This window comes from Pseudomonas helleri, assembly GCF_001043025.1.
Classification (GTDB): Bacteria; Pseudomonadota; Gammaproteobacteria; order Pseudomonadales; family Pseudomonadaceae; genus Aquipseudomonas; species Aquipseudomonas helleri.
In genome coordinates this window covers 57,672-115,342 of the sequence record NZ_JYLD01000013.1, presented here as the reverse complement: position 1 = coordinate 115,342, position 57,671 = coordinate 57,672, and the positions used below count along the sequence as shown (strand labels likewise).

At 59.6% G+C, this 57,671-nt stretch carries 47 protein-coding genes and 1 riboswitch (2 of these 48 cut by a window edge); of the genes, 20 read left to right on the top strand and 27 right to left on the bottom strand.

Annotation, left to right across the window (positions count from 1 at the left end; all coding sequences use genetic code 11):
* The 3 genes in view from TU84_RS19885 to TU84_RS19875 are tightly spaced (each overlapping or abutting the next) and all read left to right on the top strand, a layout consistent with a single transcriptional unit that may run on beyond the window.
* Window positions 1-436 carry the 3' portion of an RraA family protein gene (locus TU84_RS19885; protein ID WP_048372105.1) on the top strand. The gene continues 233 nt to the left of window position 1, outside the view, so 436 of the gene's 669 nt are visible here — the last part of the coding sequence; the start codon falls outside the window, past its left edge; its stop codon occupies window positions 434-436.
* The gene (locus TU84_RS19880; RefSeq protein WP_048372103.1) at window positions 433-1,092 is read left to right on the top strand and encodes an RraA family protein; all 660 of its coding nucleotides are present in this window, start codon (window positions 433-435) and stop codon (window positions 1,090-1,092) included. Before TU84_RS19885 ends, TU84_RS19880 begins: the two co-directional genes overlap by 4 nt.
* Window positions 1,089-2,306 (top strand): pyridoxal phosphate-dependent aminotransferase, encoded by a 1,218-nt coding sequence (locus TU84_RS19875; RefSeq protein ID WP_048372102.1) that lies wholly within the window; start codon window positions 1,089-1,091, stop codon window positions 2,304-2,306. Before TU84_RS19880 ends, TU84_RS19875 begins: the two co-directional genes overlap by 4 nt.
* A gap of 134 nt (window positions 2,307-2,440) precedes the next feature.
* On the opposite strand, the gene peaD is transcribed toward TU84_RS19875, so the two are convergent.
* From peaD to peaA, 4 genes are all read right to left on the bottom strand, one after another.
* Window positions 2,441-3,559 (bottom strand): quinohemoprotein amine dehydrogenase subunit beta, encoded by a 1,119-nt coding sequence (gene peaD / locus TU84_RS19870; protein ID WP_048372100.1) that lies wholly within the window; start codon window positions 3,557-3,559, stop codon window positions 2,441-2,443.
* Between the two features lie 33 nt (window positions 3,560-3,592).
* Window positions 3,593-3,916, bottom strand: coding sequence for a quinohemoprotein amine dehydrogenase subunit gamma (gene qhpC, locus TU84_RS19865; protein ID WP_048372098.1), 324 nt, complete (start codon window positions 3,914-3,916; stop codon window positions 3,593-3,595).
* Between the two features lies 1 nt (window position 3,917).
* Complete coding sequence (gene peaB / locus TU84_RS19860) at window positions 3,918-5,348, bottom strand: quinohemoprotein amine dehydrogenase maturation protein (protein ID WP_048372096.1); 1,431 nt, start codon at window positions 5,346-5,348, stop codon at window positions 3,918-3,920.
* 84 nt (window positions 5,349-5,432) lie between these two features.
* Window positions 5,433-7,013: a quinohemoprotein amine dehydrogenase subunit alpha gene (gene peaA, locus TU84_RS19855; protein WP_048372094.1), complete on the bottom strand. Its 1,581-nt coding sequence runs from the start codon at window positions 7,011-7,013 to the stop codon at window positions 5,433-5,435.
* A 370-nt stretch (window positions 7,014-7,383) separates the two neighbouring features.
* Here peaA and TU84_RS19850 point away from each other — a divergent pair, with 370 nt between their 5' ends.
* On the top strand, window positions 7,384-8,874 hold the full coding sequence (locus TU84_RS19850; protein ID WP_088500402.1) for an aldehyde dehydrogenase family protein: 1,491 nt from the start codon (window positions 7,384-7,386) through the stop codon (window positions 8,872-8,874).
* 102 nt (window positions 8,875-8,976) lie between these two features.
* Here TU84_RS19850 and qhpG read toward each other — a convergent pair whose 3' ends face one another.
* The 4 genes from qhpG to TU84_RS19830 are packed head-to-tail and all read right to left on the bottom strand — an operon-like array spanning window position 8,977 to window position 14,564.
* The gene (qhpG, locus tag TU84_RS19845; protein ID WP_048372093.1) at window positions 8,977-10,278 is read right to left on the bottom strand and encodes a flavin-dependent monooxygenase QhpG; all 1,302 of its coding nucleotides are present in this window, start codon (window positions 10,276-10,278) and stop codon (window positions 8,977-8,979) included.
* A complete protein-coding gene (qhpE, locus tag TU84_RS19840) occupies window positions 10,275-10,952 on the bottom strand; it encodes a subtilisin-like serine protease QhpE (protein ID WP_048372090.1) in 678 nt (225 codons plus the stop codon). Before qhpE ends, qhpG begins: the two co-directional genes overlap by 4 nt.
* Window positions 10,942-12,660 carry an ABC transporter ATP-binding protein gene (locus TU84_RS19835; protein WP_048372088.1) on the bottom strand — a complete coding sequence of 573 codons (1,719 nt, stop codon included), beginning with the start codon at window positions 12,658-12,660 and terminating at the stop codon, window positions 10,942-10,944. Before TU84_RS19835 ends, qhpE begins: the two co-directional genes overlap by 11 nt.
* The gene (locus TU84_RS19830; RefSeq protein WP_048372087.1) at window positions 12,660-14,564 is read right to left on the bottom strand and encodes a sigma-54-dependent Fis family transcriptional regulator; all 1,905 of its coding nucleotides are present in this window, start codon (window positions 14,562-14,564) and stop codon (window positions 12,660-12,662) included. The genes TU84_RS19835 and TU84_RS19830 overlap by 1 nt, the downstream gene beginning before the upstream one ends.
* 120 nt (window positions 14,565-14,684) lie before the next feature.
* On the opposite strand from TU84_RS19830, the gene TU84_RS19825 reads away from it, so the two are divergent.
* The 6 genes from TU84_RS19825 to TU84_RS19800 all read left to right on the top strand — a co-directional run bounded on the left by TU84_RS19825 (window position 14,685) and on the right by TU84_RS19800 (window position 21,275).
* On the top strand, window positions 14,685-15,182 hold the full coding sequence (locus tag TU84_RS19825) for a PaaI family thioesterase (RefSeq protein ID WP_048372085.1): 498 nt from the start codon (window positions 14,685-14,687) through the stop codon (window positions 15,180-15,182).
* 177 nt (window positions 15,183-15,359) lie between these two features.
* A riboswitch (cobalamin riboswitch) is annotated at window positions 15,360-15,562 on the top strand.
* A gap of 112 nt (window positions 15,563-15,674) precedes the next feature.
* A complete protein-coding gene (locus tag TU84_RS19820) occupies window positions 15,675-16,451 on the top strand; it encodes a methyltransferase domain-containing protein (protein ID WP_048372082.1) in 777 nt (258 codons plus the stop codon).
* A 33-nt stretch (window positions 16,452-16,484) separates the two neighbouring features.
* Window positions 16,485-18,626, top strand: coding sequence for a TonB-dependent receptor (locus tag TU84_RS19815; protein WP_053225276.1), 2,142 nt, complete (start codon window positions 16,485-16,487; stop codon window positions 18,624-18,626).
* Between the two features lie 5 nt (window positions 18,627-18,631).
* Window positions 18,632-19,531 carry an ABC transporter substrate-binding protein gene (locus tag TU84_RS19810; protein WP_048372079.1) on the top strand — a complete coding sequence of 300 codons (900 nt, stop codon included), beginning with the start codon at window positions 18,632-18,634 and terminating at the stop codon, window positions 19,529-19,531.
* Entirely contained in the window at window positions 19,528-20,523 is a 996-nt protein-coding gene (locus TU84_RS19805) for a FecCD family ABC transporter permease (protein ID WP_048372077.1), read from the top strand. The genes TU84_RS19810 and TU84_RS19805 overlap by 4 nt, the downstream gene beginning before the upstream one ends.
* On the top strand, window positions 20,520-21,275 hold the full coding sequence (locus TU84_RS19800; RefSeq protein WP_048372076.1) for an ABC transporter ATP-binding protein: 756 nt from the start codon (window positions 20,520-20,522) through the stop codon (window positions 21,273-21,275). The genes TU84_RS19805 and TU84_RS19800 overlap by 4 nt, the downstream gene beginning before the upstream one ends.
* Before the next feature lie 86 nt (window positions 21,276-21,361).
* Here the strand turns inward: TU84_RS19800 and TU84_RS19795 are convergent, their stop codons facing one another.
* Entirely contained in the window at window positions 21,362-22,258 is an 897-nt protein-coding gene (locus TU84_RS19795) for a LysR family transcriptional regulator (protein ID WP_048372074.1), read from the bottom strand.
* Window positions 22,259-22,433: 175 nt separating this feature from the next.
* On the opposite strand from TU84_RS19795, the gene TU84_RS19790 reads away from it, so the two are divergent.
* The 5 genes from TU84_RS19790 (at window position 22,434) to TU84_RS19770 (ending at window position 27,672) form a co-directional block, all read left to right on the top strand.
* Window positions 22,434-23,207: an SDR family NAD(P)-dependent oxidoreductase gene (locus TU84_RS19790; protein WP_048372072.1), complete on the top strand. Its 774-nt coding sequence runs from the start codon at window positions 22,434-22,436 to the stop codon at window positions 23,205-23,207.
* A 36-nt stretch (window positions 23,208-23,243) separates the two neighbouring features.
* Window positions 23,244-24,542, top strand: coding sequence for an MFS transporter (locus TU84_RS19785; protein ID WP_048372070.1), 1,299 nt, complete (start codon window positions 23,244-23,246; stop codon window positions 24,540-24,542).
* Window positions 24,543-24,654: 112 nt separating this feature from the next.
* Window positions 24,655-25,818, top strand: a complete 1,164-nt coding sequence (locus TU84_RS19780; RefSeq protein WP_048372068.1) for a DUF1624 domain-containing protein — start codon at window positions 24,655-24,657, stop codon at window positions 25,816-25,818.
* A 76-nt stretch (window positions 25,819-25,894) separates the two neighbouring features.
* Window positions 25,895-26,332, top strand: coding sequence for a pseudoazurin (locus tag TU84_RS19775; RefSeq protein ID WP_048372066.1), 438 nt, complete (start codon window positions 25,895-25,897; stop codon window positions 26,330-26,332).
* Window positions 26,329-27,672: an OprD family porin gene (locus tag TU84_RS19770; protein WP_048372063.1), complete on the top strand. Its 1,344-nt coding sequence runs from the start codon at window positions 26,329-26,331 to the stop codon at window positions 27,670-27,672. Before TU84_RS19775 ends, TU84_RS19770 begins: the two co-directional genes overlap by 4 nt.
* Window positions 27,673-27,759: 87 nt before the next feature.
* Here the strand turns inward: TU84_RS19770 and TU84_RS19765 are convergent, their stop codons facing one another.
* Complete coding sequence (locus TU84_RS19765; protein ID WP_048372061.1) at window positions 27,760-28,236, bottom strand: copper chaperone PCu(A)C; 477 nt, start codon at window positions 28,234-28,236, stop codon at window positions 27,760-27,762.
* Window positions 28,237-28,265: 29 nt separating this feature from the next.
* On the bottom strand, window positions 28,266-28,871 hold the full coding sequence (locus TU84_RS19760) for an SCO family protein (protein ID WP_048372059.1): 606 nt from the start codon (window positions 28,869-28,871) through the stop codon (window positions 28,266-28,268).
* 503 nt (window positions 28,872-29,374) lie between these two features.
* Between TU84_RS19760 and TU84_RS19755 the strand changes: the two genes are divergently transcribed.
* The 3 genes from TU84_RS19755 (at window position 29,375) to TU84_RS19745 (ending at window position 34,935) form a co-directional block, all read left to right on the top strand.
* The gene (locus tag TU84_RS19755; protein WP_409348744.1) at window positions 29,375-31,486 is read left to right on the top strand and encodes a TonB-dependent receptor; all 2,112 of its coding nucleotides are present in this window, start codon (window positions 29,375-29,377) and stop codon (window positions 31,484-31,486) included.
* Window positions 31,487-31,708: 222 nt separating this feature from the next.
* The gene (arnT, locus tag TU84_RS19750; protein ID WP_048372158.1) at window positions 31,709-33,400 is read left to right on the top strand and encodes a lipid IV(A) 4-amino-4-deoxy-L-arabinosyltransferase; all 1,692 of its coding nucleotides are present in this window, start codon (window positions 31,709-31,711) and stop codon (window positions 33,398-33,400) included.
* Window positions 33,397-34,935 carry an ArnT family glycosyltransferase gene (locus TU84_RS19745; protein WP_048372054.1) on the top strand — a complete coding sequence of 513 codons (1,539 nt, stop codon included), beginning with the start codon at window positions 33,397-33,399 and terminating at the stop codon, window positions 34,933-34,935. The genes arnT and TU84_RS19745 overlap by 4 nt, the downstream gene beginning before the upstream one ends.
* 69 nt (window positions 34,936-35,004) lie before the next feature.
* Here the strand turns inward: TU84_RS19745 and pssA are convergent, their stop codons facing one another.
* The 3 genes from pssA to TU84_RS19730 all read right to left on the bottom strand — a co-directional run bounded on the left by pssA (window position 35,005) and on the right by TU84_RS19730 (window position 38,851).
* Window positions 35,005-36,348, bottom strand: a complete 1,344-nt coding sequence (gene pssA / locus TU84_RS19740) for a CDP-diacylglycerol--serine O-phosphatidyltransferase (RefSeq protein WP_048372052.1) — start codon at window positions 36,346-36,348, stop codon at window positions 35,005-35,007.
* Window positions 36,349-36,496: 148 nt separating this feature from the next.
* Window positions 36,497-37,633 carry a glycerate kinase gene (locus TU84_RS19735; protein WP_048372050.1) on the bottom strand — a complete coding sequence of 379 codons (1,137 nt, stop codon included), beginning with the start codon at window positions 37,631-37,633 and terminating at the stop codon, window positions 36,497-36,499.
* A gap of 120 nt (window positions 37,634-37,753) precedes the next feature.
* Window positions 37,754-38,851: a sugar diacid recognition domain-containing protein gene (locus TU84_RS19730; RefSeq protein WP_048372047.1), complete on the bottom strand. Its 1,098-nt coding sequence runs from the start codon at window positions 38,849-38,851 to the stop codon at window positions 37,754-37,756.
* 158 nt (window positions 38,852-39,009) lie between these two features.
* On the opposite strand from TU84_RS19730, the gene TU84_RS19725 reads away from it, so the two are divergent.
* Window positions 39,010-40,323, top strand: coding sequence for an MFS transporter (locus TU84_RS19725; RefSeq protein ID WP_048372046.1), 1,314 nt, complete (start codon window positions 39,010-39,012; stop codon window positions 40,321-40,323).
* Window positions 40,324-40,397: 74 nt separating this feature from the next.
* Here the strand turns inward: TU84_RS19725 and TU84_RS19720 are convergent, their stop codons facing one another.
* The 6 genes from TU84_RS19720 to TU84_RS19695 form a co-directional block, all read right to left on the bottom strand.
* Window positions 40,398-41,609, bottom strand: a complete 1,212-nt coding sequence (locus TU84_RS19720) for an amino acid deaminase (protein ID WP_048372044.1) — start codon at window positions 41,607-41,609, stop codon at window positions 40,398-40,400.
* 16 nt (window positions 41,610-41,625) lie between these two features.
* Window positions 41,626-42,015: a RidA family protein gene (locus tag TU84_RS19715; RefSeq protein WP_048372043.1), complete on the bottom strand. Its 390-nt coding sequence runs from the start codon at window positions 42,013-42,015 to the stop codon at window positions 41,626-41,628.
* Window positions 42,016-42,066: 51 nt separating this feature from the next.
* Window positions 42,067-44,319: an ATP-dependent DNA helicase gene (locus tag TU84_RS19710; RefSeq protein WP_048372041.1), complete on the bottom strand. Its 2,253-nt coding sequence runs from the start codon at window positions 44,317-44,319 to the stop codon at window positions 42,067-42,069.
* Window positions 44,316-45,965 (bottom strand): VRR-NUC domain-containing protein, encoded by a 1,650-nt coding sequence (locus TU84_RS19705; protein WP_048372156.1) that lies wholly within the window; start codon window positions 45,963-45,965, stop codon window positions 44,316-44,318. The genes TU84_RS19710 and TU84_RS19705 overlap by 4 nt, the downstream gene beginning before the upstream one ends.
* Before the next feature lie 157 nt (window positions 45,966-46,122).
* Window positions 46,123-47,565, bottom strand: coding sequence for a hypothetical protein (locus tag TU84_RS19700; protein WP_048372039.1), 1,443 nt, complete (start codon window positions 47,563-47,565; stop codon window positions 46,123-46,125).
* Window positions 47,566-47,883: 318 nt separating this feature from the next.
* Entirely contained in the window at window positions 47,884-48,900 is a 1,017-nt protein-coding gene (locus tag TU84_RS19695) for a zinc-dependent alcohol dehydrogenase family protein (RefSeq protein ID WP_048372037.1), read from the bottom strand.
* Window positions 48,901-49,178: 278 nt separating this feature from the next.
* On the opposite strand from TU84_RS19695, the gene TU84_RS19690 reads away from it, so the two are divergent.
* Complete coding sequence (locus TU84_RS19690; RefSeq protein ID WP_048372035.1) at window positions 49,179-50,093, top strand: LysR family transcriptional regulator; 915 nt, start codon at window positions 49,179-49,181, stop codon at window positions 50,091-50,093.
* A gap of 56 nt (window positions 50,094-50,149) precedes the next feature.
* Here the strand turns inward: TU84_RS19690 and TU84_RS19685 are convergent, their stop codons facing one another.
* From TU84_RS19685 to TU84_RS19655, 7 genes are all read right to left on the bottom strand, one after another.
* Window positions 50,150-51,409 (bottom strand): type II toxin-antitoxin system HipA family toxin, encoded by a 1,260-nt coding sequence (locus tag TU84_RS19685; protein ID WP_048372033.1) that lies wholly within the window; start codon window positions 51,407-51,409, stop codon window positions 50,150-50,152.
* The gene (locus tag TU84_RS19680) at window positions 51,402-51,719 is read right to left on the bottom strand and encodes a helix-turn-helix domain-containing protein (protein ID WP_048372030.1); all 318 of its coding nucleotides are present in this window, start codon (window positions 51,717-51,719) and stop codon (window positions 51,402-51,404) included. The genes TU84_RS19685 and TU84_RS19680 overlap by 8 nt, the downstream gene beginning before the upstream one ends.
* Before the next feature lie 258 nt (window positions 51,720-51,977).
* Window positions 51,978-54,194 (bottom strand): TonB-dependent receptor, encoded by a 2,217-nt coding sequence (locus tag TU84_RS19675; protein ID WP_048372028.1) that lies wholly within the window; start codon window positions 54,192-54,194, stop codon window positions 51,978-51,980.
* A 115-nt stretch (window positions 54,195-54,309) separates the two neighbouring features.
* On the bottom strand, window positions 54,310-55,302 hold the full coding sequence (locus tag TU84_RS19670) for a siderophore ABC transporter substrate-binding protein (protein ID WP_048372026.1): 993 nt from the start codon (window positions 55,300-55,302) through the stop codon (window positions 54,310-54,312).
* 14 nt (window positions 55,303-55,316) lie between these two features.
* Complete coding sequence (locus tag TU84_RS19665) at window positions 55,317-56,078, bottom strand: iron ABC transporter ATP-binding protein (RefSeq protein ID WP_048372024.1); 762 nt, start codon at window positions 56,076-56,078, stop codon at window positions 55,317-55,319.
* Window positions 56,075-57,025, bottom strand: coding sequence for an iron chelate uptake ABC transporter family permease subunit (locus tag TU84_RS19660; RefSeq protein ID WP_048372022.1), 951 nt, complete (start codon window positions 57,023-57,025; stop codon window positions 56,075-56,077). The genes TU84_RS19665 and TU84_RS19660 overlap by 4 nt, the downstream gene beginning before the upstream one ends.
* Window positions 57,022-57,671, bottom strand: the 3' portion of a protein-coding gene (locus TU84_RS19655; RefSeq protein ID WP_048372020.1) for an ABC transporter permease. Its footprint extends 292 nt past the window's final position; the window shows 650 of its 942 coding nt (coding positions 293-942); its start codon lies beyond the right edge, outside the window; its stop codon occupies window positions 57,022-57,024. Before TU84_RS19655 ends, TU84_RS19660 begins: the two co-directional genes overlap by 4 nt.

Sequence of the window (57,671 nt, the reverse complement as noted above, 5' to 3'; positions counted from 1 at the left end):
GCTGGTGATCGCCGGAGGCCTTGAGGGCATCTCGTGCTGGGGCGACACCCTGGCCAATGCCGCTGTCAGCAAACGTGTGCGCGGCACGGTGATTGACGGCTTCAGCCGTGACATCGACGGCAACGCGTCCATTGGTTACCCGGTGTTTGGCCGTGGCATAACCATGATCAGCGCACGCAACCGGGTGGTGCAGATCGACTCGGCGGTGACGATCACGGTCGCAGGCGTCGAGGTCAGTGAAGACGACTACGTGATCGCCGACAACTGCGGCACGGTGTTTGTACCTCAAGCCGCCATTGAGCAGGTTGTGACGATCGGCGAGCGCATCACCCGCCGCCAAAACGCCATGGTCGATGCCATTCGCGCCGGCCGCTCAGTGGCCGAGGTCATGCACGACAGTCAGTTCGATGCCATCAATGCGGAGCACGCACAATGAATGATCAGCAGTTGGTAGCCCTGTTTGAAGGGCTGGACACCCCCGGCGTCTCTGATGCCCTGGACAAACTCGGCTTGCCCGGCCAGTGCCTGGGCATCGCCCCCCTGGCCAACTACACCCAGGTGGTTGTGGGGCCTGCATTCACCGTGCAATACGTTTCGGCCAGCGTTCCGCCGGGGACGGTGGGCGACTTTATTGATGACGTAGCCCCCGGCGACGTGGTGGTGATCGATAACGGCGGGCGCACCGACTGCACAGTCTGGGGCGACATCATGACCCAGTACGCAGGCAGCCGGGCCATCGCCGCCACGGTCATCGACGGGGTTTGCCGGGATGTCAGCAAAGCCTTGCATGACGGCTACCCGGTGTTCAGCAAAGGGCGTTTTATGCGCACCGGCAAAGACCGCGTGCAAGTGCAGTCGGTGAATCAGCCCGTGTCCATCGGCAGCGCCCGTGTGTGCGCCCGCGACATCGTCGTGGCCGACGCCAACGGCGTGGTCATCGTGCCGCGTGCCCGCGCCGCAGAAGTTGCCGCGTGCGCCCGTCAGATCGAATCGGCAGAAGCCGAAATCCGCCAGCAGATCGCTCAGGGCAAATCCTTGAAAGACGCCCGCGCAGCGCTGGGCTATCACCACTTGCAGAGTAAGCACGGATGAGCCTCAGTACTGACATCCAGCGCCTGAACCAGCGGCTGGCCAGTGCCCAACCTTCGGCTACTTACCAGATCATGGACCGTGTGGCAGAACGTCGGGCGCAAGGCGCGACGATCATCTCGTTGTGCGCAGGCGAGCCGGATTTCGACACCCCGGCGCATGTGCGCGCCGCTGCCATCCAGGCCATTGAGGCGGGCCATACCCGTTACACCCAGGTGGCCGGCGTGCGTTCATTGCGCGAAGCCGTTGCGGCCAAGTTCCGCCGTGAGAACGGCCTACCCGTGACCTGGGCCGACACCCTGGTGTGCAGCGGCGGCAAACAAGTGATCTACAACGCCCTGGCGGCCACCTTGAATGAAGGTGACGAGGTCATCGTACCGGCGCCATACTGGGTCAGTTACCCGGAGATGGTTCAGTTGTGCGGCGGCCAAACCCGTATTGTCACCTGTGATGCCGAGTTCAAATTGACCCCGGACTTGCTCGCCGCGGCAATCACGCCGCAAACCCGCTGGTTGATCCTCAACTCGCCGTCCAACCCGACAGGTGCGGTGTACAACTGGGCGGAGCTGCAAGCGCTGGCCGAGGTACTGCTGGCCCACCCGCATGTGCTGATCCTGGCCGACGACATCTACGAGCATTTGATATTCGATGACCAGGCGTTCTTCACCCTGGCCCAGGTTGAACCGCGTCTGGCCGCCAGAACCTTGACCATGAATGGCGTTTCCAAGGCCTACGCCATGACTGGCTGGCGCATTGGCTTTGCCACCGGGCCACGCTGGTTGCTGGAGGCCATGGAAAAACTCCAAGGCCAGCAGACGTCCGGGGCGTGCTCTGTGTCGCAACAGGCGGCGCTGGCAGCATTGGAGGGGCCTAAGGATTTCATCGGGCAGAGCCGGGCCGCGTTTCAGGGCCGACGGGATTTGCTGGTCGAACAGTTGAACACGACACCCGGACTGGAATGCGCCATACCGGCAGGTGCGTTTTACGTGTTTGCCAACTGTGCGGGGCTGCTTGGCAGAACGTCTGCCGGTGGGCGCGTGTTGCACACCGACGAAGACGTCGCTCATGCCCTGCTCGACGAAGCCAATGTGGCGGTGGTGCCGGGCAGCGCGTTTGGCCTGGCGCCTTACATCCGCATTGCCTATGCACTGGATGAGGCGTCGTTGCTGGCCGCCTGCAAAGCGATTCGCAAGTTTTGCGAAGCTGTCAGTGACTAGATAACCCTTTTTGTGGGAGCGGGCTTGCTCGCGATAAGGCAACACGATGTAACTTTTACACCGCGTCGGTCCAATCGCGAGCAAGCCCGCTCCCACAACAAGCCCGCTCCCACATAAGTGTTTTGGGGCTGGGGTTAACGCACAAACAGTTGTGAGGTGGTGATGGCCATGTCGCCACCCGGCAATTTGATGCTGCCCACTTGTTTCAGGCTGTCGGCATCAAACACCGCCACGTCGTTGTAGGTCCCGGCGAGGTAGATTTTGCTGCCGTCCTTGTTGAACGCGATGCAGTAGTACGAGTGATCCAGCGGCGCCGACTGCAAGAGTTTTTGTTGCTTGATGTCGTACTTGGACAGACGGTTTAGCAGGCCAAACATCAGGTTCGGGTCTTTCGGTGAACGCATGCCTGTGAAGTAAATTTCGGTCAGCGGGCCAAAATCGGTGGTTGTCGCCTTACCGGTTTTAAGGTCAACGCTGAGCTGGCCGTACACGTAGTCGGCGGTGGCCAGATCCTGTTTGTCATCCTTGAATTTGGCGGCGGTGTAGAGCAGCGAGAAATCGTGCAGGTAGCTCTGATGGTTCCAGAAATACAGCACGTCCGGAGAGCTGTAGCCTGGGCGGTTCCAGTGGCGGGTGGGGAGCAGCACATCGAACTTGCCGGTCTGCGGGTTGACTTTATAAAGGTCTGGCCCGGCCACGTACAAGCTGCCGTCGTCACCCGCCTGCATGATGCTTAATTGCCGGGGTGCCGGAAAACTGCGGATCGGCTTGGCATTCAGACCGGCATCGGTGGCGTACACATCAAGCCGCGGTTGCTGCACCTCGTAATGGTCGTTGAGCATCAACGTCGGGTTGGCGATGGTGTACAGCTCCTTGCCGTCCGGGCTGAGGGTGAAGCTGAACATGGCGCGGGCCTTTTCCCCCGGTTTTTGCGTGATGCTGGCATGGAACACCTGCTTGCAGGTGTCCAGCTCGACGCCATACACATCGGCGTAGTGATTATTGAGCACGTACGCGGTTTTATGGTCCGGCGATATTTGCACCGAGCCCGGCCCGAATGCGTCCGGCATCTTGCAGGTTTTAAACAGCGTGTCGGTAGCCGCATCCACCACGTGCAGGTTGTTCGGGTAGTTGGTGAGCACCATGTACTCATGGCCGGTTTGCAAGGCGCGATTGTCATCGGCCAACACGGTCAGCGAAAAGGCGCTGAGAACGGCAAGCGCGGCCTGGCCGCAGGTTTTGATGCTTGGCATGCTGGAATCCTTATTCTTGTTTACCCAGGCAAGTCATTTGTCTTTTGGAAAGACAGTCCCAAGGTTGCGCCAGTTTTCGTTGGACGCCTGAGCGTCCTTGTTCCAGTCCGGGTAGGTGCTCATCATGTCGGGCACCTGGGCTGGCCACCAACACGGGTCGGAACAGCCGTACAAGTCAGACTCCATGGGCTGGCACAACGACGAGACGCCGCCAAACGCATCAATTTCCCAACCTGGGTCGGTGGTCGAGGTGCACCCCGCCACCGAGTTCATCGCTACCACTTCCTCGATCCGGTTTTCGGCCGCAGCCTCATCGAGTTTCAACGCTTTGTTATTGATTGCCTTGAGATGTTTCATATCAGTGAGCCTTGCGCGGAGTGATGTAACTGCTGATGAACGCAGGGTTTTGGGCCATGATCCGGGTGTACACCTCGATGCCGAAGTCGACCCAGTCACGCATCAGTTCGCAGTAGTGATAAGTCGGGTGCGTCGCATCGCCATAGCGGGCGTAACTCTCGTGGTAGCAGCCACCGGAGCACAGATTACGGATCTGGCAGTCATCGCAGCCCGTGTTGCTGCGGTCCAGGCGTTGCGACAAAAAGTCGTTGAGTTCCACTTGTTTCACCGCGCTGTGTACGTTGCCAAACGTCGGCAAGGTCGAGCCGGTAAAGCGGTGGCACAGGTTGAGTTCGCCCTTGTAATCAACGGCCAGCATTTTCAGGCCTGCGCCGCATGGCAGGGCTTTTTTGTGGCCTTCATGGATGTCGGTAATCAACTGGTGCAAGTTGGAAAAACCAATGTTGCGGTGCTCCAGTGCCGCCTCCAGATAACGTCGGCCAAGGCGTTTCATGCTGGCAAAGACTTCGACCAGTTCGTCATTGCTGAGGTTGAAGCTGCTGATGTCACCGGATGTCACCGGGGCAAAACCGACTTCGGCAAATCTCAGTTCGTTGAACAGGTGGTCCCAGATGGTTTCGACATCGGTGACGCCGGTGGTCAGGGTCACCCTCGCACCGACCGGGCGGCTGTTGTAGCGCGACAAGAGCATTTCGGCCTTGCGCCGCACCACGTCATAGGTGCCCTGCCCGCCCACGGTGATGCGGTTGCGGTCGTGCACGGTTTTTGGCCCGTCAATGCTCACTGACAACCCGAAACGGTGGGCGTTGAGGTAGTCCACCGTGTCTTCGTTCAACAGCGTGGCGTTGGTGGTCATCACGAACTCCACCGACTTGCCCGCCTCGGCAAAGCGCTTCTCGCAGTAATCGACCATATGCTCGATCAGCTTGCGGTTGCTCAACGGCTCGCCGCCAAAAAACACCACGGTAAAGCGCTCTTCGTCCGGGGACTCGCGCAAGAGCATTTCAACCGACGCCACGGCGGTGTCGATGTCCATTTTCTTGCCCTCGGAGGGCTTGTCCAAGTCTTCCTTGTAGCAGTAGGTGCAGCTCAGGTTGCAGCCGGTGTTGACGTTGAGCACCACGGTGTTGATGGCCGTGCGCTCAACCCGCTTGGCGGCTATGTCCGGGGTCAGAGGCGAACCGTCGCTGACCAGTTCCAGGGACATCAGCTCACGCAGGGTTTCGGTGATTTCTTCACCGTTAAAGCGTGAAGCCAAGCGCTGGATCAGGTCATCCGATGAGCAGCCGGGGCCGCGCAGCGTATCGATGATGGTGCCGGTCAGCTCATCGCTGGCAAACAGCGATGAGCTGGGTATGTGAAACAGCATGCGGTCAGCATCCACGTGCACTTCGTGCAGGTTGCGTTCGACCAGATTCAAGATTGCGCCCATGCCAAACCTCCAGTGCGAGCCCCGTCGGCGGGGCTTGCGGTCATTCCGAAAAGTGTTTGTCGCCAGTGCTTGCAAAGGCCTTGCTTAGGGAATGGGCGGATTGTTCCAGCGTTGCACGGTGACGATCATATGGCCCTCGCCGGTCAGCGCGTTGCCTGCGTCGTCGACCGCTGCAATCACTTTGAGGTTGCCGGCATTGTTGGTAGACATTTTGCGTGCCGGGTTAGGCCCGGCATCGCCCGGGGTGAAGATCCCGGTTTCAGCCTGCATGACACCCGCGAACTTGACGTCTTCGTCTTCCTTGGCTTGTTCGTTGAACGCCTCTACATGCCATTTTGCCGGCACTAGACCGATGCGATAGGGCTTGCCATCGGCCCCTTTGCCCCACGCTTCAGCGTCAAAGCGGCCTTGAACCTTGGGCGTCGAACCGCCGCCACCGCCAATTCGTGCTACCGAGAACTCGGGCACCACCTTGACCTCGGCGATCTGGTTGTACACCGCCAGAGCTGGCCCCTTGAGCGCGCCCACGCTGACCTCACGCAAGCCCGGTTGCGCATCGGCGCCAGCCTTGACCTTCAGCTTGATACGCGACGGGCTCTGCTCCAGCACTTCAAGCACCTGTACGCCCTGCCCCAGATTCGGGGTGCCGCTGAGGCCGCTGCCGATCAGGGTGATTTCGCTTTCACTGCCGGCTTTTACGTAGCCCGGCTGCACCGCAAGCACACGGTTGCTGCCCTCTTTGGCGGCGATAAAGTCCAGCCCGCGCTCGTCGTGATCGGCTTCAAACATGCGCCCTTGCAGGGTGTTGTCCTTGGCGGCGAACACCTGATGCATGTTGACCCCGTCGATCTTCACGTTGCCGCGCCATTCGTAGCCGCTGTAGAGCAAGGCGCTGCCTTCGCCGTTGAACGGCGCACCATCGGCATATTGTCCGGTGATCTTGACCTTGAAAGTATCCTCGCCGTCTGGCGCAACAGCCATCACCCCGGCCACTTCCCCTTTGCCCGGCAAGTGCCCGCTAAAGCTCCAGTTGCCTGCCAGGGTTTGTCTTTTGGGCGCAGTTTTCAGCCATTGCTGCCAGGCCGGGTTGTCCAGCGGATAACGCTCGGCCAGCATCGGCACCATTTGGGTTCGTGCCAGATCAAACCAGTCACGGTCGCGGGACAAGGCCTGGTATTCCAGCGACGGCCATTGCCCGAGGTGGAAGTTCACCAGCCGTTCCCATTCCTGGGCCGGACGCCGTTGCAGGGCAATCCGCGCGCCGGAGTGGCAACGGGCGCACATTTGCGTGGTTTGCTCGTCGAAATGTTCGACCGTGTTCAAGCGTCGCTCCAGGGCATAGCGCACGCCGTCCGTTTCGCTCGGCGCCAGGCCTTGAGTGTCGGCCAGGTATTTGACCAGCGTGCGGCGATCCTCATCGCTGATCTGCAAGCCGTGCATGGTCTGCATCCGGGCAATGCTCATCAGCCAGCCTTCCGGGGTTTTGCGCTGGTGGCTGATACGGCTCAGGCCGTTGTTGGCTTCGGGAATATGACAGCCCATACAGTTTTGCTGGAGGATGCTCTGGGCATCGCGGGCAGCCAGGCTGTCCGGTGCATGCAAGCCTGCGCAAACGGCCAGGGCCAGCAGGCTGGCGTTCAAGCCTGATCGGAGTTTTATCTTCATCAACGTCGGACCTCGCACGGTGCTTTCTTATTGTTGTGGCTTATCGTTTTGAAACGTCTGAACGGAGTAATACACGGAGCGTGCCAGCTTACGAAAAGCCCGGTAAATCAGCGAGATGGGCGGCGATACAGGTTTTGCGCCGCGTGTTTGCAGGCTTTGGGGCGTTTTATATCGAGACAGCTGTTGCACTCTGAGACGCGGCCAGAAGGCGCCCTCGTTGCGAAAACCGTCTCAAACCTGTCGCAGATTGCGACAACTGGCCATGCCGGGCAGACGCTGTATGGCCTCAAAACCCTGCAAATACGGGGTAATAGCAAACTGGCACAACCGTTGCGAATGCCCTCGGACACTAACAAGACGAGGACTCATCATGTCGCTTGCTGCTCTGCTTCCTGCCACTACGGCTTTTATTCAACGCGCCCCGCGCATGCTGGTTGGCGGCGCCTGGGTCGAGGCCGCAGACGGCCAGACCATGCCCTTGCACAACCCGGCCACCGGCGAAGTGCTTTGCGTCGTACCCAAGGCCACGCCTGAGGACGTTGACCGCGCCGTTCTGGCTGCCCGCCACGCATTCGATGACTCCGCATGGACCCGCACACGGCCACGGGAGCGGCAAAACCTGCTGTGGAAACTGGCCGACCTGATGGAGCGTGATGCGCAGTTACTGGCGCAACTGGAATGCCTGAACAACGGTAAAAGTGCTGCCGTGGCCCAGGTCATGGACGTGCAGTTGTCCATCGATTTCCTGCGCTATATGGCCGGGTGGGCGACCAAGATCGAGGGTTCCAGCGTCGAGGTGTCGTTGCCGCTGATGCCCAACGATCAGTTCCACAGCTTTATTCGCCGTGAAGCGGTGGGCGTGGTCGGCGCTATCGTGGCCTGGAACTTCCCGCTGCTGCTGGCCTGCTGGAAACTCGGCCCGGCGTTGGCAACCGGATGCACGGTGGTGCTGAAGCCTGCCGATGAAACCCCGTTGAGCGCACTCAAACTGGCCGAACTGGTGCAAGAAGCCGGTTACCCCGAAGGCGTGTTTAACGTGGTGACCGGCACCGGGATCACCGCAGGCTCGGCACTGACCCACAACCCGCTGGTGGACAAACTGACCTTCACTGGCTCCACCGCCGTGGGCAAGCAGATCGGCAAGATCGCCATGGACTCCATGACCCGCGTGACCCTGGAACTGGGCGGCAAGTCCCCGACCATCGTCATGGCCGACGCCGACCTGAAAAGCGCCGCTGCCGGAGCGGCCAGTGCCATCTTCTTCAACCAGGGCCAGGTCTGTTGCGCCGGTTCGCGGCTGTATGTGCAGCGCAAGCATTTCGACAATGTGGTGGCTGATATTGCCGACATTGCCAACGCCATGAAGCTGGGCAATGGTCTGGATTCCAGCGTGGACATGGGCCCGCTGATTTCCGCCCGCCAGCAGGAACGTGTCGCGCATTACATCGAGATGGGCCGTGAAAGCGGCGCCACCATTGCCTGTGGCGGCGAGCAATACGGCCCCGGCTTTTTTGTTAAACCGACTGTGATTGTCGACGTTGATCAACAACATTCACTGGTGCAGGAAGAAATCTTCGGCCCGGTGCTGGTGGCGATCCCGTTTGACGACGAGGCAGACGCACTGCGCATGGCCAATGACAGCCCCTACGGGTTGGGTGCGAGCATCTGGTCAAACGACCTGGGCGCGGTGCACCGGATGATCCCGCGCATCAAGTCTGGTTCGGTGTGGGTCAACTGCCACAGCGCCCTCGACCCGGCGCTGCCGTTTGGCGGCTACAAAATGTCCGGCGTGGGCCGTGAAATGGGTTATGCGGCGATTGAGCATTACACCGAGTTGAAATCGGTGTTGATCAAGCTTTAACTCATGTAGTCGCTGACGAGGTACGAGGCTGCGATGCGGGCCTCAGGACCGCCGCTTTGGGGTCGCTACGCAACCCATCGCAGCCTCATGCTTCGGCAGCGACTACAGGATGGGTTGGTAGCCCTGGCTGACTAACCAGCTTTTGAGCGCGCGCGCTTGCTCCTGGGTCAGCCCCGCCAACACGTTTTGTGCAGGCTCAGCCTGCAAACGCCGCAGCACAGGCGCGACTTCTACCCCTTGCACATGCCAGATCCCCAGCGGCTGATCCGGGCTGATGACCACCTCGGCTTCATCCACGAAACCATCGCGCAACACCGGCGCCCGTTCTATTTGCAGTGCGGCAAAATCTGCCTCGGCGTGGGCTGTCTGGCTGTCCGGCCAATGGCGCCGTGCAGTCCAAAACGGTTGTTGCGCCCAGCGCTGTTCTTCGGCGTAGAAATCCCGGCCAATGCGCGCAAAGCGCATAAACAGTTGCTCGACCCGCTGCTGGTGAAAGCGCTGGGCCAGGGCCGCTCGTTCAGGTTTACGCAGGAGCGTGTTGATCACCGCCGGTGCCTGCAACGCCGATGACAAGGACTGGAAAATCCCGTTGCCCGACAGCGGGTCAACCGCCATCGCCGCATCCCCGACCCGAATCCAGTTTTCGCCGCACACCTGCGGGCTCAAGATTGCCGTGCTGCTGCGGGCATGCAGTTGCACGTCGTGTTGCCCCGAATCGGCAAAAAATGCTCGGGCCAGCGGCGAGGCCATTCGCTGCTGCTGGCAGTATTCCAGCAATTGCGCCTTGCCCGGCAGTTCGGCACTGGCCACGTCCACGGTCCATTGCCAATAACACTGGCCGTCCGCCCGGCGTGCCATCCATGACCAGCCCTGCGCCAGGCTTTCAACGGCACTGGCGGTGTGGCCCGGCGTCGCTTGCCAGCGATTGAGCAAACTCACCGTCTCCGGGCCGCGCAGGCCTTTGCCTACGGCAGGCGCCTGACGCCCTCGGGCTTCCACCAGAAAATCTGCCTGCAGCGGCTCGCGCCCTTCGAGGCTAATGCTGTGGCCGGTGGTAGATGACGCCACTGCCAACACGCGGGCCTCGACCACGTCTACCCCGGCCAGACGCAGGTCTTCACGCAGCCCGCGATCAAAACACGGTCGATCCAGCAACCACTCGATGTTTTGTGCGTGCTGCTGGCCGTTCCACGACACTTGCCGCTGTGAAGGCAGTACCGCGTCGGCCACCGCCCGCTGTAAACCCGCTGCACGCAAAGCTTCCAGCACTCGCTGCGAAATACCTTCCAGCGCGGCAAACCGGCGCCACTCGCTGACCAGCGTCACCGGGTAGCCCAATCGCCGCAAACCCATGGCCACTGCCGCACCCGCAGGGCCTGCACCCAACACCACAATCGCAGTCATGAGCCCACCCGCCTCTCAGGCCCGTGATAGTGGGCATTGGTTTTGAGCCACTCCAGCAATTGCACATTGGTTGCCTGCGGCTGTGCAAGCAGTTGGCTGGCAAGATGACCGCTCAAGGCCGCGCAACCGAGGCTCGCCCCCGATTGCCCGGCTGTGTTTGAACGTACGCAGGCGGCAAAATCCGCCTGTGCGGTATTCAGCCACGACCATTGGTCTTGCGTGCAACGGGCATCGCCGGTCACTCGCAGCACCTGCGGGTAACTGGCCGGGTACACGCCCTCGCCCTGCGCCGGGCTTGAGGCACACAGCAACACCCCGCGTGCCACCGCCAATTCACACGCCTCGCGCAACAAGCTGCGGTCCTGGCGCAAGCCAAGGCTCAGGTTGATCAGCCGCACGTTTTGCGTCAGCAGCCAGTCAATCGCCGCCGCAATCTGTAAGGTGCTGGTGACCCCGCGCTGATCGAACACTTGCGCCACGCAAAACACGGCCTCTGGTGCCCGCTGGGCGATGGCCTGAATGACCGCAGTGCCGTGCCCCAAGGGATCGTCCTGCAACTCGCTGTGCAACAGTTGCCCATCGAGCAGGGCAAACCTGCGCCCTGCCACCACCTGCGGCTGTTGTGCGGGGGCATGGCCGCTGTCGACCACGCCAATTCTGAGTTCAGGCTTCATGCAGCACCTTGTTTGCTGTCAGTTGGCCGCCCTGCAAATGCAAACACAGGTCGGCGTTGGCAAGGGTTGAAGGCCGGTGGCTGATCAGAATTCGTGTACGCCGCGCAAACAGGCGGTCGATGGCCTCAATGACTTCGCGTTCAGTGGCCTCATCGACGGCCGAGGTGGCTTCGTCCAGCACCAGAATCAACGGGTCTTGCAACAACGCCCGGGCAATCGCGATCCGTTGCTTTTGCCCGCCCGACAACTGCTGACCACGCTCGCCCAACGGGCTGTCGAGGCCTTCGGGCAGGTCGGCAATCAAGCTGTCGAGTTGTGCCAGCCTGGCAACTGCGACCACCGCTTCACGGCTGGCCCCCGGCACCGCGTAAGCCAGGTTATCGGCCAGACTGCCGCGAAACAGCACGATGTCCTGGCTGACCACTGCAATCCGGCGGCGCAGCGCCAGCAAGTCCAGTTCGCGCAGGTCAACACCGCCCAACAACACCCGACCGGACTGTGGGTCGTGGTGGCGTTGCAGCAGGTCAACCAGGGTCGACTTGCCAACCCCGGAGCCGCCACTGAGGGCGACTTTGCTCCCGTAGGGAATATGCGCATTGATCCCGTTCAGGGTGCTGGGACGGCCGGGATGGCTAAAGTGCACGGCCTCGAAACGCAAGTCGCCCTCGTCTGGAAGCGGTTTGGGGTTCGAAGGGCTTAGCACGGCAGGCTGTTCGCCGCGCAATTCCATGACCCGGCCGAGGCTGACGGTCATCCGTTGAATCGCCACATACAGCCCGAGCAGGCTTTGCACCGGCCCGATGGCCATGCCCAGATACGTTGAAAAGGCGATCAGCGCACCGAGTTGCCAGGTGCCCTGCACGACCCAATAGCCGCCAATCAAAAACACGCAGGCCCGTGACAGCGAGGTCAAGGTGCCCGGCACGGCCTGGGTGAAAAACTCGGTGACTTGCAGGCGCAGGAGTTGGCTCATATAGCCTTGGCCCAGGGTTTCCAGGCGCTTGGCTTCGCGCTGCTGCTGACCGGCCGACTGAATAAACTTCATCACCGGCAGCGTCTCGACCATAAACGATGAGACGTCAGCCGAGCGCTCGCGCAATTGGCGGACATCACGTTCCACTTTGCGCCGCATCCAGCGCAGCCAGAGCACATCAAGCGGGATCAGGATCAAGGCCAGCAGCGACAGCTTCCACGACAAGGCCAATAACATGCCCAAGGCCACCAGCAAGCCAATGATGCTGGACACTGCCGAGAACAATGAGTCCACGGCAAATCGCTGGATTTCGGCGACATCGCCGTCGATCCGCGACATCAGATCACCAATACGCCGTTGCCCGTAGAACCCCGGCGACAAGGTTTGCAGGTGCTGGTACAGGTCATCACGCAGGGCAAAAAGAATCCGCCCGGACAACCGGGTGTGCAGGTAACGATTCACCCCCGAGAGCGCCGTGCCCAATAGCCCGGCAACGATCATCAGCCCGGCCACCGTCGCCAGTACCGGGAAATTGCGCGCGAGCAAGCCGTCATCAATCAGTTGTTTGGTCAGCCACGGCTGCACCAGCACCAGTAACGAGGCACACACCGACAAGCCCAGCAGCCCGGCAATCGCCAAGCGGTGCGGGCGAACAAAACCGTACAGCCAGTGCAGCGCCTGATGCAACGCTTGCGGATTGGGGCTGTCGATCAGCCCGACGATAAGGCGCCGCATCACACGCGCAACTGTTTGAGTTTGCGGTACAGGGTGGCCCGGCTGATGCCCAGCGCTTCAGCGGCCGCAGACACATTGCCCTGGTGGTTATCCAGGGATTGGCGAATCAGTTCCAGTTCGTTTTCGCGAATGCTGCCCGCCGGCGGGCGCTCGCTGGCGCTCAGATCATCGAGCAGGCTGTCGGGCAGATGCTCAAGGGTCAGCTCTGACTCGTCAGGCTCGCGCATGGCCAGCAGCGTGCGCAGGACCATTTCCAGTTGGCGGATGTTGCCCGGCCAGTGGTAACCGTCGAGCAAAGCTTGCAAATCGGGGTGCAAGCTCACGTGCGGGGCCTGCAATTTGCCCAGCAAGCGGGCAATCAAGGCGCCGAAATCCTCGCGCTCGCGCAGGGCCGGCAGCATCACGCTGATGCCATTGACCCGGTAGAACAGGTCTTCGCGAAAGTGGTGTTCGAGCACCAGTTGTTTGAGATCACGGTGGGTGGCGCAGATCAGCGCGACGTCGATGTCCTGCTCTTCGCCTGCGCCCAACGGTGCGACCTTGCGGTCTTGCAGCACCCGTAACAGGCGCGCTTGCAGGGCCAGCGGCATGTCGCCGATTTCATCCAGAAACAAGGTGCCGCCGTGGGCCTGTTGCAGGCGGCCGATCATGCCGCCACGGCGCGAGCCGGTGAAGGCCCCTTCGCGATAACCAAAGAGTTCGGACTCAATCAGGCCTTCAGGGATTGCCGCGCAGTTAACCGCAACGAACGGCTTGGCGCTGCGGCTGCCGGCCATGTGCAAGGCGCGGGCGACCACCTCTTTGCCGGTGCCGGTTTCCCCCAGCAGTAACACCGGCAGCTCATTGGCCAGGCCCTGGCGCGCCATGCGCAAGGCACGGGCGTAACGAGCGTTGTTACCGGCCAGCGCCTCCAGATCAGGCGCGGGCGGCATGGTTTTCGGCGCCGTGCGTGGCGCCGTCAGCACATTCGGCGAACGTTGTGGCGCACGCAGGGTTTTGTAGAAGAATTCGCCTTGGGCAGTTTGCAGGCTGCCCAGGGCGCCTTGTTGCAGACGAGCCAGCAGTTGCAGGCCATCGAGCCCGAGGAACGCTTCGCAACGTTGCCCTACCAGCGCCGAGCGTTCAGCGCGCAACAATTGGCAGGCCTGGCCACTGGCCGCGAGGATCTGCCCGCTCAGGCTGACCGCCAACAGGCCTTGCCACGGGGACTCCAGGTACTGGCAGCGGCTGTGGAAGGCCAGCACGATGTGCTCCGAATAGCTGGTGTTGAACACCCGGCTTTCAATCTGGCTGACAGCCATGCCCAGTAACGCGGTGCTGTCGTGCACGCGACCGAGCGGCCCTTCGCGGGTCAGGTCGAGCACGCCGAGGATGTCGCCTTGCGGGCAATGAATCGGCACTGAGGTGCAGGAAAAACGGCTCAGACGATCCAGATAGTGCTCGCCACAGTCGATCAACATGGGTCGGCCTTCGACCAGCGTGGTGCCCAGCGCATTGGTGCCGCGTGCGGCTTCGCTCCAGCAGGCGCCGAGGGTAATGTCCGGCACCCCGCTGCCTTTGAGGCGGTCTGCGCGGCCCTCCACGGCCAGAATAGTGGCGTCGGCGTTGGCCAGAATGATCAAGCCGTCCTTACCCTGACGCTGGTTCAAGTAATCAATGGCCGGCATGGCCGCGTCGATCAGTAACTGGTTGTTGGCCAATAACAGGTCAAGGCTCGCAGTGGTTTGCAGGCTCAGTTCATGCTGGCCACTCACGGGCACACCGTGGTTGAGGCTGCGGCGCCATGAGGCGTCGATTTCGGCACGCAACACGCCACTGGGCACCAAACCTTCGAGGTGCAGTTTTTCCCGGGCCAGGCGAACTTCGCGAAGGGGCTTGGGCTGAAGTGTTTTTGTAAGAGTCATCAGGTGCTCCACAGCAGTGAGCTTTGCGATTTTTATTTTAGATCTGCGCACTGTTACCAATCTTTACGTTAACGTAAGGGGAATGGCAAGATTTGAAATCCAGTAAAGGACGATCACGGTATGCACCACATCTCCCCTTCCTTGCAAGACACCGCTGCGCCTGAAGGCGTTTGCTATGGCTGTGGCAGCAACAATCCCCATGGCCTGCACATCAAGAGCTACTGGCATGAAGACGGTGTTCACGTTGTAGCGGAACATTTGCCGGATGCGCGTTATTGCGGCTGGCCTGATCTGGTGTACGGCGGGTTGATTGCGATGTTGGTGGATTGCCACTCGAACTGGACGGTGATGGCGTATCACTACCGCGCGGAAGATCGCCAGCCAGAGAGCTTGCCGAGGATCAATTGCGTCACCGGCAACCTGGGCATCAAGTTCATCAAACCCACCCCGATGGGCGTCCCGCTGACCCTGCGGGCCTGGGTTGAGGGGGATGTCGGACGCAAGAGCCGGGTGATCTGCGAGGTGTATGCCGGGGAGGTGCTGACGGCGGTCGGGGATTCAGTGTTTGTGCGGGTCGATGCCGGGAAGTTGGCGGATAAAGCCCATGATCGTAATTAACTCTTTACCTTAAATTTACTTCATATCTATCTGATTTATATAAATCTCTGTAGGAGCGAGCTCGCCTCGCGATCTTTTAAAACATCAAAAGATCGCGAGACAAGCTCGCTCCTACAGGACGTTTGAACATGAAGGTTTTTTCATGTTCATGGTTGACGCATCGGGTGACCAATGGTCAGATGCGCGCCTGTTTCAGGTGTCCTTGGCCATCGCGCCCAGGGTGAAACGGGAAGCCGGTACGCCTTTTCAGGTCAATCCGGCGCTGCCCCCGCAACGGTATGCGAGCGAAACATTCAAGTAGCCACTGTGCTTTGGCATGGGAAGGCGAATGTTTCATGACCCTCGTGAGCCCGGAGACCGGCCTGATCCAACATATGGCACTCCGCGGTGGGCGGATGCAGGCCTTGGCGCGCGCAAAGTCCCTCCCTGCCCGTCATTTTTCTGCGTGAGTTCCCCTGAGTGCCCGTTTTGGTTCAACCCGACGGCGCCTCCATGACCCCTGCAACCCAACTGCCCGCTGCTACCCCTTTTGTCTGGCCCGACCGTGAGGCTGCGTTTTATGCCGAGCATCTGGCCGGCTCCAATTATGTGGAGCGCGTGGGCGGACGCTTGCTCGAGCTGCTCGGCCCGCAACAGCAATTGCTGGATATTGGCGCCGGCTCGGGGATTCTCGGTCGCCACTTGCTGATGCCCTGTGGGCAGTGGACGGTGGTTGAGCCCAACGCCTTTATGCGTAGCAGCATTGAGCAACTGGCAGCCCAGGCACCCAGTGTTGAACTGAGCCTGCACAACGGCCTTTGGCAGGACTTGCCAAATTTGCCGCTCACCCCGACCACAACCGTGTTGTGCGCGAATATCCCGGTGGCAGACGGCCAGGCCCTGGCGTTTGTTCAGCAGGTTCGGCCGCTGGCCACGCGCACCCTGGTGTGGAACCTGCCCGCGCAGGAAGGCCCGCGCACGTATTGCCTGTCCGGTTTCTTGCCGCCGCAACTGCACCGCAGTGACATGACCCCCGGCTACCAACTGACACTGGCTGAGTTGCCGGATCGCTGGCAACCCGACCAGATCCATTTCACCGACTGGGCCTTCAGCACGCTGTTTGCCTCGCCGGATGCGGCCTTGATGCACTTTATGGAAAAACTCGGCGCCCTGGATGGCGCAGCGCAGGGGCTGCTTGAACGCCACCTGCAAGACCACCTGCAAAAAGTGCCAGGGGGTTGGCTTGCCAGTGCCCCGAAACGGGCGGCCAGCTTGATCTGGCACGCGTAAATAACTCCTATAAAAATGCCTTCGGACCTCTCCATGCTCAACCTGTGCAACGCCCCCCTGCGCCATTCGTTCAGCGCAGCCGTGCCGCTTTGGCTCGGTGTCAGCCTTGCGGCCTTTGCCGCAGAAAACCCGTCGGTCCTGCACATGGACTCAACCCTGGTCAGCGCACCGCGCGCCGGTGAGTCGCTCAAGGATGTCACCAGCACCGTGCAGGTGATTGACAGTGATCAGATCGAGCGCTCCTCGGCACGCAACCTCACCGATTTGCTGGCCGAAAACGCCGTGGGCTTTTTCAGTGAATGGACGCCGGGCCAGACCTCGATCAACATCCGTGGCGGCAACACTGATGGCCAGGGCCGCGATTACCGTAGCCAGGTCACGGTACTGGTCAACGGCCGCCGCGCAGGTACGGCGAATATTTCCAAGCTGTCGCCGGCGCAAGTGGCGCGCATTGAAGTGATTCGCGGCCCGGCCTCGGTCATTTACGGCAGCCAGGCGATTGGCGGGGTGATCAATATCATCACCCGCAATGGCCGCAACACCCAAGGCGGTGGCGCAACGTTGCAGGGTGGGTCCTGGGGGCTGGCTCAGGGCAGCGTGTACCAAAGTGGCAGTTCGGGCCCGCTGGATTACTACCTGGGCCTGGACAACGGTCGACGCAATGACTACCACAGCGCCGACGGCACCCAGAAAAACACCTCATGGAAGCGCCGCGGTGGCCTGTTGGCGCTGGGGTACGAGCTGTCAGAAGACCAGCGTCTCGACCTGACCGTGCGTTCAGACGGCATCTATGACGCGGGCTTTCGCGGTTCGCAGTGGAACTATGGCAACTACGACAATCGTTACAACCAGTCGGTAGAGCTCGATTGGGTCGCCAAACCCACCGAGTGGCTGAACTGGTCTTCGCAGGCTTATGCCTTCCGTGACATTGACGATTTGCACTGGGGTTCGCCGGTGCTGGGCAATGGCAGCCCGGGGTTCAGCAAAGACCACATCGAGCGTCGTCTTGAGGCTTACGGTATCAAGCTGACGCCGCAGTTTTTACTGACGCCAAGCACTGATCTGTTGGTGGGCCTGGACCTGGAAAAGAGCAAGCTGCGCAACGATCGCTTCCGTATTGCCGTCAACGGTTCTACCAGCAGTCAGGTGGCGCCTTACGACATCAACTCCGATGACCTGAGCGCGGCGCTGTACGCCGAAGTCGTGCAGCGGATGATGGACGACCACCTGACCCTGCGCGCGGGTGCGCGCTACAGCTATGGCCAGTCGAGCACGGTCAAGACCGACTACATGCCGCTGCTGGACGAGAAAACCCGAGACTTCGACAAAGTCACCTACAGCCTCGGCGCCGCCTACGAGGCCATGCCGGGGGTCAAGCTTCGGGCTGGCGTATCGACCGGGTTCCGGGCGCCGCTGGCAGGCGAGCTAGCAGCAGACTTCACCACCATCAGTGGCACACAGACGCTGGGCAACGCCAACCTCAAGCCCGAAACCAGTCTGCAATTCGAAACGGGTGTAACCCTGACCAATGCCAACCAGTTCTTTGACCTGGCGCTATTCCAGAACCGCATTCAGGACCGCATCACCACGCAGCCGGTGACCAAGAGCATCAGCCAGTACGTCAATGGCGACGGCGACGCGGTGATCCGTGGCCTTGAAGCGCAATGGCAATATGATCTGGCCAGCGCCCTGGCCCTCGGTGACGAACGCATCCTGCGGCTCAACACCAATGCGGTGTGGAACTTCGACATGGACGACAAAGGCGCTGCGTCCACATTGACCGGCCCGTACCGCGACAAGATCCAGCGCATGTATCAATACCAGGCCAGCCTGGCGCTGACCTATGGCCGCGAACGTGACTGGGATCTCGGGGTCAATGGCATTTTGCGCGGCCCGGTGTACTACCGCACCGAAGAAAAACTGCTCAACCCGGACACCAATTACGTTTACCGCAAGGCACCGTTCTGGGTCTTCAACCTGCGTGGCAATTACCACCTGAGCGAGCAATTGAGCCTGTTTGGCGGGGTCAATAACGTGTTCGATATCGAGCGCAGCACGCTGTTTATCGCCACCGGCAACGATTCGCCATTGGCCGACCCTCGGGCCTCCAACGGCGGTTTGGGCAACAGCAATCCGGGGCGCGAACTGTACCTCGGCGCGCATTACCGGTTCTAAGCCGTATGCGCTGGCTTATGCTGTTGTGTGTGCTGGTGAGCCTTGTGTCCAGGGCCGATGACGGCTTCCCGCGGACTGTGGTCGATGCCCTGGGCCGCGAGGTAACACTGACGCACCCGCCCAAACGGATCGTCGCCATCTTCGCCAGTAACGTCGAGATGCTGGCGGCCATCGGCGCCGGCGATGCCATTGTCGGTGTCGAGGCGTTTACCCGTTACCCCGCCGACATTGCCGAACGGGCCAAAGTTGGCGGACGTCTGGGGTTTTCTGTGGAGGCCATCGCCCGCCTGCAAGCTGATCTGGTGGTCATGACCCCGGCCCGGCAGGCGGCAACCCTGGTGGAGCCGCTGCAACGCATCGGCATACCGGCGCTGGTGCTCAACCACCGCGATCTGGAGGCCGTGCTGGCCAATATCCGCCTGCTGGGCCTGGCCACCGGTCATGAGTTGGGCGCCGAGCAACTGATTGAACACATGCAGGCGCGACTGGATGCCGTGCAAGCGCGCTTGGCCGGAAAACCTGCGGTGCCGGTGTACCTGGAGACGGGCAGCAATGATCGCGGCCACTACCTGACTTTGCGCGGGCACAACTACACCAGTGATATTTTGCGCCTGGCAGGCGGTACTAACCCGTTTGTTGACAGCCGCCTGAGCCAGGTGGGCGGCGAGTCGGTGTTTCAGGCAAATCCAATGCGCATTATCGTCGCGGGCAACCCGCAACAGGCGGCCAGTCTGGCTGTGCGTCCGGGATGGCAAAGCATTCCTGCCGTCGCAGCAGGCCGTCTCGACAGCATCCCCAGTGCCTTGTTGCTGATACCCGGCCCGCGTGTGGTCGAAGGCGTCGAGCAGTTAGCCGCGCTGCTGCACCCTGAACTGTTCCCGCCCCTTGTCGAGACCCCGCCATGAGCGCCGCCAACAGACGCTATCGCCTGCTGTGCCTGACCCCCTTGCCAGCGATTTTTATCGGCCTGTGGCTTGGCGCCGAACTGGCGCACTGGAGTGACTGGTGGGCGCTGTGGCGAGGCGATGAAACCCCGTTCGCGCAACTGCTGATGACCTGGCGCCTGCCCAGGGTACTGGCGGCCTTTTGCGTGGGCGCTTGCCTGGGTTTGGCCGGAGTAATCTTTCAGGGGGTGTTCCGTAATCCGCTAGCCGAGCCGTACTTGCTGGGCAGCGCGCCGGGTGCGGCGGTCGGCGCGGCCATCGCGTTACTGGTGCCCTTGCCCATGGCAATGTCGTTGAGCTTGCCGCTGCTGGCCTTCGCCGGTGCCTGGGGCGCGACGCTGTTGGTGCTGCTGATCACCCGCTTGACCCGCATCAACGACACCAGCGGCTTGCTGCTGGCCGGGATTGCCGTGGCGGCGCTGCTCGGGGCCTTACGCAGCCTGCTGTTGCTCGCTTTGTCCGATGAAACAGTGAATTTGCAGGTGGTGTTGAGCTGGACACTGGGCGGGATTCACACCCCGGACTTCCCCGCACTGGGTTTGCTGGCCTTGCTGACCGTGCTGGCCTTGATCTGTGCGCAACGCCTGGCCCACGGCCTGGATCTGCTGGGTCTGGGCGATCATGTGGCCTACAGCATGGGCTTGCGCCCGCAGCGTTTTATCAATGTGTCGCTGTTATTGGCCGCAGCCATTACCGCATTGGCGGTGTCCTGGGGCGGGCTGGTGGGTTTTGTCGGGCTGGTGGCTCCCCATGCGGTGCGCTGGCTGATTGGCCCCACCCACAAACGCCTGATAGTCGCCAGCGCGCTCACCAGCGGCGCCTTGCTGGCGTTGCTCGACGGCTTGGCGCGCAGTGTCTTGCCGCCTGCCGAAATCCCCTTGGGGTTGCTGACCGCCTTGTTGGGGGCACCGTTTTTTCTGCTGCTGTTAACCCGTGCGAGGCCCGCAGCATGAAGGTGAACCCGGTTTTACAGGCGCATGGCTTGAGCGTGCACCACGCTGGCAAAGCCGTGCTGCATGATTTTGATCTCGACTTGATGCCCGGCGAACTACTGGTACTGGTGGGGCCCAATGGTTCGGGCAAAAGCAGCGCCTTGCGGGCGCTGGCCGGGGTGCAGGCGCTGAGTGCCGGCCATGTGCAGTTGCAGCAGCGGGCGTTTCAGCACTGGCCTGCGCCAGAGCGTGCGCAAACGTTGGCGTATCTGCCGCAAGACTTTCGCAGCCAGTGGGATTTGCAGGTCCAGGAACTGCTTGAGCTGGGTGTCCGGCGCAATGCCGCCCGTGTCGGGCAGCCGGTGTCGGCGCAATTGATTGAGTCGCTGGATATCGGCCATTTGCTGCAACGGCGACTGTCGCAGTTATCGGGCGGCGAGCGTGCCAGGGCTGGCATAGGCTGGGCGCTGGCGGCGGATTCGCCGATTTTGCTCGCCGATGAACCGACCGCGGCGCTGGACATAACCCATCAACTCAACCTGCTGAGCTACCTGCGCAGCCGCTTGGCGTACTGCGCGCAATTGCTGGTGCTGCACGATCTGGGACTGGCCATGCGCTTTGCCGACCGTATTGCGGTGTTGGCCGATGGGCGTTTACTGGGGCACGGCAACCCGCAGGTGGTGCGGGAAGCGGGCTGGCTGGAGCAGGCCTTCGGCCTGGAGTTCGCCTGGCATGACAGCGCCCATGGGTTGTACCCGATTCCGCTGGGATGAGCCTTCCTGTGCGGCAGTTCAATCTGTAGGAGCGAGCTTGCCTCGCGATCTTTTGATCTTTAAAAGATCGCGAGGCAAGCTCGCTCCTACAGTTGAGGTGTATCGGTTTCGAGCATGTCGCTGATCAGATTGAACACGGTCTGTTTGACCGCGCTGTTCAGGTCCACCCAGGCCAGGCCGGTGCTGGCATTGTAGCTGCCCAATTCCAGGGACCGGGAGACCACGTTGGCGGGCAATGCGCGGCCTGCGTTGGCCGGGAGCAAACCTATGCCCAGCCCGGCTGAAACCAGCGCCAGCATGGTGGTGAATTCGCCCAGCTCGGAACCGATCTGCAGTTGCACACCCTGATTGCGCAGGGCTTGCATCAGTTCGTCGTAGAACCCCGGTGCATAGCGCCTGGAGAGAATAAACACCGGGACGTTGGCCAACGCTATCGCCGGAATGCTGGCACAAGCTGCCAGCGGATGATCACTCGGCAACGCGACCACGAAGGCCTCTTGCAGCACCACACGGGTATGGATGCCAGCAATCACCGCCGGTAAACGCATCAGCCCGAAATCAAGCTGGCCATTGTGTAAGGCGCTGGCCTGATCCGGGCCGGGCATGTCCTTGAGTTCCAGTTCGATACGTGGAAAACGCGCATGCAAGGTGCGGATCAGAGTCGGCAAGAGCTCCGGCAGTACCGATGAGACAAAACCAAAGCGCACCCGGCCAATCTCCCCTCGCCCGCTGGCTCTGGCCACATCACTGGCGTGGGCGGCTTGCTGCAGGGTGGCTCGCGCTTCGGGCAAGAAGATCGCGCCCACCTCAGTGAGCATCACCGAATGCCGATTGCGTTCGAACAGGCGCACGCCCAGCTCTTCTTCAAGCACCTTGATCTGCATGCTCAAGGCCGGTTGCACGATGGACAAACGGTGTGCGGCCCGCCCGAAATGCAGCTCTTCGGCCAGGGTGACAAAGGATCGCAGGTGCTTGATTTCCACTCTCAAACTCCAAACAGAAGGCACGCTGACACGTGGTTATCAGCGTTTTTGATCACGAGATCATCAATGACGATTGGACGCACTGCAAGGCCTGGGGTGAACTGGCTAAAACAAGATCATCTCTGTCACCCACAAAGCCTGCATCGACAGAGATAACACACAGGTGGAATACAGCATGTCATTCAATTTCAGCAGCTTTCGACTGGATGGCCGTCGCGCCTTGATCACTGGCTCTGGCAAAGGCATTGGCCTTGAGCTGGCACGCGGTCTGGGAACTGCGGGAGCCACGGTGGTCATCAATGATCGCAATATCGAAAAAGCCCGCGCTGTTTCCAGACAATTACGTGATGAGGGGCTCAAAGCCGAGTTCGCGGTGTTTGATGTGACCCAACGCGAGCAACTGCTGGACGCGATCAACGCCTTTGAAGCCGAGACCGGGGCCATTGATATTTTGGTCAACAACGCGGGCATTCAGCGCCGTGCACCGCTGGAAACCTACGACGCCAACGATTGGCACGATCTGATGCGGGTCAATCTGGACGGAGTGTTCTATGTCTCGCAAGCGGTTGCGCGGCACATGATTGGCCGTGGGCGCGGCAAGATCATCAATATTTGCTCGGTACAAAGCGAGCTGGCACGCCCGACCATTGCGCCTTATGCAGCCTCCAAGGGCGCAGTGAAAATGCTCACCAAGGGCATGTGCGCCGAATGGGCACGCCACGGCATTCAGGCCAATGGCCTGGCGCCGGGGTACTTTGCCACCGAGATGAACCGCGCACTGGTGGACAACCAGGAGTTCTCAGAATGGCTGTGCAAACGCACACCGGCCGGGCGCTGGGGCCGTGTCGAAGAACTGTGCGGCGCTGCCGTGTTCCTGGCCTCCCCGGCTTCGGATTTCGTTAACGGTCAAACGCTGTTTGTCGATGGAGGCCTGACCAGCGTCGTTTAAACCTGCATCTAAAAAAACAATAACAGGGGGAACCCCATGAGCACTCTCAAAGAACCCGCACTGCCGCTGACAGGTAGCCGTGAGCAAACGGTCAAGGCCAAGGGTTTTGCGCCCAAACGCTGGCTGTACCTGATCCCGATCATTTTCATCACTTACAGCCTCGCCTATCTGGACCGGGCCAACTACGGCTTTGCCAGCGCTGCCGGTATCGAGCATGACCTGGGCATTACCAAAGGCATGTCCTCACTGATCGGCGCGCTGTTTTTTCTCGGGTACTTTTTCTTCCAGGTGCCGGGGGCGATTTACGCGCAGAAATACAGCGTGCGCAAACTGGTGTTCTGGAGCCTGATTCTGTGGGGCTTTTGCGCCATGGCCACGGGGCTGGTGACCAACATCCCGATGCTGATGTTCATTCGGGTGTCGCTGGGCATCGTCGAAGCGGCCGTGATGCCCGCCATGCTGATTTTTATCAGCAACTGGTTCACCCGCAAGGAGCGCTCACGGGCCAACACCTTTCTGGTGCTGGGCAACCCGGTGACGGTGCTGTGGATGTCGGTGGTATCGGGCTACCTGATTCAGGCCTGGGGCTGGCGCGAAATGTTTGTCATTGAAGGCGCCCCCGCTGTGCTCTGGGCCTTTATCTGGTGGCGCATGGCGCGCGACAAGCCCGAGCAGGTCAACTGGCTGACGCAACAGGAAAAAGCCCAGCTGGCCGCCACCCTGGCCGACGAACAGAAAGGCATGCCGCAAGTACGCAATTACCGCCAGGCCTTCACCAGCCCGGTGGTGATTCAGTTGTGCTGTGTTCACGCGCTGTGGAGCATCGGCGTGTACGGTTTCATCATGTGGCTGCCGAGCATCATCAAACAGGCAGCCGCAGCTGACATCGTCACCGTCGGCTGGTTGAGCGCGGTGCCCTACGTGGCCGCTGTCGCCGCCATGTTGGCGGTGTCCTGGGCCTCAGACAAATCCCAGCAACGCAAACACTTCGTCTGGCCGTTGCTGGCACTCGGTGCACTGGCTTTCCTCGGTTCCTACCTGTTGGGCTCTGAGCATTTCTGGCTGTCGTTCGTGCTGTTGACGTTGGCCGGTGCCGCGCTCTATGCACCTTACGGGCCGTTTTTTGCGCTGATCCCGGAGATCCTTCCGGCCAACGTATTCGGCGGTGCCATTGGCCTGATCAATGCGTGCGGGGCCTTGGGCGCCTTTGTTGGCTCATGGATCGTCGGCTACCTGATTGGCCTGACCGGTAACCCCGGCGCGGCTTATATCTTCATGTTCGCCGGGGTGCTGTCCTCAGCAATCTTGATGGCGTGGGTCAAAGTGCGTCGCTGATCGCCAGCACGCGCAGCATTAATTGCGAATTGTTCTCACACGAGTGACAGGCAGGGATCGAATGTTATAAGGTAACGCAACTTACAACATTCACCTGCCTGTGATCTCTTCAATGCCAAACGCAATTCAAGCCCCGCCTTCAGGCCAACGCCTGCTCTCCATCGACGCCCTTCGGGGGTTGGTGATCATCTTCATGCTGCTGGACCACGTGCGCGAGACGTTTTTTTTGCATCGCCAGGTGGCCGACCCGATGAACATTGATGTCACTGACCCCGCCTTGTTTTTTAGCCGGACCCTGGCCCACTTGTGCGCCCCGGTGTTTGTCTTGCTGACCGGTTTGTCGGCGTTTCTGTACGGTGAAAAATACCAGGGCACCCGCGACGTCTCGGCTTTTCTGTTCAAGCGCGGGCTATTTCTGGTGGTGCTGGAATTCACCCTGGTGAACTTCGCCTGGACTTTTCAGTTCCCGCCAAGCGTGATTTACATGCAGGTCATTTGGGCCATCGGCGTCAGCATGATTGCCCTGGCCGCGCTGGTCTGGTTGCCCCGCCCGCTGCTTCTGCTGCTCGCCGTGGTAATCATTGCCGGGCATAACCTGCTGGACAACGTGCACTTTGCCGCAGGTTCAGCGATGCATGTGCCCTGGGCAATTTTGCATGATCGCGGCTGGATCGAGTTTTCGGACAACCTGCGCTTGCGCACGTCGTATCCGGTACTGCCGTGGATCGGGGTTATCGCGCTGGGCTACTGCCTGGGGCCGTGGTTCGCACACTCTGCCTCAGCAGCCTTGCGCCAGCGTTTTCTGCTGCTTGCGGGCACTGGCGCGCTGCTTGGCTTTGTCGCCCTGCGTTTGCTCAATGGTTATGGCGAGGCGCCATGGGTGGGCTACAGCAACGTGACGCAAACCCTGATGAGCTTTTTCAACATCACTAAATACCCGCCTTCGCTGCTGTTTCTCACCTTGACCCTGGGCGTGGGCTTGCTGCTGTTGCTCGGCTTTGAACGCGCCGGCCAGCAACGCTGGATCCGCACCCTGGCGGTGTTTGGCGCCGCGCCGATGTTCTTCTACCTGCTGCACCTGTACGTGCTCAAAGTGCTGTACCTGATCTGCGTCGGCCTGTTTGGTTTAAATCAGGGCGATTACTTCGGTTTCGACGGCATCGGCGCCGTGTGGCTGACGGCTATTTTGCTGGCCGCGGCCTTGTACTTGCCGGTGCGCTGGTTTGCCGGGCTCAAGGCCCGTCGCCGAGATGTTTCATGGCTGAAATACTTCTAATGCGGACGGCGCGGCGTGTTGCTCTAACATGCCGCGCATCCCGCGTTTGGGACCCAGACTCTATGGATAACCAGATATGCGTATTTCATCCCTGACCGTGCTGTTGACCACCTCCCTGCTTGCTTCAGCGGCCCTGGCCGAGACCCATGAAGTCAAAATGCTCACTCGCAGCCCGACCGCCGGCATGGTCTACGACCCGGATTACCTGCAGATTGCCCCCGGTGATACGGTCAAGTTCGTGGCGGCGCAAAGCGGCCATAACGCAGCGACCTTACCGGCCATTTGGCCAGAAGGCGTTCCGACTTTTGTGGGCAAGATTGATCAGGAAATCGAACAGACCTTCACGGAGCCAGGCCTCTATGGCATTCAGTGCACGCCGCATCTGGCCATGGGCATGGTGATGCTGATTCAAGTGGGCGAACCACCAGCCGAGGCGCCAGTTTTGCCTGCGTCACTGCCCAAGCGTGCGCTCGACCGCATGAATGCCGCCCTCGCCCGACAGGCCGCGCCATGACCGCCATACGTACCCGCTCAGCCATTTTGCTGGCCCTCGCCAGCCCCGCAAGCATGGCCGATTCGGCCCAGTCCCAGGCCAATGGCTTTATCGAAGACAGCACCTGGGCGGTGCTTAATCGCAGTGTCTACGACCGCCGCGACTACCAGCACGGCAGCAGCAACAGCAGCGCACGTAATGCCTACAAAACCAGGGCTGAACGCAACGATTACGCCGAGGAATGGGCGTACGGCCTGATGGGCACGTTGCAGTCAGGTTTCACCCAGGGGCTGATCGGTGTCGGCGTCGATGCCCACGCCTACCTCGGGGTCAAACTGGACAGTGGCGGTGGTCGTGCGGGCAAGGCCCGGTTGCTGGGGCTGGATAACGAGGGCTACCCCAAGGACGACTACGCCCGGGGCGGCGCCGCGATCAAGCTGCGCATGTCGAACACTGTGCTGTCGTACGGCGAGCAGCGGGTCAAGACACCGGTATTCAGCTCATCCGACAGCCGCCTGCTGCCCGAAACCGCCACCGGGCTGTTTGTCACCAGTAACGAGTTCAATGCCCTGAAAATGGTCGGCGGGCACTTCACCGGCAGTACCGATCGCAACGCCAGCAGCCATAACCAGGAGTTTGTGGTGAACTACTCCAACGGCCGCAAAGGCGACGCGTTCGACCTTGCGGGCGTGGTCTATACCCCCAGCAAACAGCTAAGCACCAGCCTTTATACGTCTCGCTATGAAAACACCTGGAACCAGCAGTACCTGGGCGCCCTGTTCAACCAGCCGCTTGATGAAAAGCGCTCGCTGGCATTCAACTTCAACCTCTATCGCACCACCGATGAAGGCAAGGCGCTGTCGGGCACCATCAACAACACCACCTGGAGCTTGATGAGCACCTATGCCCAAGGCCCGCACAGTTTCAACCTCGGATACCAGAAGGTGCATGGCGACACGCCGTTCGACTACGTGACCCGTGGCGCGATCTTTATCAGCAACGCCGTGCAATTGTCTGACTTCAATGCGCCGAACGAGCAATCATGGCAAGCCCGCTACGACCTGGACATGTCGCCCTGGAACCTGCCGGGTTTGATGTTCAGTGCCGCCTATGTGCGCGGCAGCCAGATCAACGGCACGCAGGTTGATCCTAAAGGCGGCTATGCCTATTTGGGGTATGGCAAAGGCGGCAAACACTGGGAACGTGATCTGGAAGCGCGCTATGTGGTGCAAAGTGGCGCGGCCAAAGGCACCACCCTGTCACTGCGCTATAACGTGCATCGCGGCAATGCGGCGCAGGCAGAACTGGACGCTGATCAGTTGCGGGTAGCGGTGGAATACCCGCTGACGGGGAGGTTTTAAGCAGAATCTGTAGGAGCGAGCTTGCCTCGCGATCTGTTGATTTAAAAGATCGCGAGGCAAGCTCGCTCCTACGGTCTGGTGGGGGGATTAGTGCTCGGTACCGTGGTCGTGCATGTCCATTTCCATGTGCATCGTGTTCAGCGCACGTGCCTGGGCTTTGACTTCGATCGACTCTTTGGTGCCCTTGGCATCTTCGACAATCAGGGTCAGCGGTACTTGATCACCGTCTTTGATCTGACCTGTCAGGTCCATCAGCATCACGTGATAACCCTCGGGCTCGATGTTGACGGTCTTGCCGGCTGGCAATGCCACGAAAGGAACGGCCTGCATGCTCATGACGTCGTTTTTCATGGTCGACTCATGAATCTCAACGGTCTTGGCCACCGGGGATTTGACCTCAACCAGCTTGCTGTCGCTGCTCGCGGTGATGTGCATAAAGGCACCGGACGAAGGCTGGCCAGGAACAGTCGCGCGCACCCAGGCGTCATCGACAACGGTCTGCGCAGAAACGTTAAGGCTCAAGCCGAGCAACGACAGCAACATCAAGCGATTTACAGTTTTCATAAGACGGGCTCTTTCAAAGGAAGCGGAGATCAGCAGACCGACATCACCGTCAGCAGGTCTTCGGTGCACTGCTTGGCCGTCAGTGAAGGCGACAAGCCCAAACGCAGTACGCCACGCGTATCAAACACGAAGCTGGTGGCCGTGTGCGACAGGGTGTACGACGATCCGGTCGGGATCTTTTCGTAGAACACCTTGAACTCTTTGGCCGTGGCAGCGGTTTCTTCGAGGGTGCCAGACAACGCAATAAAGCTTGGGTCGAAGGCTTTGACATAGGCATCGAGCATTGCCGGCTTATCGCGTTCCGGGTCCAGGGTGATGAACACCACCTGCAAACGATCGCCGTCCGGGCCCATCATTTTCTTGATTTGTGCAGCGCGGGCCAATGCGGTCGGGCACACGGCCGGGCATTGGGTAAAACCGAAGAAAATCATCGGCATCATTCCGCGAAAGCTGCCGAGCATCATCTCGTTGCCTTCAGCGTCGCGAAGCTTGAACTTGCGGCCCAGAATCTCGTTGCTGAGGTCTTTGCCGTATTTGTACGACAAACCGCTGCCGGGGTCACAACCGGCCAGCAAGCCGAGACTGAGCAAGCCAAGACCGGCAACGACATGGCGGCGAGTCAGTAATGCATTCATGTCAGGTTCCTTTAAGCGGTCTGGCCCATAAGCCTGACCTTTGCCCTGCGCAGTCAGCACAGGTGTGCGCATGACTCGACCAATGGACCCGCCATTAGCAGCAGCGCACGATTGCTGTGGGGTAAACGCGTTTCATGGGCGCTGAATCTACCACTGTCACGCCCCTGCCGCACGGCAGGCACGCCCCGTTGTGGTGCGCATATAAGCCCAACGCCAGCAAATCCGGGCAACGTGGCGGCGGTGCGACAAATCGACTCAGGCAGGCAGCGTATCCCTGATTGTCATAAGCGCCGCAGTGGCGATCAGGTTAATTAATGTAAAGGCGCGTGAAGTTTCGCTTTTTGATGCAAGAGAGAATCTATATCATTTGCCTTTAAGTTTGCACGGATGCCGACATCTCTCTCACTCTGCGCGGAATTCTGATGCCGACCACCCTCGCCCCGTTTCGTTTGACTTCACTGGCTGCCACCTTGCTTGGCCTGCTGGGTACTTCGCTGTGTAGCATGGCTGCTACCGATCAGGCCCCGACTTCCGTACTGACCCTGGACAGCACGGCCATTTCAGCCGATGAGTTACCCAAGAACGCCCTGCCGACCGTATTCAGCGGCGGCCAGATCGCTCGGGGTGGTGAGTTGGGCGTGCTGGGCAATCAGGACATGATGGATGTGCCGTTCACCATGTCGAGCTACACCGCGCAACTGATCGAAGACCAGCAAGCAGAAAACATCGGTGACGTGCTGCTAAACGATTCATCGGTGCGCCAGTCCTTTGGCTACGGCAACGCGGCGCAGATTTTTGTGATTCGGGGCTTGCCTCTGAACAGTGACGATATTTCTTATAACGGCTTGTATGGCGTATTACCGCGCCAAGTGATCAGTACCGACAGTCTTGAGCGGGTTGAAGTGTTCAAGGGCCCCAATGCCTTTATTAATGGCGTAACTCCGACCGGTTCAGGCGTCGGCGGTGGCATCAACTTGCAACCCAAGCGCGCCCAGGACACCCCGACCCGGCGTTTTAGCACGGATATTTCCAGCAGCGGCCGCGTGGGTGAACACCTCGATCTGGGCCAGCGCTTTGGTGACAGCAATGAATTTGGCGTGCGCATGAACATCGCCCAGCGCGAAGGCGATACTGCCATCGACGATGAAAGCCAGCGCACCAAGCTGTTTGCCCTGGGGCTGGATTACCGGGGTGATCGCTTGCGGCTGTCGACCGATTTTGGCTATCAAAAGCAGCGCATCAATGGCAATCGCAACACGGTGTATATCCCCGCCACATTGACCGGCATCCCCCACGCCCCGGATGCCGACACCAATTACAGCCAGAAGTGGACCTTCACCGAGCTGGAAGACACCTACGGCATGGCCCGTGGCGAATATGACCTCAACGATCACTGGACCCTGTATGCCGCCGCTGGGGCTAAGCACACCCGCGAAGTAGGCAACTACTCCACCCCGACCCTGCGCAGTACCGCAGGCGCGACCACCGCTTCAAGCATGTTTGTCGCTCATGATGAAGACAACCGCAGCGCCATGGCAGGACTGCGCGGCACGTTGCAAACCGGCCCGGTGAGCCACCAAATCAACCTCGGGGTGACGGGTATCTGGACAGAGCAACGCTCGGCATATGAGTTGAGTGGCAGTTTCGCCAACGACTTGTACCATCCAATCGACGTGGCCAAGCCGACGGTTTACCCGTACGTGGGCGGCGATATCAACGACCCGGGCATCGTCGGCAAGACCATCAACCGCAGCATGGCAATTTCCGACACTCTGGGCTTTATGAACGACCGTATTCTGGTCACCTACGGTCTGCGTCGGCAAAACCTGAAAGTCGACGGCTGGAGCTACGCCGGCGCGCGCACGGCCACCTATGACGAGTCCATCACCACACCGGTCTACGGCATCGTCCTCAAGCCATGGGAACACGTGTCGCTGTACGCCAACAGCATCGAAGGTCTGGCCAAGGGCCCGACCGCTCCGGCAACCGCTGGCGGTGCTGAAGTGACAAACCGCGGGCAGGCCTTTGCGCCTGCACGCTCCAAGCAGGTTGAGGCCGGGATCAAGTACGACAAAGGCACCTTTGGCGCGAGCTTTGGGGTATATCGCATCGAGCAGCCCAGCGACGGCTATGTCGACGCGCAAAACACCTACGTCCGCCAAGGCACCCAGCGCAATCGCGGGGTTGAGTTGAACATCTATGGCGAGCCGCTGGACGGCTTGCGTTTGCTGGCCGGTGCGACCGTGATGGACACCGAACTCAGCGGCACCAAAAACGGCGCCAACAATGGCAATCGGGCGATTGGCGTGCCGAACTTCCAGTACAACCTGGGTGCAGACTGGGATGTACCGGGGCTTGAGGGCGTCGCGTTGAATGGGCGCATGCTGCGCACTGGCGGCCAATACGTCGATGCGGCCAACACCCAGAGCATCCCGGCCTGGAACCGCTTTGACCTGGGTGCACGTTACAGCTTCGAGGTTGAGCAGCGTGCCGTGACACTGCGGGCCAACCTGGAAAACGTCGCCAACACCCGCTACTGGGCGTCGGCCAATGGCGGCTACCTGAGCCAGGGCGAACCGCGCGCACTGAAAGTCTCGGCTACGGTCGACTTTTAAACCCGCCCGACTCGTGTGGGAGCGGGCTTGCTCGCGATGCAGACAACACGGTGTGCCTGACACACCTTGTCGATTTATTCGCGGGCAAGCCCGGCTCCCACAGGTTTTGCAGCGCCCGGCACGCTGCATTTTTTTCACATTGAGTTCACCTCCCCTCCACCCACAGCCCTCTAACGTGCCCGCCATAAATGACGTCCATTAAGGACTTTGCAGGTGGAAAGCATGACGGCTGTAGCCTCTCGACAAACTCTGAGCAATCGCCTTGAGCGCTGGGCCATTCCCGGCCTGGTCGTGGCGTTTATGCTGTTTTATCTCGTGCCCTTGATGACCCACGGTTTGTGGATCCCGGACGAAACCCGGTATGCCCAGATCAGTCAAAGCATGCTGCAAAGCGGTAACTGGGTGACGCCGCATTTCATGGGGCTGCGTTATTTCGAGAAGCCGATTGCGGGCTATTGGCTGATCGGCATCGGCCAGGCCGTGTTCGGCGACAACCTGTTCGGGGTGCGCATTGCGTCGGCACTCACAACCGGGCTGAGTGTGTGGTTGGCCTGGCTGCTCGCCAGCCGGCTGTGGCATGACCCGCGCAAGTCGTTTGCCAGCGCGCTGCTACTGATGAGCTTTGGTCTGGTTGCCGGTGAAGCGGGCTACGCCAACCTCGACCCGCAGTTCGCTTTTTGGGTCAACCTGAGCCTGGTTGCCCTGTGGTTTGCCTTCACGGCTCAAAGCCAGCGCGCACGTCTGTGGGCCTGGAGTGTGCTGGGCGTGGCTTGTGGCATGGGCTTCATGACCAAAGGGTTTCTCGCCTGGCTACTGCCGGTGTTGGTCGGCGTGCCCTTTGCCCTGTGGCAGCGGCGCATCAAGGAGATGCTTTGCTATGGGCCGCTGGCGGTCGTGATCGCAATCGCCGTGTGCTTGCCCTGGGCGCTGGCGATCCATCATCAGGAGCCTGACTTCTGGCAGTTCTTCTTCTGGAACGAGCACATCCGCCGCTTCAGCGCGAGCGATGCCCAGCACATCCAGCCCTGGTGGTTCTACCTGCCACTCCTGTTTGCCGCCAGCCTGCCGTGGGCAACGCTGCTGCCTGCGGCGCTGTTCGACGCCTGGAAGCAAAAACGCCAGTCGGGTATCGCCTTCCTGCTGCTGTGGTTGTTGCTGCCGCTGGCCATGTTCAGCTTGAGCAAGGGCAAATTGCCAACGTATATCCTGCCGTGCCTGCTGCCATTGGCCTTGCTGATGGGCCATGCGCTGATGTCCTGGATCGATCAGGGGCGCGGCACGGTGATACGCCTCAATGGGCTGTTGAACGCGCTGCTGGCCGTGGCCGGACTCACGGGGTTGATCTACCTGCAAGTGACGCGCCCGGTTTACGCCAACACCGAGATGTTCAGCCTGTCGTTGGGGTTGATCGTGCTGATGGGCTGGCTGCTGGCCAATGCGCTGCAAGCCATGCGGCCATTGCAGTTGTGGGCCGCACCGGCTTTGGGCATGGGCCTGCTGGTTGCGTTGTTGCCTGCGGCGATGCCCGCCAGCGTGGTCAACAGCAAGATGCCCGATCAATTTATCGCTGAGCATGTTCAAGAACTGAGCCAGACCCACACGTTGTTGAGCAACGAACTGGGCAGCGCCGCCGCACTCTCGTGGCGCCTGAACCGCCCCGACGTGACGCTGTACGACACCGAAGGCGAACTCAAATACGGCTTGGGTTATGCCGATTCAGCTACGCGTAAGGTTGATATGGCTAACATCGGCGAGTGGATGAAAGAAGCGCAAGCCCGTGGCCCTGTTGGCGTGGTGATGCGTGCTCGTTCGGCCCATGAGGTTCAGGAAGTCGACATGCTGCCCTTGGGCGGCAAGCGCTATGAGCGTGGCGACCTGGCGATCTTTATCTTCCCTCAGGCCAACCCTGAATGACCGTTATCCAACGCTGGACCTCAGAACACCGGGCGCTGCTGCTGTTGCTGGGCGTGTCTGCCTTGATGCTTTTGCTCGGTCTGGGTTCGCGCGAACTCTGGGGCCCGGAAACCCGTTGGGCCAACATTGCCCTGCAAATGCTGCAAAGCGGTGATTACCTGGACCCGTACCTCAAGGGCTCGGCCTATTACGACAAACCGCTGCCCTCCTACTGGCTGATCACCGCGACGGCCGGGGTGCTCGGTGACTTGAATCACTGGTCATTGCGCCTGCCATCGGTCATCGCCGCCTGGTTGAGTGTGTGGCTGGTGTACCTGATCGGCAAACAACTGTTCAGCCAGACCGCAGGCCTGATCGCCGGCTGGATGCTGATCAGCACGTTTTACTTTGTGTTCTGGGGGCGCGTCGCTACGGCCGACATATTGACCGTGTGCGGCTTGCTCGCCGCCGTGTGGTGGTATTGGCGGGGCCCTGATGACACCCGTTTTAGCCGCTACTGCGTGTTTTTCATGTTGCTGGCCGTGAGCTCATTACTCAAAGGGCTGATCGGTTTTGTGTTGCCGGGGCTGATCTTGCTGCCCCATGTACTGAGCGAGCAGCGCTGGAAGCGACATGTGAACGTGCGTTTGTGTGCGGCCCTGGCCATCGCGCTGGCGGTGTACCTCATACCCTTTGCCCTTTCGCACCTCTATGGCGCTGCCAACTACGGGCAAAGCGGGTTGGGCCTGGTGCTGCGTGAGAACGTGGTGCGTTTCTTCCAGCCTTTCGACAACCTGGGGCCGATTTACACCTACCTGCTCTACTTGCCGGTCTACACCCTGCCCTGGGCGCCGGTCTGGATCATTGCTCTGTGGGTCGCAGTGCGCAACTGGCGGCATATAGAGCCAAACGCCCGCTGGCTGGTCTGGGGCCTGGCCCTGTTGTTTGTGTTCTTTACCGCCAGTGGCAGCCGCCGCAGCTATTACGTGCTGCCGCTGGTGCCCTTCGCGCAACTGCTCGGCGCCTGGTGGGTTGCCCGACGCCTGCAGCAACGCAAAAAAACCTTGGGCCGAGGCTGGAAAATAGCCTTAGGGATGAGTTGCGGCTTGCTGCTGTTGGTACTGGGGGTGTTTTACCCGTGGTCCAACGGTGGCGGCGGCGTGATGCAATTTGGTCAGGACGTCAAAGCCCAAGCCAGTGCCCAAGCGCCTTGGGACGACTGGCGCATGGTGATGATTGAAGTCGACAACAAACTGCCGCTGTATGTGCAAAACGACAATCAGCCGTTTTACTTTGTCAGCGAAGATCAGGACTACCCGCGCCAGGGTGACAGCGCCGCCCTGATGGCCTGGCTGGATAAAACCAGCGGCCATCACTTTGATCCAGAACGCACCTTGATATTCGCCCAGCACCGCAGCGGCGACCCGTTACCGCTGGGCTATTTGAGCGTGGATCATCAGGTGGTCAGCAGCCAGGTCGATAACGGCGACCGCCTGCTGCACCGCCGCCAGACTGAGAGCGTGGCGTATATTCCCGCCGTTGGCGGGAGCTTGTAGTTAGAAGCTGCAAGCGGCAAGTTTTAAGCGGTTGGCTTGTGGCTTGTGGCTTATCGCTTGCGGCTGGATTCAAAGAATCCTGTACAACAGGCGTTCGATTCGTACCCGGCTGACGCGGCGCAGGAACTTGGCCACGGCGGGTGGGTAGTCTGTCAGGGTTTCGAGATTTCTGAAGTGATCGATGCGCTGGGTGTGGGCGAAGATCGCTTCCAGTTCCTTGCGCCGGGGTTCGAGCAATTCGCGACGCGGGTCGTCGATCAGCAGGCCGTTTTCCAGGTCCAGGCGGAACGCTCGCGGGTTGAGGTTGTTGCCGGTCAGCAAGGTGTAGCGGTCATCAACCCACATGCCTTTTAGGTGATAGGTGTTGTCACCGTCACGCCACAGGTGCAGGTTGAGCAAGCCGCTGTCGATCTGGCGCTGATGGCTTTTGGCAAAACGACGCAGGCTCAGTTCGTACAGGTAGGGCAATGCTGCGATCACCCTGAACGGTTCACTCGGCGGGATATAGAAGTCGTTGGCGGTCTTGTCACCGACCACGATGTCGATCTTCACCCCACGCTCCAGCGCACGGTTGATCTCGCGGGTGACGGGCAGCGGCAAGTTGAAATACGGCGTGCAAATGGTCAATTGCTGCTGACTGCTGGCAATCAACTCGCACACCACCCGGTTCAGCGGGTTGTTTTTGCCAACGCCCAGCAGCGGGCTGACAGACAGGCCAAAGTGCCCGACCGTGCCGTGTGTGGTGTCGTAACTGGCTTTTTTCAGATGGCTGCGCAAGTTGCCGATGGCGCTGCGCAGGCTGCGCGTGGTCGGCAATGACGGCAGATCAAGGCGGTGCACGGCCTTGGCTTCAATCAGGTCATGCTGAACAAAGTGCTGCATGGAATCCGCCAGCGCCTTGTTGTTCAGCACGTGATAACGGTCGTAGCGGTACTTGTCCAGCTTGTGCAAATACACGTTGTTCAGGCTGGCGCCGCTGTAGATCACGCAGTCGTCGACAATAAAGCCCTTGAGGTGTAGCACCCCGAACAGTTCACGGGTTTGCACCGGCACGCCGTAAATCGGCACCTCGCTGTCGTGAGCCGCCGTTTGCGCCTGATACCAGGCCGCGTTGCCGGGCTGCTTGCCCGCGCCAATCAGCCCGCGCTGTGCCCGCAACCAGTCAACCACCACCGCAATTTCAAGTTCCGGACGTGCCGCTTTGGCAGCGTGCAAGGCGTCGAGAATTTCCTGGCCGGCTTCGTCCTGTTGCAGGTACAAGGCCACCAGCGTGATCCGATGACGAGCGCCAGCGATATGCGCCAGCAGGCTGCGACGGAACTCGGCAGCGCTGGGCAAAATGCTGAACGCATCGGCAGACAATGGAAAACTGCGCAGTTTGGGCAACAAGGAACGTTTGAAGAGCGACGGCATAGGGCTCGCAAGGGTCGAATGCAAAAGACCGCACAGCTTACACGATTCTTGGCAACTGCATTAACTGTAGGAGCGAGCTTGCCTCGCGATCTTTTTAAAGATCAAAAGATCGCGAGGCAAGCTCGCTCCTACAGAGGGCCGGCTGCGATTACAGGTTACGCAACGTCAACAAACGGGCGATGTCGCGCGCGCGGTCGGTGAGCAATTGCGCAGCCTGGGCGCAGGCGTCTTCGAGGCTCATCGGGCCGCTGGTCAAGGCGAAGGCGGCGTGTATGCCATGGGCGTACAGGGCCTGATAGCCCTCGCCCAACGTACCGGCCAAAACCACCACCGGCACGCCGTGGGCCTGGGCGATACGGGCAACACCAAACGGGGTTTTGCCACGCAGGGTCTGCGCATCAAAACGCCCTTCCCCGGTGATCACCAGGTCTGCGCCCTTGACCGCTTCGGACAAACCAACCAACTCGGCGACCACCTCGACCCCGGCGCGAAATTGCGCGCCAAAGAACGCTTTGGCGGCAAAACCAAGCCCGCCCGCAGCACCCGAACCCGGCTCATCACGCACATCCTTGGGCAAGACCTTGGCGCAATGATCGGCAAAGTGCCCGAGGGCTTGATCCAGCAGGCGCACTTGCTCAGGCGAGGCACCCTTTTGCGGGCCAAAAATGGCTGACGCGCCATGCTCGCCGCACAGCGGATTGTTGACGTCAGCCGCGATTTCAAAACGCACGTCATTCAAACGCGGGTCCAGACCGGTCAGATCAATGCGTGCCACGTTGGCCAAGGCCAGGCCGCCATGGGCCAGAGGTTGGTCCTGGTCATCGTACAAACCCAGACCCAACGCTTGCAGGGCACCGGCACCGGCGTCGTTGGTGGCGCTGCCGCCGATGGCCAGGATGATGCGCTGGGCTCCTGCATCCAGCGCGGCCTTGATCAACTCGCCGGTCCCGAACGTGCTGCTGATGCAGGCGTCGCGCTCATTGCGGGCGACCAACTGCAAACCGCTGGCCTCGGCCATTTCAATGATTGCGGTGCGGCTGTCCGGCAGCCAGCCCCAGTTGGCCTCGACCGCAGCACCCAAAGGCCCTTGCACGCGATTACGGCGCAGTTGCCCGTTACCGGCGGCGACAATCGCATCCACCGTCCCTTCGCCACCATCGGCCATGGGGCACGTGATCAACTGCGCATCCGGCAGCACATCGCTGAATCCGGCAGCAATGGCATCGGCGACTTTTTCAGCGCTCAGGCTGTCTTTGAACGAGTCGGGGGCAATCACGATTTTCATGGGGCGAATCTCCAGTTCTTATGCCTTTCATGCTGCCAGTAATCAGCTGCAAACACGCCGGTCTGGTGCACAAGCAATCACAGGGTTTGTTGTTCATTTTTACAACCGCAGCTGTGCAGGCTAGCTGTGTGGCAGCAATTGCACCCCCAGGTACAGCGCCAGCATGCCGTTGAGGCTTAACGGATCAACCCCGCTCAACTCGGCAATACGCTCCATACGGTAGCGCAGGCTGTTGCGGTGGATGCCCAGCGCATCGGCACATGGCTGGCTCTGGCCGTCGTGTTCGCACCAACTGCGCAGTGTTGAGATCAGTTGGCCGTTACTGTCTTTGGCCACCACTTTGTGCAGCGGCCCTAACAGCTCTTCGAGGGCATCATCGTTGCGATGGCGCCACAACATCACCGGCAAGCGATAACGGTTGAGCGTTAAAACCCGGGTCTGTGGCAACACATCCCGACCATAAGCCAGCAAGTCCCCGACCCGTCGATAACAGCGGCGCAAGCCCTTCAAGCCATCGGCCTGACCGCCTGCGGCAACGCGCAAGACGTTCCAGCCCAGGCCATCAAGGCGTTCTAGCAAACGCAGGTCGTCCAGCGCGGTGATCGAGGGGCGACACCACAACAACGAACCGGTGCCCGGGGTCACGCACCAGCTGTCCGGGTAGCGAGCCTGCAACCAGGCGCTCAAGGCTTCGGCGCTTTGCCCGGAACCCAGTTCAAACAAAAACGGAATGCGTGATAGCTGTGGCTTAAGCCCCAGCTGTTGGGCTTCATCAATCAGCCGGGGCGAGTCGCCCGCATCACTGAGCAATAAAGCCACCAGGTCATCGCAACGCTGCCGCCGCCATTGTTGTTCGGCCTGCTGATGACGCTGGCCCACCAGCATTTCGGCGGTCATGCGCACCAACTCGGCATAGGTGCGCAACAACTCGGGTTCGCCGGTCAAGCCGAGCACGCCAATCAGGCGCTGGTCGAGCAACAACGGCAGGTTGATACCCGGCTGCACGCCTTTGAGGTGCTTGGCCGTTTGCGTGTCAATCTCGACCACCCGTCCGTTGGCCAGGACCAGTTGTGCACCTTCGTGCCGTGTATTAATGCGCTCTGGCTCACCGCTGCCTAGAATCAGGCCCTGGCTGTCCATCACGTTTACGTTGTACGGCAAAATGGCCATCGCTCGATCAACGATGTCCTGCGCCAGATCATGATCCAGTTCAAACATGGGGTGACAATCCTTGGAAACATTTGTTCATGGGCACAGGCGGGTGGCCAAAAGGCTGTGCATTGGCACAAAGACAGCAACGCCGAGGTGACCGAGACTCATGCAGCGATCAACGTTAACCTCGGATCGTGAAAAAACATAATAAAGAGAGACAAAAGATGTCACAGAGCGCCAACACGACGCTAACCAGCGATGACGACAAAAACGCCATCTACAAGCGCATCACCCTGCGTTTGATCCCCTTTATCTTCATCTGCTACCTGTTCAACTACCTCGACCGGGTCAACGTTGGATTTGCCAAGCTGCAGATGCTCGACGCACTCAAGTTCAGCGAAACCGTATACGGCCTGGGCGCCGGTATTTTCTTTATCGGCTATGTACTATGCGGCGTACCGAGCAATCTGGCGCTGACCCGCTTCGGCCCACGGCGCTGGATTGCGGTGATGATGATCACCTGGGGCCTGCTCTCGACCTGCCTGATGTTCGTCACCACGCCAACTCAGTTCTACGGCCTGCGTCTACTCACCGGCGCCGCCGAAGCCGGCTTCTTCCCCGGCGTGGTGCTGTACCTCTCGCAGTGGTTCCCGACCTTCCGCCGTGGTCGCATCATGGCGTTGTTCATGTCGGCCATTCCGGTGTCCGGCTTGCTCGGCGGGCCTTTCTCCGGCTGGATTCTCAGCCATTTTGCTGCCGGTCAGGGTGGCTTTGCAGGCTGGCAGTGGATGTTTCTGCTGCAAGGGATTCCGACCGTGCTGCTGGGTGGCCTGGCGATTTTCCTGTTGAGCGACAGCTTCGCCAATGCCAAATGGCTGAGCGCCCACGAACGCGCAGTACTGGAAGCCGACCATCAACTGGACGCCGCCAACCGGCCCTCCACGGCGACTGATTCGCTGCTGGCGGTGTTCAAGAACCCGGCCATCTGGGCGTTTGGCTTGATTTACTTCTGCATTCAGAGTGGCGTGTACGCGATCAACTTCTGGCTGCCGTCGATCATCAAAAACCTGGGCTTCAATGACGCCTTGGTCATTGGCTGGATCAGCGCGATCCCCTACTTGCTGGCGGCAGTGTTCATGTTGCTGGTGGGGCGTTCTGCCGACCTGCGCAAAGAGCGGCGCTGGCACTTGGTGGTGCCGATGCTGATGGGTGCAATCGGGCTGATCATTGCGGTCAACTTCGCCACCCAGCCAGCCATTGCGATTTTGGGCCTGACCATCGCGACCATGGGTGCGTTGACCGGTCTGCCGATGTTCTGGCCGGTGCCGACCGCCCTGCTCAGCGCCGGTGCGGCAGCGGGTGGCCTGGCCTTGATTAACTCGATGGGGCAGATGGCGGGCTTCTTGAGCCCTTACCTGGTCGGTTTTGTCAAAGATGCGACCGGCTCTACGGATGTGGCCTTGTACATGCTGGCTGCCGTGATTGTCGGTGGCAGCCTGCTCGCCTTGCGCATGACCCGGGGCATGACCAACGCTTGATGTTCATACCGTTGCCTCGCGATCTTTTTGATTTTTAAGATCAAAAGATCGCGAGGCAAGCTCGCTCTTAGCGGTTAGAACTCGATGTTCAGCTGTTCAACCACGTTGAACTGCTCGTCCACCAGGCAACCGACGCGCCATTTGTCGAAGGTCAGACACGGATGTGAGGTACCAAAGCTGATGATGTCGCCGATGGTCAGCTCAATGCCCGGGGCAACAGTCATAAAGGCATGCTGGTCCATCACGGCAGTGACCCGGCATTCGCTGACGTCATCGCCCAACGCAGGCACTACGCCTTCACGGTAACGTTTTAGCGGCATCGGCAAGCCCGCATCGTAGGCCACATCACGTTTGCCCAACGCAACAACGGCAAAGCCCGGCTCGGGCAGCGATTGCACGTGGGCCCAGACTTCCAGCGCCGGACGCAGACCTTCGTGCAGGTCGCTGCGTCGATCCAGCACGCAGCATTGCGCCTCTTTGTAAATGCCGTGATCGTGAACCACGTAGCTGCCGGGGCGCAGTACGCTGAGGAATCGCCCGCTGGCCGACTCGGCGGCGAACGCTTCGGCAATCAAGTCATACCAGGCAGACCCCGACGCCGTAATAATCGGTTTATCGAGAGCAAAGGCGCCGTCTTTTTGCAGATGCAGGGCCAAACGCACCAGCGACGCTGCAAAAGCACGAATCTCGCTGATCGCTGTGTCGCCACGAATCACCCCTTCGTAGCCTTCGATGCCCGTCAACGCCAGCGCTGGCTGGGCGTTGATCGCCGCCGCCAGAGCCAGCACTTGCTCCTCTGTGCGACAGCCGCAACGCCCGCCAACCACGCCATACTCGATCATCACGTTGAGACGCTGGCCGCGCTCGGCAAAGAACGCGCCCAGGGCCGCGACGTTGTCCGGGTGATCCACCATGCAGTAGAACTCGAACGCCGGGTCCGTTTGCAGCTCGGCTATCAGTGCCATGTTCGGCTGCCCCACCAACTGGTTGGCCATCAGCACGCGGCGCACGCCGGCGGCATAGGCCGCACGGGTTTGCACCGCAGTGCCCAAGGTCATGCCCCAGGCGCCCTGCTCCAGTTGGCGGCGAAACAAGGCCGGGGCCATGCTGGTTTTGCCGTGGGGGGCCAAGACTGCGCCGCTGCGGGTCACGAAGTCCTGCATCCAGTGAATGTTGTGTTCCAGCGCCGCACGGTGGATCACCAGTGCAGGCAAGCTGACGTCACGCACCAGATTGTCGGCACGTTTGCCAGCGCCCTTGGGCACCAGCGCTGTGTTGAGTGGCATCGGTATACCTCGTGTGTCAGACCTTGGCTTTGTAGGCGATGCAGTCGATCTCGACCTTGCAATCGACCATCATCATGGCCTGAACGCAGGCGCGGGCCGGGGCATGTTCGCTTTTGAAGTACGACGCAAAGACCTTGTTGAAACTCCAGAAATCACGCGGGTCTTGCAGCCAGACGCCGGCACGCACCACATCTTCAAGGCCATAACCGGCTTCTTCGAGAATCGCGATGAGGTTTTGCATGGTCTTGTGGGTTTGCTCAACAATCCCGCCGTTGATGATTTCACCGTTTTCCATGGCCACCTGACCCGACACGTGCAGCCACCCATCGGCCTCGACAGCGCGGGCAAATGGCAAGGGTTGACCACCGGCGCCCACAGCGCCAGTACCGTAACGTTTGATGCTCATAAGCAGGGCTCGGTTAGTGAACAGGCTGGCAGTGTGGCACACGCCACGCCATCAGCCCAATTGCCACCAACCGGGCAGCAGTTGCTGCACCTTGGGCTCGGCAAAGCGGTCATCGATCAAGAACAGCGTGCCTTGGTCGCTTTGGGTACGGATCACGCGCCCGGCGGCCTGCACCACTTTTTGCAGGCCTGGATAGAGGTATGTGTAGTCATACCCCGCGCCAAACAGCCCGGCCATGCGCTGCTTGATTTGCTCATTGACCGGGTTCAATTGCGCCAGCCCAAGGGTGGCGACAAATGCACCGATCAGCCGCGCCCCCGGCAAGTCGATGCCCTCGCCAAACGCACCGCCCAGCACGGCAAAGCCAACACCTTGGCTGGCCAGGGTGAATTGATCAAGAAAGCCTTGGCGCGCGGCTTCGTCCATGCGTCGTGATTGCAACCACTGCGGCACCTGCGGATGGCGTTCGGCGAGCAACTCTGCAACCTGTTGCAGGTAGTCAAAACTGCTGAAAAACGCCAGATAGTTGCCGGGGCGCTGCGCGAACTGGGCCGCGATCAATTCGACGATGGGCGCCAGGGACGCTTCGCGGTGCACATAGCGGGTCGAGATCTGGCTGACCACCTGCACTTTCAGTTGCTGTGCACTGAACGGCGATTCGACATCGATCCAGACCGTATCGGCAGGCAACCCCAGCAGGTTGGCGTAATAAGGGCGCGGGCTGAGCGTTGCCGAAAACAGAACGTTGCTCTGCGCGCTGGCCAGCCGCGGGCCGATGAATCCGGCCGGGACAATGTTGCGCAGGTTGAGTTGTGACACTCGCCGCCGGCCAGCATCGCGCACGCTGACGTCGAACAAAAAGTGCTGGTCAAACAGCTCTGCGACCCGATTGAACTGCAAGGCTTCGAAATAGAAGGCTTGCAGGTTGCCTGTCAGCCCTTGCGGATGATCGTTGAGGTAGTCACCGATTGCCGTTATGCAGCCCGACAACGCGCTGAGCCATTTAGCCGGCAGCTGCGGATGCACCTGATAAGGCCCGGTTTGTTCCTTGTGCAGCGCATTCCATTCACGATTGAGGCGCTTGAACGGCTTGTCGAGCGGCGCCGGGGCGTTCTGCCGCACGCTGTTGAGGGTGTGTTGATCAAGGCTGGCGCTGTACATTTGCCGCGCCCGCTCCACCAGGTTATGGGCCTCGTCGACCAGCGTCGCGACCCGCCATTGATTGGCTTGGGCCAGACCGTAGAGCAAGGCCGTAAAGTCGAAATAGTAGTTGTAATCGGCAATCACCAGATCAGCCCAGCGGGCCATTTCCTGGCTCAGGTAGTACGGACACACCTGATGGTCCAGGGCGACGCTACGTAATGTCTGCTGGTCCATCGGTGACTGGGCAACGGCCGCCTGACGCGCAGCGGGCAGGCGATCATAAAAGCCCTTGGCCAACGGGCAGGCATCGCCATTGCAGGCGTTTTTGGGGTATTCACAGGCCTTGTCCCGAGCCACCAGTTCCAGCACGCGAAACGGGCTCTGCGAACCTGCCGGGTACAGCACTTGTGCAGCCTCCAGCGCCAATTTGCGGCCGGGCGTCTTGGCGGTCAGGAACATCAACGTGTCGAGCTGTTGCTTGGGCATGGCCTTGATCAAGGGGAACAAGGTGCCAATGGTTTTGCCAATGCCGGTGGGCGCCTGGGCCATCAGGCAACGGCCGCCGCTGGCTGTTTTGTACACGGCCTCGGCCAGGCTGCGTTGCCCGGTACGAAACTGCGCATGAGGGAAGGCCAACTGCTGCGCCGCTTCATCGCGAGCCTGACGGTGGCGCATCTCCTGCTCGGCCCACGTGAGGAACAGCGAACATTGCTGATTAAAGAACTGTTCGAGGTCGGCTGCCTTCCAGGTTTCTTCGACGCGTGTTTCTTTCTCGCTAACGATATCGAAGTACACCAGCGCCAGATTCACCTGGGGCAGTTGCAGGCTTTGACACAGCAACCAGCCATACACCCGGGCCTGAGCCCAGTGTAGTTGCCGGTGGTTGACGGGGATCGAGGCAAAGTCGCCGCGAAAGGTTTTCACCTCTTCCAGTACGTTGCCCTGCGGGTCATAACCGTCGGCACGACCGCGCACGGTCAAGCTCTGGTACTGGCCTTCAAGGCTCACTTCGGTTTGATACCCGGCACTGCGCCGTGAGGCTACTGTACGATGCCCGGCAATGCCCTGCTGCGCCGTCGGCGACGGGGTAAAGCGCAAGTCAAGATCGCCGACCTTGGCCGTGAACTCGCACAAGGCGCGCACTGCCACGCGATAACTCAAGGGCGAGCGTCCTGCCATTGCACGTAACACACCGTGACCGGCATCTGATGTTGCTCGCACAGCGCGAGCCAGCGCAGTTGGTTGTCTTGCAAGCGGTCACCGGGGCCTTTGACTTCGATCATGCGGTAAGCCTTTTGCGCTGGCCAGAACTGAATCAGGTCAGGCATGCCGGCACGATTGGTTTTGATATCTTGCAACAAACGCTTGAACCAGACTTTCAGGTGTTCAGGCGGCAAGCACAGCAAGGCATCGTCCAGCAGGCTTTCGCTCACATAGTCCCAGGCCACAAAAGGTGACTGCACGCCGAATTTGGCGGCGTAGGTGGCGCGTATGGTGTGTTGGTATTGCAGGCTATCCAACTGCGCCAGGCAGGCGTCGAACAACTCTGCACGCCTGGAAAAGAAATCTTGATCGAGCAAATCGGCCGGGCCGCTTTGATAAGGGTGAAAAAACGCACCCGGCAGCGGTGCGAAAATCGCCGGCCAGCACAGCAAGCCGAACAGACCGTTGATCAAAGTATTTTCGACGTAGTAAACCGGAGCTTCAGGCGCTTGCAGGTGGTTAACCACTTTGAACTCAACCGACAGGGGTTCATCACGATCGAGGCTCAGGTCCAGGCGCTCGATCGGTTGCGCCTTGGGTCGCTCCAGCGCCGCCAGGCCTAGCTTGCGGCGCAAACGGGGCAGCATGCGCAGCAATTGCTGTTGCTCAGCGTCGGTAAAAGGCGCATCCGCATTGGGCTTGGTCAACGCCATGGCCTGCTCAAACTCACCCAGCAGCTCAAGCACCCTAACCATGCGCAAACGCACCTCAGGGTGCTGGCTGTCACGGTAGACCCGTAAAGCCTGGGGCAACTCCCCTGCCCGCTCGTGGAACTGGCCGATTTGAAACAACAAACGCGCCCGACGGCGTTGCAGCCAGCGGTTGTCGCTGTGGTATTCCAATACCCTGCCCTGTACGTCAAGCACATCGCCGCCCGCTTCAAACGACTCACGACAGGCATAGAGGTGCAGGTAGCCGTCAATATCAGCCCGGCAGCGCAAGGCGCGTGATTCCGGGCTGAACGCCACTGTTTCGTAGTTAAACAGCCCCAGGTCAGCCAGTACCAGGTCCGGCCAGCCCTGGCTCAGGTTGCCAAAGAACATCAGTCGCAAACGATCGCTCAAGTCCCGGTAATTAAGGGTGTATAGCTGTTCATCCAGTGCGGGATGCCATTTATTGAAGCTTTGTTGATGAGGGAAATCGGCTGCAAGATCCTCCAGCCACGCGGTCTTTTTACCCTTGGGCTGGGTGATGTGCGCACTGAAACAGCCAAGGATCTCGGGCTTGGTCAAGACCTCAAACACCTCGGCCAGTACCAAGGGCGCCTGATCATTCACCCAGCCGCCCTCCACCAAAGGCTGCGCAGCAGAGCGGATATCACCTATTTCTGCATAACTGAGCTTGCTCGCGCGAAAATGCGCGCCTTTACGCATTACCATTCGCACCCACAGCGCTTGTGAGGGCGTTGGCAGCTGGCCAAAACCGGCAATAAATTGCTGTTCTTCAGGGCTCAGGACATCCTCATACCGGGCAGCAACCCAGGCGAGTACATGCTGAAAGTTTTTGAGGTAGTAAAACGGGTCTTGTAGGGGATCAGAAATCACAGGCACAACAAACCACTGGCTTAGGTTACTGGTTATGCATACAGATAGCAGTTCGCCTACCCGGCTGGCAAACCCTATTGGATGAGCGGCCGGGAAGTTCCCGTGTGGTAGCCGCTGACCCGGGACCAGGCAGCGGCTTCAGATTTACGGTTGAACCTCAGAGCTGCTTGTCTGGGTCATGCATCCACAGTGCGGCAATCAAGGACTTACCGGCTGAGAAGTCTGTTTTTGACATACCGAACAGCACACGAAGTGATGACACAGGTAGCCCGCTGACTGATTCAAGCCACTTTACATCAGCCTCAGACGCGGCATTTTCCTCCATCAGGGTCTGTCGCAAGTCATTGCGTACATGGAGTTTTTCGGGATGACGTTGTTGTAAAAACACTTCGAGGCCGCTTGCCTGATCCACAAACGGTGAATACAGAGCGCAGATCAGATGTTCATCGGTCATGCCATGAAGTTCGGCCAGATAGTGAGTAATGGTTTGTCGTAGCCTTTCAATGCGCTTTGGCGTATTAAAACTGCTGCCCAACTTTTTAATCACCTGACCTTTATAGCGTTCGTTAGTTCGATTGTCGGCGCTGGCCTTGCGCAAAAAATCTTGCACTCCAACATGGTATTCATCCCCGCAGTGACAGACACCGCGAATAGCCTGTATGTGCGCAGACAATAAAACAACAGCAGCCTGGGGTTCTTCAACATCCAACACCTTTACATTCCAAGAGCCTTCTACAAACATCAGCACTTGCGAATGCAGCATATCGACTTCATAAGAGAGGCAATCAAAGACGTTGATAATATTAATTTCGCTGTCTGCGCTGTGTGCCCCCAACAGATTCAACGGCACAGGAAGACGCAACCAGTGTTTAAAGTCATCATCCAGTTTTGAACATAATTTAACTGCACTTTCAAAGTCTTGGGCATACAGAGCATTAGCCGCATGCCCCTGTTTAAGCGCTACCTGCCGTATCCATTGAGTGTATTCACCCAAGTGTTCAGGCGGGCGGCGATCAATTAACGCATCAACGTGCCCACCCCATTCGCAGGCGCGCCGGTAAAGCTTGGCCCGTGATAGCAGATCGGCATAAAAGAACGTCGCTCGGGGCGCAGCTTCCGAGAGATGCCCTGCCATCAGTATTTGTGTGCGATCCATGACCGACGCCAAGCGCTCAAAGGCTACCGGTATGTGTTTGTCCAACCGCCTGACTTGCGTCTCATCCACCATCAGCAGCTCCACTGTTGGATCGTCATACACAAACAACTCATTGCATTGTGTCTGTATTCGCGCCATGACATTGGTCGTGACACGAGGCTGACGCAATACGGCAATACGCAAAGTAAATGTTTCGGGGGTACGACCGGCAATACTCAGTTGGGCTGCACGTAAAAAAGCCAAGGTGTAAGCGCATTCTTTGCCGCCTTCATGGACCACCATGACCCGATAACTTCCAATCCGTTCCAGCCCTCCTGCGGCGACTAATATGCGTTGAACCAACAGTTGCAACGCAATGCGTTCGGGACGACTAAAAAACCCCAGCAGCCGGTGTAGAACTTGTTGATAAACAAAATGCATGGCTTGTTCATGAAAGTTGCTCATGGGCTATTCCTCCAGTTCGACCGCTGTATTATCGACAGCCCTCAGCGCCAAGCACACCGTTACCTAATGGGTTCGCCTCATAACAGATGCGACCCACATATGCATAGGAATTCACCTACACATAAAACACACACAAAAGAATATTTTTCCAGTTTGGAAAAATCTAAACGAATTGATCCCCGACATTAAAAACTGCCAGCATCACTATTCAATAAACAAAAGCAGGCCCATGTTTATTCATGCGCAACAAAAATGCCCTTGAACTCAAGGTTCAAGGGCAGGCTGTTTGCAACTGCAGTCAGTCTGTGGGTTTAAAAATTACCCCAGCTCCAGTGCCACACGTCCACGGCATGGGCAATCGTCCATGTAGCGATGGGCTTCAACGAACTTATCGAAGGGGAACACTTTTACGTCCAGAGGCAGCAACACCCTGTCGGCGGTTAACTGGTTGATTTCACGCAGGGCGCGCTGGATGGCCTCAACGTCCTGGTCAATGCCCAACTCCGGCTTGCCAGTGAAGTTACCGATACAGTGCACAAAAAACTGAATATTCTTCTGAAAACAGGCACAGGCTGGCAGACGCGTCTGGTTGCCACCTTGCAGACCGTAGAGCACCAGGCTGCCGCGAGGTGCCAGCACGTCACCCAGTACTGACATTTGCGGACCACCCAGGCCATCAAATACGGCGTCCACGCCTCGGCTGTCGGTAATCTTGTTGACCTGCATCAGCAGGTCCTGCTCCTCGGTCACGATGACGTGATCGGCACCCAGGCCCAGCAGGTATTCGCGCTCTTCACTTTCTTTGGTCGCAGCGATGACCTTCGCCCCCAACGCTTTGCCCAACTGCACAAATGAGGGACCGGCACAGTGGCTGGCATCGGTAATCAATACCGATTGACCCGGCTTGATACGCGCCAGATCGACATAAGCGAAATAGGCTATCAACAGCGGGGTGTAATGGGTGCTGGCCTGCACCGGGGTCAAAATATCCGGATAACGGGTGAGCGCGGAACGCGGCATCACGATCTGCTCACCGTAAGTGGGGAACTCATTGGCGCTTTGAGCCGGGAAGCTCGCCACCTTATCGCCCACCGCCAAGTCATCAACGCCCTCACCCACGGCGGTAACAATGCCAGCCATTTCGTGGCCGATACCCGCCGGCAAACGCGCCGGGCTTGGCGCCAGGTTCTGGCGCCAGAGCACGTCATACCAACTGATACCTATCGCCTCGACACGCACCTGCACTTCGCCATGCGCAGGCACAGCGACAGGGTGCTCTTCGCACTTGAGCACCTCAGCTGGCCCAAACTTGTGAAAACGGATCGTGCGCGACATCACAAACCTCGCCTTATTAATCGCTAATACCACGGGACTTTATCCGGGCTTTGTGCGCAAGACTAACAGACAGCATTAATAGTCGACATGCCTGACATTGATCCGGCGCGTTTTTTAACCGTGAACTGCGCCGCAAAAAACCTTGAAATTGCCGCCTATAAGCCCTGAAACACGCCTCCTCAATCCAAGAAAGGCAATCTACCGAGTGACGATTTATGACCTTTGCCAGTAAGATCCATTACCTGACTTTCCGTTGACCCTTCAGTGAATCCCGCCAGATGAACCGTAACGACTTGCGTCGCGTCGATCTGAACTTGCTGATCGTCTTCGAAACCCTGATGCATGAACGCAGTGTGACCCGTGCCGCCGAAAAGCTTTTTCTGGGGCAACCGGCCATCAGTGCGGCCTTGTCACGCCTGCGCAATTTGTTTGACGACCCCTTGTTCGTGCGTACCGGCCGCAGCATGGAGCCCACAGCGCGGGCGATAGAGATTTTCGCGCTGCTGTCACCGGCACTCGACTCCATCTCCACCGCCGTCAGCCGTGCTTCAGAATTCGACCCGGCCACCAGCACCTCGGTGTTTCGTATTGGCTTGTCGGATGACGTTGAATTTGCCCTGCTGCCGATGCTGCTCAAGCGCTTGCGCGCTGAAGCCCCTGGCATCGTCCTCGTGGTGCGGCGAGTCAACTACATCCTCATGCCACCGCTATTGGCGTCGGGAGAGATATCGGTTGGCGTCAGCTACACCACCGACCTGCCCGCCAATGCCAAGCGCAAAGTCTTGCGCCGCAGCCGATCCAAACTACTGCGTGCCGACACCATGCCCGGCGCCATGAGCCTGGACGACTTCTGCGCGCGGCCCCACGCACTGGTCTCATTTGCCGGCGACTTGAGCGGCTATATCGACACCGAACTCGAAAAAACCGGACGCAAGCGCCACGTCGTACTCGCAGTGCCGCAGTTCAATGGTTTAAGCACACTGCTGGCGGGCACCGACATCGTCGCCATGGTCCCCGACTACACCGCCGAAGCCCTCACCGCCGCCGGCGGCGTGCGCGCCGAAGACCCGCCGCTTGAAATAGAAAGCTTTGAACTGCACATGGCCTGGCGCGGGGCACAGGACAACGACCCGGGAGAACGGTGGTTGCGGTCGAGGATTCAGATGTTTTTTGGGGATCCGGAGAGTCTTTAACTACAGCCAAGAAATGTCTCGTCAGGCCCCAGCCTTCCAACAAAAATCCGGCCCCCTCAAGACAGCAGCGCCACATTTTGCTCAATGCGGCTTTGGATCGTGTGCACGGTGTCTCGAGTAATAGCCCCTGGGTAGAGATCCTCAGCGATAGCTGCAAACTGGCTCGCCACATTACAAATGCCGTCAATCACTCTACCTGCAACGTCCTGAGGCACCTCGGCTTCATCGGCGAGACGGAGCATTTGCGCGCGAGAAATCGACAGGGCTTCACCCAGTACGTCCATTTGGTGATACCCACCGGGACCTTCGCAGAAGGTCACGTCATAAGCCGGCGCCAGTCGCCACTTTCCGTTTTGCGACATGAGGTAGGCGAAGTTCTTCGGATGGTCATCTCTGTTGTTGAACGCAACATTGAAGACGGCCCGCTCGAAGGCCACTGCCATTTCTCGCACGTCGTTGGTACACATCTGCGTTGCCCGCAAGAAGTTGACGTAATCCAGTACCCCAGGTGATCTGTAATCGGCTCCGGTAAAGGCCGCGAGACTCTGCATAGGTATGCGCAGCCCCTCTTGGCGGTCAAAGCGTTTGCTGGCAAACGCCGCCAATCCGTCAGGCAGGCTGAAATACTGCGTATCAGGGGTGTCGATGCCGCACTTGCGCAGACACGCGGCGTAGACCATTTCGATAGCACATACCTCGACATGCTCATCTCTTGCCGGGAACTTGACTAACCAGGCTTCAAAGCCCGGCGTGACAGCCGTAGTAAACCCGCCAGTTTCGGGGTCGCGATAAACGAGGGCTTTAGGCCTTGCTCCTTGAGGCGAGCCGCCCACCAGCAGTAATGTCTGCAAAAACTCGCCACCGTGACCATGAAGCACTTCCTGCACTTGGGCGGCAAGCTGTTGCAGCGGGACGTGCACGTCAGATTCCTGCCCTTCGGGGGCGACGGGTTGAAATGTCATGGCCCCCATCGCATTGCTACCGATATAGGCCAGCCGTTCCAGAGCACCTATGCGCGCCGTGGTAAGCCCCCGCTGTCTGAACATGCGGTCCATCAGCAACAGCCCCCAGCCGTCCGGCAGCGAGTCGTAAACAGGCCCGGGCAAGTGCAGTTGGTGGCCAGGAAAATCTCGGCGCAACTGAGCCCCCTCTAACGGCAGTGTGTAGGAGGACAGTTCCAGGCGCCTTTGCCGCGCTTCGTTGCTGTACTCGAATACAATCAGCGGGCGACCGGTCAGCGCAGTCGTGGAGACCAGCGTGCCCCATAGCCATCGTTCACCCCAGCCCTCATAGAAGACGTTCACCTGCTCATGCATTGCTGGATTTCCTCTTTGATCGCTGACGATTGGCAGTGCTTTCGTAGCGCCGAATATCCTCAATGCTTTCCAGCTTTGGCAGGAACAGACTGTCGAGTTCCTTGGCTCGACCCAAGGCCATCGCCACCCGGACCACATTTTCGAACCCGACATTACGTCCGGCCTCAAGGTTGGACACCGTGTTAGCAGCTATACCGGCACGCCCGGCCAATTCGGTTTGTGTCATGCCCAGCGCCAGGCGCTCTGTGCGCAAGCGTTCGCAAAGGCGCTTAACGATCTCGCCGGGTTTGCTGAAGCTTAAATCCAACATAGCGTGTACCAAGTCTGTGCAATATCAGTTAATTCGCAAAACTCTCGAATTAGCACCTAATCCTATAAACGGCTTAATTCCCTGTATTTGTGAGTTAAAGCCAATTTACTGACTTTAGCCACAATTTATTGGATTTATATATCTTGAAGCCTATGCGCAGACTTGAAGCCGCCATGAGTCGTAGCGTGGATGAAGGTTTGACCCTCCCCCCAACCAAAATCTGGCGGCCCCTGCCGCCAGACCTTTTCCCCTACTAGCTCAAAAATCCACCGAAGCCGAAAGCTCCACCGTCCGTGGCGCGCCCAGCCCCAGGCTGGACAGGAGTGGCGTCCCCCAATAGGCCTTGTTGGTGACGTTGGTCACGCTGCCGCGCAAGGTGATCGGGCGGCTGGCCAGGTGGGTGGTGTAGCGGGTGCCAACGTCAAAGATGGTGTAGCCAGGGATCGATTGCGAGTTGTCAGCATTGATGTATTGCTTGGACACTGAGGTTGCGTTGGCGGTGAGGGTCAGACCTTCGATCACCGGGGTGTCCCATTCCACGCCCAGCTTGCCTTGTAATTTGGGCAAGCCGGTGGCTGTTTTGCCCTGGTTGATGCCGCCAGCAGTCTTGGTGAGTTTGGGGTCAACATGGGCCACGCCGCCCATAAGCCGCACGTCGTTCAGCGGCGCGCCGAAGAAGCCCCATTCAATCCCGCGATTGCGTTGTTCGCCGCCAAAGGAGAAGACGTTGGTGTCCGGGTCGGTATAGCTGCTGGGGCGCTTGATTTCATAGAGGCTCAGGGTATGAGTGAAGTCGCCTAAGTCCAGCTTGAGGCCGACTTCTTTTTGCTTGGACTTGTAGGGCGCGAACACATCCCCGGCATTCGCGGCTGTCATCGGCGCGGTGGCGCCTTTGCTCAGACCTTCTATGTAGTTGGCATACACAGAGACATTGTCGGTGACCTTGATCAGTAATGCCGCTGCGGGTGTGGTGGCGGCTTCGTCATAGCGGCCGGTTCGTGCGCCGGTGCTGACGCTGAAGGTGTCGGTCAGGACTTGCTGACGACGTACCCCCAGGGTCAATTGCACCTGGTCTTCAAGCACCGATAAGGTGTCTGCCACGCCGTAACTGGTCAGGCGGGTTTCGCTGTGGGCAATGTACGGAAAGCTTTTATCCGCTGCCGGGCCCCAGACCGGGTTGTAGATGTTGGTGATCCAGTCCGCTCCGGGCACCTGTCTGCGGCCGTAGTCTTTTTGGGTGTCGCCGTAGTGCGTGGCGTTGATCGACCATTGGTGCTTGATCGCCGCTGTCTGGAAGTTGCCCTTCAAGCCCGCTTCGCCTGAGGTTTTTTCGAGCTCCATTTTCAGTTGGCCCATGCTGGTCTTGAAGTCGCCCGCCTCGTTAAAGACCGTGGCCAACATGGTACCGCTGTATACGTAGCGGGTTTCGCTGGTGCCAAACGCCGCATAAGCCATGAGGTCGTCTGTCAGGTCGTACTCACCGCGCACGATGGCGCCGTGATCCTTGGTCTGCACATAGGCCCAGTCAGGGTTGAGCAAGGTATCGGACTTGGGTGGCTTGGGCACCGACACTCCGGAGGCCAGGTTGATACCGCGATTCTGCCCGCGAACACGGTCTTCACTCTCATACAGGTCGGCCGACAGACGCGCGCGCGCGCCTCGCCAGTCCAGACCGAGCGAGGTCAATTCGGCTTTCAATTTTTGATGATCCACAGCGCCGTCGCCATCCCGGTACACCCCGTTAAAGCGCACGCCGAACTGCTGGTCTTCGCCAAAGCGCCGCCCCACGTCCAGGTGCCCGCCAAACTGCGCATCGGACATATAGGTGCCGGTAAAGCGCGTTGACGGCTCGTTGCCTGCGCGCTTGGGCACCAGGTTGACGGCACCTCCGACCGAACCTCCCGGCGGCATGCCGTTGAGCAGTGCGGACGGGCCTTTGAGCACCTCGATGCGCTCGTACATTTCCGGCGAAATCCGGTAGTAAGGGGCGACGCCATACAACCCGCCGATGGTCACGTCGCTGATGTTGCTGGCAAAACCACGAATGGAGTAGTTCTCGCTGAAGGTGCCGGTCAACCCGTTGCTGAACACTGCCGGGTCCGTGGCGGCGATCACTTGGGTAATGTTTTGCGCCTGGCGGTCAGCAATGTATTTTTCGGTGTAACTGACGGTACTGAACGGCGTTTCCATAAAGTCTTTATTGCCCAGCAGGCCAACCCGGCTGCCGTAGGCAACCTGCCCTCCCGCGTAGCTGGGGGGCAATTCGGAAGGCAAGTCCATTTCACCCTCCACCCTCGTTTCAGGCAGTGTCGAGACAGCCTTTTCTTCGGTGTTCAAGGTGTCGGCATAGGCTGGCAAGCCGGCCACGGCCAAGGTCATGCCCAATAGCACGCGCTGTACGGCATTGGCGGTGCGGCTCAAGGCAAAGTCTGCGCAAGGTTGCGCAATGCGGGTTGAAAAGTGATTTTTACGCACGCTAAGGCTCCATTCAACTGGGAAGTTGCTGGTTGTTGTTTATCTAAATCAAAAGGGTGTTTTTAATGAGAATCGTTAAATAGCCAATTAATGATTGGCCAAGGCCTGCCGCGGCTTAGCGCTGATAGCCTTTTTCAACGTCCTCAATCATCAATTTCAGCGAGGTGGGACTCGCGCCGGTCACGTACCAGGCCTGGGCATCGGCAAAAATCACCTTGCCGTTCTTCCAAGCTTTGGTCTGCTGCAGCAACGGGTTGCCCATGCTTTGGGCGTCCATCACCGGGCGACGCTCCATCACCGCCGTGCGGTCCACCACATAAATGATGTCGGGGTTGGCCTGCTGAATGAATTCGCTGGAAATCGACTGACCATGCAGACCCGCTTCGGCTGTCGCGCTAGCGGGTTTCACCCCCAAGGCATTGAAGATAAAGCCGTAGCGCGACTGCACGCCGAATGAACTGAAAGCGCCATTGTTGTGAAGCACCACCAGGGCTTTTTCGGGCCTTCCTTCTGTGAGATGCCTGACCTCTTCGACTTTGGCATCCAGCTCATCAACCTTCTGGCGGGCCAGCGCCTGCTTGTCGAAAATCTGCCCCAGGGTCAGCAAGTGATCCTTGATGACGTCGATATGCCGCGCTTCGCTGTCGCGATAGTCGACATCGAAATGGACCGTCGGGGCCATTTCGCTCAGCTCTTGATAGTGATTGGCCTGTAACGAGGTGATGAGGATCAGGTCCGGCTTGGCCGCATACACCCGCTCAAGATTGGGCTGCACAATGGCGCCGACGTCTTCGACACTCGCGGCATCCTTGTAGCGGGCGAGAAAATGCGGGACAAAATCCTTTGGCATTCCCACCACCGGCACGCCGAGCTGGTCAAGAAAATCGACCTCGTTCATGTCAAGGGCGACCACCCGTTGCGGGGCGTGCTCGATCACCGTTGTGCCCAATTGATGCTGCACGCTGACCGGTGCGTAAGCGCCCTGCCCCGTCTGCGCGGAAGAGCTGGCCTTGGTCGGTGTTGCCGGTTTGTCGTTGCAGCCCTGCAGCGCAAAAGCTGCGGCTATCAGCAGGGCCAACGGCCACAAACGCTGGTTGTGATGCGCCATGTTCAAGGTTCTCTCTAGGGATTGAAGTAGTTGCACAGAAGCCCGCGCGGGCCCTGGCTGATGTCGAAGTCCAGCCCGTACAGTTCGCTGAGCCGGGTTTGAGTAATCACCTGTTCAACGCTCCCGGCGCACTGCACCGCACCCGCCTTCATCGCCACGATGTGATCGGAATAGCTGGCGGCAAAGTTGATGTCATGCACCACCAGAATCACCGTGCGGCCGAACTCGTCGCAGAGTCGGCGCAGCGCACGCATGATCTGCACGGCGTGCTTGATATCGAGGTTGTTGAGCGGCTCATCGAGCAACAGGTAGTCGGTCTGCTGGGCAATCGTCATCGCCAAAAAGGCCATTTGCCGCTGCCCACCGCTGAGTTCGTCGAGGTAGGCGTGACGTAACGGTTGCAGAGACAGAAATTCGATTGCCTCGCCAATCAGCCGCCGGTCTTCGGCGGTCAACGCCCCACGGCTAAACGGAAAGCGCCCAAACGCGACCAACTCCTCCACCGTCAAGCGCAAGTTGAAGTCTGGCGACTGGCGCAACGTCGCCACCCGCTTGGCGTACTCATTGATTGGCAAGCCCGTGACCGGGCGGCCTTCGAGGCGCACTTCGCCACGCCCCGGCGCCATCAGCCGCGCGATCATCATCAGCAACGTGGTCTTGCCAGCGCCGTTTGGGCCGATCAGCGAGGTCAGCCCGCCTCTCGGGAAACAGGCATTAACGTTGTTCAGTACAGTCTTGGCGCCATAGGCCTTATGGATGTCATGGACAGTAATCATGGGGTTCCTCGGGTACGCACCATCAACACCAGGAAGTACCCGCCGCACACCAGATTGACGAGGATGCCGACAGTGGTCTTGTAGTTGAAAACATGCTCGACCAAGAGTTGGGCGGCGATAAACATACCGACCGCAATCGCGCTGCCCAGCGCCAGGGTGACCCGGTGCCTGAAGGTACGGGCCAGGGCATACGTGATGTTTGCGACAAATACGCCCATAAAGGCTGTGGGCCCGAGCAAGCTGGTGGAAATCGCCACCAGCGCCGCAATCAAGCCCAGGTGCAGGCGCACGTTGCGCTGGTAATCAACCCCTAGCGAAATGGCCTGATCGCGCCCAAGGGCGAGTACATCCAGGGTGGGTAAGGCCTTCAGGCCCACCAGGCAAACCGCCGCCACCAGCGCCCCGCAGAAGAGCAACTGCGCAGGCTGTGCCCGATTAAAAGAAGCCTGGCTAAAGCCCTGCAACACAGAGAACTCACCGGGGCTGACCTTGAGCTGGACGAACTGGGTAAAGGTACTGATCACCATGGTCAGTACCAGCCCGACCAATAGCAGGAAATACACGTTGTTCTTGCCGTCCCGGAACAACCCGCGATGGATGCACCACGAATAGGCAAGCATCAGCAGCACGGACAGCAAAAAGTTACCGGACACACCCAGCAGAACCGCGCTGTACGTCCCGAGAAACAACACCAGCAAGGCCTGCAAGAGCAGATACACAGCCTCGTAGCCCATAATTGCTGGCGTTAATATGCGGTTGCCGGTAATGGTCTGAAAGGTAATCGATGACCAGGCAATCGCCACCCCGCCGATCACCATGGCGGCGAGCCGGGCGAGCCGTTTGGGGATCACATAGTCAACGTCCAGGCCCGAGCGCAGGAACACAAACACCAGCGCCAACAGAACGACCACGCCCCACACGGCATATCGGGGCAACACGCGGTTCATCGGTGCCTCCAGATGATCAGCGCGAGGAACAACACCCCGCCTACGCTGCCCGCAGTCAAACCGATGGGCACTTCGAACGGGTAAATAATCAGGCGCCCAAGAATGTCGCAAACCAACAGCAAGCACGCGCCACCCAGTGCCACGATGGGCAGCGTGCGCGCCAGGTTGTCGCCATAACGCAGCGCGACCAGATTGGGGATGACCAGGCCGACAAAGGGGATCGCGCCGACCGTAATCACCGTGGCAGACACCGTGACTGCCACCAGCAGCAAGCCCAGCACCACGGTTGCCGGGTAGTTGAGCCCCAGGCTGGTGGCCATGCCTTCGCCCATGCCCACCACGGTGAAACGGTGGGCATACAGGTAGGTCAGAGCAACAATCGGCAGGATCAAATAGATGATTTCGTAGCTGCCCTGCACCACTCGGGAAAAATCCCCCAGCAGCCAGCCCTGCATGCTTTGCATGATGTTATTACGATAGGCATAAAACTCGGCAAAGGCGCTCAGTACGCCGCCATACATCAGGCCGATAACCGGGACCAATACTGTGCTTTTGAACTGGATGCGGCGGATCACCAAGACAAAGATCAGGCCGGCAGCGAAACAGAACACCAAGGCGAACAGCATTCGTGCAGGCGCCCCGGCAG

Coding starts and splice junctions, on each gene's coding strand:
- TU84_RS19880 (WP_048372103.1), top strand. CDS start 433: ATGAATGATCAGCAGTTGGTAGCCCTGTTTGAAGGGCTGGACACCCCC.
- TU84_RS19875 (WP_048372102.1), top strand. CDS start 1,089: ATGAGCCTCAGTACTGACATCCAGCGCCTGAACCAGCGGCTGGCCAGT.
- peaD (WP_048372100.1), bottom strand. CDS start 3,559: ATGCCAAGCATCAAAACCTGCGGCCAGGCCGCGCTTGCCGTTCTCAGC.
- qhpC (WP_048372098.1), bottom strand. CDS start 3,916: ATGAAACATCTCAAGGCAATCAATAACAAAGCGTTGAAACTCGATGAG.
- peaB (WP_048372096.1), bottom strand. CDS start 5,348: ATGGGCGCAATCTTGAATCTGGTCGAACGCAACCTGCACGAAGTGCAC.
- peaA (WP_048372094.1), bottom strand. CDS start 7,013: ATGAAGATAAAACTCCGATCAGGCTTGAACGCCAGCCTGCTGGCCCTG.
- TU84_RS19850 (WP_088500402.1), top strand. CDS start 7,384: ATGTCGCTTGCTGCTCTGCTTCCTGCCACTACGGCTTTTATTCAACGC.
- qhpG (WP_048372093.1), bottom strand. CDS start 10,278: ATGACTGCGATTGTGGTGTTGGGTGCAGGCCCTGCGGGTGCGGCAGTG.
- qhpE (WP_048372090.1), bottom strand. CDS start 10,952: ATGAAGCCTGAACTCAGAATTGGCGTGGTCGACAGCGGCCATGCCCCC.
- TU84_RS19835 (WP_048372088.1), bottom strand. CDS start 12,660: ATGCGGCGCCTTATCGTCGGGCTGATCGACAGCCCCAATCCGCAAGCG.
- TU84_RS19830 (WP_048372087.1), bottom strand. CDS start 14,564: ATGACTCTTACAAAAACACTTCAGCCCAAGCCCCTTCGCGAAGTTCGC.
- TU84_RS19825 (WP_048372085.1), top strand. CDS start 14,685: ATGCACCACATCTCCCCTTCCTTGCAAGACACCGCTGCGCCTGAAGGC.
- TU84_RS19820 (WP_048372082.1), top strand. CDS start 15,675: ATGACCCCTGCAACCCAACTGCCCGCTGCTACCCCTTTTGTCTGGCCC.
- TU84_RS19815 (WP_053225276.1), top strand. CDS start 16,485: ATGCTCAACCTGTGCAACGCCCCCCTGCGCCATTCGTTCAGCGCAGCC.
- TU84_RS19810 (WP_048372079.1), top strand. CDS start 18,632: ATGCGCTGGCTTATGCTGTTGTGTGTGCTGGTGAGCCTTGTGTCCAGG.
- TU84_RS19805 (WP_048372077.1), top strand. CDS start 19,528: ATGAGCGCCGCCAACAGACGCTATCGCCTGCTGTGCCTGACCCCCTTG.
- TU84_RS19800 (WP_048372076.1), top strand. CDS start 20,520: ATGAAGGTGAACCCGGTTTTACAGGCGCATGGCTTGAGCGTGCACCAC.
- TU84_RS19790 (WP_048372072.1), top strand. CDS start 22,434: ATGTCATTCAATTTCAGCAGCTTTCGACTGGATGGCCGTCGCGCCTTG.
- TU84_RS19785 (WP_048372070.1), top strand. CDS start 23,244: ATGAGCACTCTCAAAGAACCCGCACTGCCGCTGACAGGTAGCCGTGAG.
- TU84_RS19780 (WP_048372068.1), top strand. CDS start 24,655: ATGCCAAACGCAATTCAAGCCCCGCCTTCAGGCCAACGCCTGCTCTCC.
- TU84_RS19775 (WP_048372066.1), top strand. CDS start 25,895: ATGCGTATTTCATCCCTGACCGTGCTGTTGACCACCTCCCTGCTTGCT.
- TU84_RS19770 (WP_048372063.1), top strand. CDS start 26,329: ATGACCGCCATACGTACCCGCTCAGCCATTTTGCTGGCCCTCGCCAGC.
- TU84_RS19765 (WP_048372061.1), bottom strand. CDS start 28,236: ATGAAAACTGTAAATCGCTTGATGTTGCTGTCGTTGCTCGGCTTGAGC.
- TU84_RS19760 (WP_048372059.1), bottom strand. CDS start 28,871: ATGAATGCATTACTGACTCGCCGCCATGTCGTTGCCGGTCTTGGCTTG.
- TU84_RS19755 (WP_409348744.1), top strand. CDS start 29,375: ATGGCTGCTACCGATCAGGCCCCGACTTCCGTACTGACCCTGGACAGC.
- arnT (WP_048372158.1), top strand. CDS start 31,709: ATGACGGCTGTAGCCTCTCGACAAACTCTGAGCAATCGCCTTGAGCGC.
- TU84_RS19745 (WP_048372054.1), top strand. CDS start 33,397: ATGACCGTTATCCAACGCTGGACCTCAGAACACCGGGCGCTGCTGCTG.
- pssA (WP_048372052.1), bottom strand. CDS start 36,348: ATGCCGTCGCTCTTCAAACGTTCCTTGTTGCCCAAACTGCGCAGTTTT.
- TU84_RS19735 (WP_048372050.1), bottom strand. CDS start 37,633: ATGAAAATCGTGATTGCCCCCGACTCGTTCAAAGACAGCCTGAGCGCT.
- TU84_RS19730 (WP_048372047.1), bottom strand. CDS start 38,851: ATGTTTGAACTGGATCATGATCTGGCGCAGGACATCGTTGATCGAGCG.
- TU84_RS19725 (WP_048372046.1), top strand. CDS start 39,010: ATGTCACAGAGCGCCAACACGACGCTAACCAGCGATGACGACAAAAAC.
- TU84_RS19720 (WP_048372044.1), bottom strand. CDS start 41,609: ATGCCACTCAACACAGCGCTGGTGCCCAAGGGCGCTGGCAAACGTGCC.
- TU84_RS19715 (WP_048372043.1), bottom strand. CDS start 42,015: ATGAGCATCAAACGTTACGGTACTGGCGCTGTGGGCGCCGGTGGTCAA.
- TU84_RS19700 (WP_048372039.1), bottom strand. CDS start 47,565: ATGAGCAACTTTCATGAACAAGCCATGCATTTTGTTTATCAACAAGTT.
- TU84_RS19695 (WP_048372037.1), bottom strand. CDS start 48,900: ATGTCGCGCACGATCCGTTTTCACAAGTTTGGGCCAGCTGAGGTGCTC.
- TU84_RS19690 (WP_048372035.1), top strand. CDS start 49,179: ATGAACCGTAACGACTTGCGTCGCGTCGATCTGAACTTGCTGATCGTC.
- TU84_RS19685 (WP_048372033.1), bottom strand. CDS start 51,409: ATGCATGAGCAGGTGAACGTCTTCTATGAGGGCTGGGGTGAACGATGG.
- TU84_RS19680 (WP_048372030.1), bottom strand. CDS start 51,719: ATGTTGGATTTAAGCTTCAGCAAACCCGGCGAGATCGTTAAGCGCCTT.
- TU84_RS19670 (WP_048372026.1), bottom strand. CDS start 55,302: ATGGCGCATCACAACCAGCGTTTGTGGCCGTTGGCCCTGCTGATAGCC.
- TU84_RS19665 (WP_048372024.1), bottom strand. CDS start 56,078: ATGATTACTGTCCATGACATCCATAAGGCCTATGGCGCCAAGACTGTA.
- TU84_RS19660 (WP_048372022.1), bottom strand. CDS start 57,025: ATGAACCGCGTGTTGCCCCGATATGCCGTGTGGGGCGTGGTCGTTCTG.